Source organism: Sphingomonas sp. CCH21-G11 (assembly GCF_001555965.1).
GTDB lineage: Bacteria > Pseudomonadota > Alphaproteobacteria > Sphingomonadales > Sphingomonadaceae > Sphingomonas.
The window spans coordinates 1-51,257 of the sequence record NZ_LSHX01000046.1; the positions used below are offsets into that span (position 1 = coordinate 1).

The following is a 51,257-nucleotide window of genomic DNA, read 5'->3' on the forward strand; positions in this document are numbered from 1 at the left end:
GCCTGCGAAGATCCTCGGGCGTGGCAACCGTATCCAGCAACGGCGTGTCGGGCGTGGTCGGCATGACGACTTCTCCGCATTCGTCCTTGACCCGGCGGCGACGCGGCCTGCCGGAATGCCGAAAGCTACCGAAACCGAGCCCGGCAAGTCCATGTCAACCGCACGGGACTTGCGGTTTGTCATCGCTTTTTGACAATAATCGACCAAGCGCCCGCCCGGGGTCGAGCCGCTACCGCTCGCGACGTGCCGCGACCGAGCGCAACTCGCCCAGCTGCCAGACGAGGAGCGCGGGGACATCGACGATCAGGTCGCGGGCGCGCTTGGCCAGCGACAGCGCGAGTGCTGCCTCCGGCGGCAGGCCGAACAGCGGGCCGATCAGGACGTAAGCCCCCTCCTGCACCCCGACCCCGCCGGGGATGAGGAAGGCGGCGGTGCGCAGCGTGAAGATCAGGCTTTCGATGACGATCACCGCATGCAGCGAGATCTCGATCCCGATAAAGTCGAGGACGATCGCCGCGCCCGCCCCGCTCGCCACCCAGGCGAGAAGGTGGAGCAGGAAGCACGCGATCAGCCGCCCGCGCCGCGCATAGATCGCATCGAGCCGGGCGCGCACCTCGATCAGGGTCGCCGCCGATCCCGGCAGCATCGCGCCGCCGATCCGTGCGGCCAGCGCGAGCATCGGCCGCTGCGCGAACGCGAACGCCAGGATGATCGCGACGCTGGCCGCCAGCCCGACCAGCGCGAGCCGGCGCACGTCGCCGCCGCCGCCCGCCCCGTTGAGGACGAGCAGCAGCGCGGCGACGCCATAGAGCGTGTAGACCAGCTGCGCGGCCAGTTCGGCGGTCTGGTCCGCGACCTGGGACGCATAGGCGACCGGCTGGGGCACGCGCCCGGCCACCAGGACGCGCAGCCCGACGACGATCCCGCCGAATTGCGAAAAGGGCAGCAAGTTGGTCGCCGCCTCGCGCAGCGTCCGCGCCCAGACGAAGGTGGCGACGGGCAGGCCGGGGGTCAGCACCTGCCACGCCAGGCCGAGCACCGAGAGGATGAACAGCGTGTAGGCGGCGTAGACGAGGAAAGGGACGGCGCCGATCCGCGCCAGCACCGCCAGCACGTCACGCGCGCCGACCGCGCCGATCAGTGCCAGCGTGACCGCCAGGCCGAGCATGGTCACGCCAACGGCGGCGAGCAGCGCCCAATTGGCCCGGCTCATGTCGGAACGGCCCGGCCGCGACGGGTCAGGCCGCTTCCTTGCGGTCGCGCAGGAAGCGGAAGAATTCGACTCCTTCACGCAGTCGCCGCTTCATCATGTCGCCGTCGCGCACCATTTCGCCCACGATCGAGGCGATCTTGCTCGGGCGGAAATAGAAGCTCTTGTAGAAGACCTCGACCGCGTCGAAGATCTCGCCTGCCGACAGGTGATCGTAGCTCAGCTGCGCGATCTGGTTACCGTCGTCGTTGAGCAGATCGCCCGACGAATCGAACCAGCCATTCTCGGTCGCCTGGCGATGCAGGAAGGTGCCGGGATAGGGCGCGGCCAGCGACACCTGGATGGTGTGCGGATTGACCTCGCGCGCAAAGGCCATGGTCTCGCGGATCGTCTCATGCGTTTCGCCCGGCAGACCCAGGATGAAGGTGCCGTGGACGGCGATGCCGAGCTGGCGACAGTCTTTCGCGAACTGACGCGCGACTTCGACCCGCATCCCCTTTTTGATGTTGTGGAGGATCTGCTGGTTGCCGCTTTCAAAGCCGACGAGCAGCAACCGCAGACCGTTGTCGCGCATGATCTTCAACGTGCGGTACGGCACGTTCGCCTTGGCATTGCACGACCAGGTGACGCCGAGCTTGCCGAGTTCGACCGCAAGCGCCTCCACACGCTGGGTGTTGTCGGTCAGCGTGTCGTCGTCGAAGAACAATTCCTTCATCTGCGGGAAGGCGCCGAGGACGTACTTTACCTCGTCGATGACATGGCCGATCGAACGGACGCGGTAGTTGTGCCCGCCCACCGTCTGCGGCCACAGGCAGAAGGTGCAGCGCGATTTGCACCCCCGCCCGGTATAGAAGCTGACATATGGGTGCTTCAGATAGCCGCCATAATATTTCTCGATCACCAGGTCCCGCTTGTAGACCGGCGTCACGAAGGGCAGCTGATCCATATCGGTCAGCACGGCACGGTCGGGATTGTGGACGATCGCGCCGTTGCGGTCGCGATAGCTGATCCCGTCGACCCGGTCCCAGTCCATGCCGTCGGCGATGTCCTTGATCGTGAAGTCGAATTCGTTGCGACACACGAAGTCGATCGCATCGGAGGCCTTCAGGCTGCCCTCCGCTTCGACCGCGACCTTCGATCCGATCATGCCGATCTTGAGCGCGGGGTTGAGCGCCTTCAGCATTTCGGCCGCGCGCACGTCCTGGCGGAACGACGGCGTCGAGGTATGGAGCACGACGAGATCGCGGCGCATCGCCTCCGGCGCAATGTCCTCGAACGACAGGTCGTGCGCCGGCGCGTCGATCAGCTTCGACCCCTCGACCAGCGCGGCGGGCTGCGCCAGCCAGGTCGGGTACCAGAAGGATTTCACCTCCCGCTTCATCTGATAGCGGGCGCCCGCGCCGCCGTCATAACCGTCAAACGACGGAGCCTGAAGGAAAAGCGCGCGCATCGTCATCGGGACCTCGTCGGGATCAGCCTGCCGTCGCGGGTCACCCTAAAGCGTGACCCGCGCCAATCAACGCGGCGCGTGAAAAACGTAGCAAGAAACACGGCAAATGAGAGCAGGTCGCGTGCGGGAAGCCACCAGGCGGGTGCCGCCCGAAAGCAGGCGACACGATCGATCCGCCATTTGACCAGGTAACGGGCGGCCAGCGCGGCGACGACCAGCGCCGCCGCCGGCACGCTCCACCCCATCGCCGTGGCGGCGAGCAGCGCATTGGGCAGGACATGGGTGATCAGGCTGCCCGCAAAACCCGGCCGGTCGATCGTGAAGATCGTGCGCGACCAGCGCAGTTCGTGCCGGACCAATGCGGCCAGGCTGTCCTCGCTGCACCCATGGAGAACGAAGGGCCCGGTGAGCGCGACGCGGAGCCCCAGGGCCCGCACCGCCCGACCGAGTTCGAAATCGTCGGCCAGCACGTCCCTGAACCGGTCGAAGCCGCCGATCCGTTCGAGCGTGTCGGCCCGCAGCGCCATCATCGGGCCGAGCACGGGATGCGCGAGCCCGGCGCGCTGGCCCAGAATGACGCTGGGCATGAACCGATAGCTGATGTCCATCGCCGCCAGCCGCGACCACCCGCCATTGTCGCCGCGCCCGAGATGCAGGCAGCTGACGATCCCGACCGCGGGATCCGCGAGCGTCGCCGCCAGCGCATCGAGCGTCCCGGGCGGCGTCGCCACGTCGCTGTCGCTGACGACGACCAGCGGATAGCGCACCCGGCCAGCCATGTTGAGCAGGTTCGACAGCTTGTTGTTGGCGCCGTGGCGCGCCGGATCGACGACCAGCGCGACGTCGGCGTCGGGAAATTCGCGCCGGACATCGGCGAGGATGCCGAGCGCGGGATCATCCGCGTCGCGGGTGCCGAACACGAACTGGAGGCCGCCCGCACAGGTCTGGGCGAACAGCGTGCGCAGGTTCTCGGCGAGGGCGGGCTCGGCACCATGGAGCGGCTTCAGCACGCTGATCCCGACCGGACCGTCCCCCGCTCGGGGCGGGGGCGGGGCGCGCACCAGCATCGCCGCCGCGAGCGTGTAGGCCAGCCCGAGACCCGCGAGCATTAGCAGCAGGATTTCAATAAAAAGCCCCAATTTCCGCCCTTTTCATCGGCTGTGCGGACCCGCCACCGGTTGCCATTGCACCGTCGCGAAGTCTAGTCTTCGGCGGCGACGGCAGCAGGAAAGCACGCTTCCGGCAGGCGCAGGCGGCGCGCGTGCCGACAGCGCGGGCGGCGCGTCCGCATGTCGTTCACGACGAATGGAATCGGGGTCCGCGACGGGAAGAATCGGGGTCGATGACGGCGCGAAAAATCCTTGTCACGGGCGCATCCGGATTCGTCGGTTCGGCGGTGGCGCGTGCGTTGATCGCCCGGGGGGATCGCGTGCGGTTGGCCGTTCGCACGACGAGCCCGCGGACCAACATCGCCGAACTCGATGCCGAGATCGTGGCCTGCGACCTCAACGACGCCACGGCGGTCGATGCCGCGATGGCCGGGATGGAGGGCGTGTTCCACGTCGCCGCGGATTATCGCATCTGGGCCGCCGATCCGGGGGAGATCGTCCGCAACAACCTGACCACCACGCGCAACGTCATGGCGGCCGCGCGCGCGCATGCGGTGGACCGCATCGTCTATACCAGCAGCGTTGCCACGCTGAAGCCGTCCGCCGACGGCGCCCCGGTCGACGAGGAGGCCGCCGCGACCGCCGATCAGGCCGTCGGCAGCTACAAACGCTCAAAGGTCGAGGCCGAACGACTGGTCGAGGCGATGGTGGCGCGCGACGGGCTGCCGGCGGTCATCGTCAACCCGTCGACCCCGGTCGGACCGCGCGACGTCCGCCCGACGCCCACCGGCCGGATCATCGTCGCGGCTGCGTCGGGCCGGATGCCCGCCTATGTCGACAGCGGGCTGAACCTGGTCCATGTCGACGATGTCGCGGCAGGGCATCTGGCCGCATTCGATCATGGCCGGATCGGCGAGCGATACATTCTGGGCGGCCAGAATGTCAGCCTGAAGGCGCTGCTCGCCACCATCGCCGCCGCGGTCGGGCGCAAGCCGCCCAGCGTCGCGCTACCGCGCGCGCCGCTCTATCCCGTCGCAGTGGCCAGCGAGATCGCGGCCCGGATGACCGGACGCGAACCGATGCTGACCCGCGATTCGCTGCGGATGGCGGGCGACCGGATGTATTTCCGGTCGACCAAGGCGGAAACCGAACTGGGCTATCGCGCGCGGCCCTATGCGCGCGGCATCGAGGACGCGGTCGCCTGGTTTCGCGGCGCGGGGATGATCGCATGACAATCGCGCCGAACCTTCTGGGAGCCGTCGCGCTGGCGATCTGGCTGGCGATGCTGCTCGGACGCGACGGCTTCTGGCTGGCGCGGGCAACCGACCGCGTCGTGCCGCCCCTGCCCGACACACTGCCCAGCGTCACCGCGATCGTGCCGGCGCGCGACGAGGCGGAGTGCATCGGCGCGGCGGTCGCCAGCCTGGTGGCGCAACGCTATGCCGGGCGCTTCGACATTCTGGTCGTCGATGACGGGAGCAGCGACGGCACGGCACTGCTTGCACGGCGGGCGGCGGCGGGATCGCCGCGCCTGGCGGTGATGACCGCGGCACCGCTGGCCAATGGCTGGACCGGCAAGCTGGCGGCGATGGCGCAGGGCGTCGCGCATTCCGCGACGCATGAACCCAGCGACCTCATCTGGTTCACCGATGCCGATATCGTCCATGCGCCCGATACGCTGGCAAGTCTGGTCGCGCGCGCGCATCAGGACGGCCGGGTGCTCGTTTCGCTGATGGCGCGGCTGCGCTGCGAAAGCCTGGCAGAGCGAATGCTGGTCCCGGCCTTCGTCTTCTTCTTTCAGCTGCTCTATCCGTTCGCGGCGGTGTCCGATCCCCGACGGCGCGTGGCGGGCGCGGCGGGCGGGTGCATGCTGGTCGACCGTGGCGCGCTGGCGCGTGCGGGCGGGATCGCGGCGATCCGCAGCGCGCTGATCGACGATTGCGCGCTGGGTGCGCTGATGAAGCGCCAGGGACCGATCTGGCTCGGGCTGACCGATCGCGCGCGCAGCATCCGCCCCTATCCGAGGTTCGGCGACATCGGGGCGATGATCGCGCGATCGGCCTATGCCCAGCTCGGCTATCGCCCGTTGTGGCTGGCCGGCACCGTCGTCGGCATGGCGATCGTCTATGTCGCCCCGCCCGCGCTCGCGCTGTTCGCAACGGGATGGGCCCAGGCAGCCGGGCTGGCCGCCTGGGCGCTGATGGCGCTGGCGCTGCTGCCGATGCTGCGCTTCTATCGCTGCTCGCCGCTCTGGGGGCTTGCCTTGCCGGGGATCGCCGCCTTCTACGCCGGCGCGACGCTGTATTCGGCCTGGCAGTTCACGCGCGGTCGCGGCGGCGCGTGGAAGGGCCGCCATCAGGCGGTGATGCCATGATCGGCGCGCAGGGCCACGAACCGGCCATGCTGGCGTCGCGCGATCTGGCGTCGGGCAAGGGGCATCGCGACGAGAATTTCCCGGTGGCGTCGCTGATCCTGCGCCCCGCGGTGCGCGCACCGGTGATGGCGTTCTATCGCTTTGCGCGCGCCGCCGACGACGTGGCGGATCATCCGGACGCGACTGCGCAGGAAAAGCTCGCCCTGCTCGCGACGATGCACGCGACGCTGGACGGGCGCAGCGACGCCGATCCTGCCGCGCTCGCGCTGCGCCGGGGATTGGCCGGAACCGGCGTGCCGCTCGACCATGCGCACGACCTGCTGCGCGCATTCGAACGGGATTGCGTCACGCCGCGCACCCGCGACTGGGACGATCTGATCGATTACTGCCGGCTGTCGGCGATGCCGGTCGGGCGGTTCATGCTCGACGTGCATGGCGAGGCGCGGACGTTGTGGGCGCAGTCCGACGCGCTGTGTGCCGCGCTTCAGGTCATCAACCATCTGCAGGATTGCGGGCGCGACCGTGCCGCGCTCGACCGTGTCTACCTGCCCGACGACTTGATGGCGGCGCATGGCGCGCGGATCGAGGATCTCGACGCGCCGACGGCGTCACCGTCCCTGCGCGCGGTGATCGTCGCGCTGGCGCGGCGCTGCGATGTGCTGCTCGACCAGGCATCGGGATTTGCGGGCGCGATCCGCGACCGGCGGTTGGGTGCGGAGGTCGCCGCGATGCTCGCGCTCGCCCGCGATCTCGTCCGCCTGCTGTCCACCCGCGACCCGCTGGCGCAGCGCGTCCACCACCGCAAGCCGACCGCGGCGCGGATCGCGTTGTTCGCCGCCGGCCGCCATCTGGTGCTGGGCCGGTGAACGCGATCGCCCCGATCGACGCGGTGCCGGCGGCGCAGGCGGCGCGCAGTTCCTTTTATGCGGGGATGCGCGTGTTGCCGAAGGCGCGGCGCGAGGCGATGTACGCTATCTACGCCTTTTGCCGCGCGGTCGACGACATTGCCGACGATCAGGGTCACGACCGGGCTGTGCGCGCCGCCGAGCTGCAGGCGTGGCGACGCGACATCGACGCGCTTTATGCCGGGGGGCCGCCCGGACGCGCCGCACTGCTCACCGGGGCGGTGGTGCGTTTCCAGCTTGATCGCGCCGATTTCCACGCGATCATCGACGGGATGATGATGGACGTGGACGCCGACATCCGCTGGCCCGATGCGGCGACGCTCGACCTCTATTGCGACCGGGTCGCCTCTGCGGTCGGGCGGCTTTCGGTGCGGGCGTTCGGGATGGACGCGGAGCCCGGCCAGATGCTGGCCCACCATCTGGGCCGCGCGCTGCAACTGACCAACATCCTGCGCGACATCGACGAGGATGCCGCGATCGGCCGCGTCTACCTCCCGCGCGAAGCGCTGGCGGCGGCGGGGATTATCCCAACCACCCCTGCCCAGGTCGCCGCCGCGCCGGGGATCGACCCTGCCGCACGGTTGGTCGCGACCGAGGCGCGACGCCATTTCGCCGCCGCCCATGCCATCCTGACGACGAAGCCGCGCGGCCACCTGATCGCGCCCAGGCTGATGGACATCGCCTATGCCCGGCTGCTGCGGCGGATGGAGGAAACTGGCTGGGCTCCGCCGCGTCGCCGGCCGCGCACCAACAAGCTGTGGCTGATCGCAACGGTACTCAGGCTGCTCGTCTTCCGATGAGCGAAGGCGTCGTGCACATCATCGGCGCGGGCCTGGCGGGGCTGGGTGCGGCGGTGGCGATCAGCGCGCAGGGCCGACAGGTCGTCGTGCACGAAAGCGCAGCGCACGCCGGCGGGCGATGCCGGTCCTATCACGACCCGCTGCTCGACCGGGTGATCGACAATGGCAATCACCTCGTCCTGTCGGGCAACCGCGCAGTGATGCGCTACCTTTGCGCCACCGGCGCCGCCGACACGCTGACCGGGCCGGTGGCGGCGTCCTACGACTTCTACGACGTCGGGTCGGGGGAACGCTGGACGGTGACCGCCAATGAGGGCGCGCTGCCCTGGTGGATCCTTGACCCCGCACGGCGGGTGCCGGGCACGCGCGCACGCGACTATCTGGGCCTCGCCCGGCTGTTCGTCGGCAATGACGGCGACGTGATCGCGGCGCGGGTCCGTCCGCAAGGGCGGCTGTGGTCGCACCTGATCGATCCGGTGCTGGTGGCCGCGCTCAACACCTCGGTCGCGGAAGCTTCCGCACCCCTCGCGGCGGCCGTGCTCCGCGAATCGCTTGCGCGCGGCGGCCGCGCCAGCCAGCCGCGGATCGCCGCGACCACCCTTGCCGCAACCTTCGTCGATCCCGCGCTTGCGACGCTCAACCGGCGGGGGGTGCGCGTGCGCTTCAACGCACGGCTGCACGGCATCGCGATGACCGACGATCGGGCGAGCGCGCTCGACTTCGCCGACGGCCCGGTCGGGCTGGGCCCGGCGGATCAGGTGGTCGTGGCAGTGCCCGCAGGCGTGGCGACCGACCTGTTGCCCGGCCTGTCCGCCCCCGACCAGTTCCGCGCGATCGTCAACGGCCACTTCGCGATGGCACCGCCCCCGGGGGCACCGGCGATGCTGGGACTGATCGGCGGAACGGCGGAATGGCTGTTCGCCTTTGGCGATCGCCTGTCGGTCACGGTCAGCGATGCCAACCGCCTGCTCGATCAGGATCGCGCGACACTGGCGGCGCGCTTCTGGGCGGATATCTGCGCCGCGCTGGCGATCGACGCGCCGATGCCGCCATGGCAGATCGTCAAGGAAAAGCGCGCCACCTTTGCCGCGACCCCCGATCAGGATGCCCGGCGGCCGGGCACCGCGACGCGCTGGCGCAACCTCGCGCTGGCGGGCGACTGGACCCGTACCGGACTGCCCGCGACGATCGAGGGGGCCCTGCGGTCGGGCGAAGCCGCTGCCGCACACGTCATGGCGCGCAGCTGATGCACATGATGACGGGTAACCGGGCCGCCACCCCCACCGATGACGACGCCATCGACCGCAGCGTCGATCGCGCGGCCGACGCACTTGCGCGCGCGCAGCGCGACGACGGCCACTGGGTGTTCGAACTGGAGGCGGACGCGACCATCCCTGCCGAATTCGTTCTGCTCAAACATTATCTGGGCGAACCGCGCGATCCGGTGCTCGAGGGCAAGATCGGCCATTATCTCCGCCGCATCCAGTCGGCGGAACATCATGGCTGGCCGCTGTTCCACGGCGGCGCGTTCGACACCTCCGCCAGCGTGAAGGCCTATTACGCGCTCAAGATGATCGGCGACGATCCGCAGGCGCCGCACATGGCGCGCGCACGCGCGGCGATCCACGCGGCGGGCGGCGCGGCGGCGGTGAATGTCTTCACGCGCATCCAGCTGGCGCTGTTCGGCGCGGGCAGCTGGTCGGTGGTGCCGACGATGCCGGTCGAGCTGATCCTGCTGCCGCGCTGGTTCCCGGTGCATCTGTCGAAAATGAGCTATTGGGCGCGTACGGTCATCGTGCCGCTGCTCGTGCTCGCCGCAAAGCAGCCGGTGGCAAAGAACCCGTCGGGGGTGAAGGTCGATGAACTCTACACCCAAAGGGCAGCGCCGCTGAAAAGCCAGGCGGCGGGCGCGAAACGATCCTGGCAGATACTTTTCGGCGGCCTCGACATCGTGCTCAAGCGGGTCGAGCCGCTGTGGCCCCGGGGATTAAGGGCGAAGGCGATGCAGGCCTGCGTCGATTTCGTCGTCGAACGGCTCAATGGCGAGGATGGCCTGGGCGCGATCTATCCGGCGATGGCGAACAGCGTGATGATGTTCGATTGCCTGGGCTATCCCGAGGATCATCCGCACCGGGCGATCGCGCGCAGGTCCGTGGAAAGGCTGCTCGTGGTGAAGGCCGACGAGGCCTATTGCCAGCCCTGCGTCTCGCCGGTCTGGGACACCGCGCTCGCTGCGCACGCGATGCTGGAGGCCGGTGGCGAAGCGAATGAGGCGCGCGCGAGGGCCGCACTAGCGTGGCTGAAACCGCTTCAGGTCACCGACGTGCGCGGCGACTGGGCAGAGGTGAAACCCGGCATCCGCCCCGGCGGCTGGGCGTTTCAGTACAACAACGCGCATTACCCCGATCTCGACGACACCGCCGTCGTGGTGATGGCGATGGATCGCGCGCGCGATAAGCTGGCACCTGCCGGTGTCGGTGCCGGGGGTTACGATGAGGCGATCGATCACGGCAATGAATGGACGGTCGGGCTGCAATCGAAAAATGGCGGTTTCGGCGCGTTCGATGCCGACAACACCCATGACTATCTCAACAACATCCCCTTTGCCGATCACGGCGCGCTGCTCGATCCGCCGACCAGCGACGTGACCGCGCGCTGCGTGTCGATGATGGCGCAGCTCGGCGAAACCGACAGCCCGCGAATGAAGGCTGCGCTCGGTTTCCTCGACGCCGAACAGATGGCGGATGGATCATGGTTCGGGCGCTGGGGGGTCAATTACATCTACGGCACCTGGTCGGTGATGTGCGCACTAAACGCAGCCGGGCGCGGCGGTGATCATCCGGGCATGCGCCGCGCCGCCGACTGGCTGGTGGCGATCCAGAATGCCGACGGCGGCTGGGGCGAGGATTGCGACAGCTATGCGCTCGACTATGCCGGCTACACCCCGGCACCGTCGACCGCATCGCAGACCGCCTGGGCGCTGCTCGCGCTCATGGCCGCGGGGTTGGTCGAACATCCCGCGGTCGCGCGCGGGGTCGAATGGCTGGTCGCCAACCAGGAAGCGGACGGGCTGTGGGGGCAGGAACAGCATACCGGCGGCGGCTTTCCGCGCGTGTTTTACCTGCGCTATCACGGCTACCCGAAATACTTCCCGCTCTGGGCAGTCGCGCGGTATCGGAATCTGAAGCGGTCGAACCAGAAGATCGTCGCATGGGGAATGTGAGCGGGCCGATCTTCGCCATTTTCCCGGCTCTGACGGCCGGGGCATAAGGGGCAGGCCGTGATCCTGATTGCCTGCGGGTTGCAGCGGGAAGCCAAGATCCTTGGCCGGCCCGGGGTGATCGCCGTCCCCGGCGGCGGCGATGCGGCGCGGCTGGAGATGATGCTGGCGTCGCACGCGGCGCGTGCGACGATGATCGTTTCGAGCGGGATCGCGGGTGGGCTGGATCCCGCGCTGGTGGCTGGCGACGTGGTCGTCGACTGCACCATGCCCCACGCCCTTGACCCACGGGTCGCGGAGGGGCTTGTACGGATGCGCGCCGCCCTCCCCCACGCGCATTACGGCACGATCGTCGGTCAGGATCGCATCGCGGCGCGCGCGATCGAAAAGGCCGCGCTCCACGCCGCCACCGGCGCCATGGCGGTCGACATGGAATCGCACGTCGCCGCGCGGGTGGCGGCGCGGTACGGCCTGCCCTTCCTCGCCATCCGCGCCATATCCGACACGGCGCACGAAACCCTGCCCCCCGCCGCGCTGGTCGGGATGAACCCCGATGGATCGATGGCGCTGGGCAAGGTGCTGGCGTCGCTCGCACGGCGACCGGGGCAACTGCCGGCGCTGATCCGGACCGGGCGGAGCGCCGAGGCGGCGTTCACATCGCTGGCGCAGCTAAGTCAGGCCCTGCGCTTAACCCAACAGAACTGAGCGGTCATTGCGAGCGCAGCGAAGCAATCCAGCCGAGCCGCAAATGGTACCGCTGGATTGCTTCGCTGCGCTCGCAATGACGGTAATTTGGCTTCTGCCTCAAGCTGCGCGCTGCACCCGCTTGTAACCTTCGGGGTCCGCCGCCTTGATCCGCTCCAGCTCGCGCTCGACATGGCTGGAATGGACGTCCTGTGCCGGCCTTGCGTTGGACAGGTCGATATCGGGCGCCATCGGACCTTCGGTGCGCACGCCCTTGCGTCCGACCTTGAGCATCTTGAGCGGGTGGCGGATCGCATCGGTCGCCGCCGTGCCCTCGAACCCACAATGGACCATGCAGTTCGAGCATTTCGCGTATTTGCCGACGCCATACTGGTCCCAGTCGGTGCCCTCCATCAGCTCGGCAAAGCTGTCGACATAGCCCTCGCCGACCAGATAGCAGGGCTTTTGCCACCCGAACACGGTGCGCAACGGCATCGACCAGGGCGTGCATTCATAGGTCTGGTTGCCCGCGAGGAAATCGAGGAACAGGGGCGAGTTGGTGAACGCCCATTTGCGCCCGCCATCGCCCCGGCGGAACACGTCGCGGAAGAAATTCTTGGTGCGTTCGCGCGTCAGGAAATGCGCCTGATCGGCGGCACGCTCATAGGAATAGCCGGGCGAGATCGTGATCTCGACATCGCGCGCCGCCATTTCGTCGAAGAACGCCGCCAGCCGGTCGGGGTCTGCGCCGTCGAACACGGTGCAGTTGACCTGGACGCGGAAACCGCGCGCCTTTGCCATCTCGATCGCCTCGATCGCGACTTCATAGGTGCCGTCCTGATCGACCGCGTGGTCGTGCATGCCCTTGTCGCCATCGAGATGGATCGACCAGGTGAAAAAGGTCGACGGCCGGTAATCGTCGATCTTCTTCTTGAGCAGCAGCGCGTTGGTGCACAGGATCACGAACTTCTTCCGGCGCACATAACCTTCGACGATGCGCGGCATGTCGCGGTGGAGCAGCGGCTCGCCCCCCGCGATCGACACGGCGGGCGCGCCGCATTCGTCGATCGCCTGCATGCATTGGTCATAGCTCAGCCGCTGGTTGAGGATCGCGTCGGGATAATCGATCTTGCCACAGCCCGGGCAGGCGAGATTGCAGCGCAGCAGCGGCTCGAGCATCAGCACGAGCGGATATTTGCCCCCGGCCAGATGCCGCCGGAGCGTGTAGCCGCCGATGCGGGCGAGGAGCGGAAGCGGCAGACCCATTTTTTTCCAGCCCTATTCGGCGGCGATCGAGTTGGCCTGCACCACGTGGCGCAGCTCGGGCGGCAGACTGAATTCCACCGTCTCGACGATGCCGTCGAGCGTCGAGACCTCGATCGGCGCAATCCGCCGCAACGCCGTGATGACATCCTCGACCAGCGTATCGGGGGCAGACGCCCCTGCCGTCAAGCCGATGCGTTCGACCCCGTCGAACCAGGCGGGATCAAGCGCGCTGCCGTCGGCGACCAGATAGCTGGGCAAGCCGAGATCGACGCCGATCTCGCGCAGGCGATTGGAATTGGAGCTGTTCGGCGATCCGACGACCAGCAGTACGTCGGCGACGCGGCACAGGTCGCGCACCGCCGTCTGCCGGCTCTGCGTGGCATAGCAGATGTCGGAGACATTGGGGCCGACCACGTCGGAGAAGCGCCGCTCGAGCGCGGCGATGACATCGCGGGTGTCGTCGACGCTGAGCGTCGTTTGGGTGATGTACGCGATCGGTTCGTCGTCGGGCAGGTCGAGCTTCTCGATATCGGCACAGGTGCCGACCAGATGCACGGGCGCGTCGATCTGGCCGATCGTTCCCTCCACTTCGGCATGGCCCTCGTGCCCGATCAGCACGATGGTCCGTCCCGCCGCCGCATAGCGCCGCCCCTGCAGATGGACCTTGGTCACCAGCGGGCAGGTCGCGTCGAGGACCGGCAGCCGGCGTGACGCGGCCACCGCCTCCACCTCGCGCGCGACGCCATGGGCGCTGAAGATGGTGCGGCCGCCGTCCGGAATCTCGTCCAGTTCATCGACGAACACCGCGCCCTTGGCCTTCAGCGTGTCGACGACGTGCCGGTTGTGCACGATTTCATGGCGGACATAGACCGGCGCGCCGTAACGTTCGATCGCGCGCCCGACGATCTCGATCGCCCGCACCACCCCCGCGCAGAATCCACGCGGTTGCGCGAGGATGACCTGTATCGCCATTGCTCACCTCATTCCCCGCGCGGAGATGATCTCCGCGCCGTCGCATCCGAAACCCATTGCTCCGACGCGCCACTTTGCCCGTTTTTCAAAACAATGAACAAAATATTGCAATCGCAGACTAGAGCCGTCGTAAAAATTGTAGAACCAATCTATCCATGTCATCAATAGCGGTAGTCGAACGACGTGACAGGCTTACCGGACAGGCTATTCATTGGAGCAAGAAAATGAAACTTGCTGTTTTTTCGACAACGATCGTCGCTTTGACTTTGATATCTCCGACCATGGTCGCGGCCCAGACCGATGCGGCAGCGACGGTGCAGACGCTGAGCGACACCCTGATCGCGACGATGCGCGAGGGGCCGGCGCTCGGTTTTGCCGGCCGGTCGGCGCGGCTGAAGCCCGTGATCGAACGCAGTTTCGACCTCGCTCTTGCCACCCGCCTGTCGATCGGCCCGAGCTGGACCAAGATGTCCGCGGCGGACCAGGCCGCGCTGACCGACGCGATCCGGCGCATGACGATCGCCGAATATGCCCGCAACTTCGCGCGCTGGAACGGCGAGGCGATCCGCGTCGATCCGCGCGTCACCACGCGGGGTGCCGATGCGCTGGTTCGAACGACATTGACGCGGCGCGACGGCGATCCGGTCGTGCTCGCCTATCGCCTGCGCCAGACGGGCGGGACGTGGCGGATCATCGACGTCCTGTTCAACGGCTCGATCAGCCAGCTCGCGACGCGACGCGCGGATTACGCGCGCATCCTGGCAAGCGGCGGCGCGCCCGCGCTGGTCCGTCACCTCGATCGAGCCACTGCCAATGCCGCGCGCTGAACGACGCCGCATCGCGACCGGCCGCAGCCTGATCCGCGACGCCGCGATCTGGCTAGCGCTGACGACGCTGGCGTTGGGTACGCCGGGATGCGCCAATCGGCCCGCGATCGAGCCGGCGGGTACCGCCGCACCCGCGGCACTGTCGGGCGATGCGGCGGCGCCGCGACCGCCACGTACCCCGGGCGACCCGGTCGAGGCGACGAACCGCCGCTTCTTTCGTGCGCAAAGCGGCATCGATCGGGGTTTCTTCGGCCCGGTTGCGCGCTTCTACAAACGCGTCGTCCCGCGCGTGATCCGGTCGGGGCTGCGCAACATCATCCGCAACCTCACCGAGCCGGTGGTCTTCGTCAACGACGTGCTGCAGATCAAGCCGAAGCGCGCGGTGCGAACGCTCGGCCGTTTCGTCATCAATTCGACCGTCGGTGTGGCCGGCGCGATCGACGTCGCGAAGACCGCTGACCTGCCCTATCGCGCCAATGGCTTCGGCAACACGCTCGGGCGCTACGGCGTCGGCCCCGGCCCGTTCCTCTACCTGCCGCTGGTCGGCCCGACGACGCTGCGCGACCTGCTGGGCGGGCAGCTCGACGGACTGGTGCTGCCGGTCGGCGTCGGATTTCCGTTCGACCGGCTCGATTACCAGCTCAGTCGCGGGGTCGTGTCGACCCTGGACCGGCGGGCCGAGGCCGAGGACGACTTGAAGGCGCTGTTGTCGGGCGCCGCCGACCCCTATGCCACCCTTCGCTCGGTCTATCTCCAGAGCCGCGCCGCCGCGATCGCCGAGCTTCGCGGCAGCAGCGACGGAACGGAAGCCCTCGACGATCCGCTGCTCGATCCGGCGGAGTCCCCGCCCGACCCGACCGCCGGCGCCGCCCCCGACGTGCCGGAGCAGACCGATCCGGCCGCGTGCGCCGATGCAGGCAGCTGTTCGCCCGCGCCCGCAGAGGGGGCAACGCCCGACGCGGCGCCGGAGACGCTGCCCGACCCGGCGGCCGGTGCGATCGCGGAGCCGATGGGGATGGCGGCGTGATGCCGCCCGGATCGGCGCGGATTATGCTGGCGGGCCGAGCGGGGCGGCCTCACTCCCACTCGATCGTGCCGGGCGGCTTGCTCGTATAGTCGTAGGTGACGCGGTTGATGCCGCGAACTTCGTTGATGATGCGCGTCGCGACGCGGGGCAGGAAGTCGCCGGGAAAGCTGAAGGCCTCCGCCGTCATCCCGTCGGTGCTGGTCACGGCACGCAGCGCCAGCACATTGTCGTACGTGCGCCCGTCGCCCATCACGCCGACGCTGCGCACCGGCAGCAGCACCGCGAATGCCTGCCAGATCGCATCGTACAGCCCGGCATTGCGGATTTCCTCCAGATAGATCGCATCCGCCTTGCGCAGGATGTCGCAGCGCGCCTTGGTGACTTCGCCGGGGATCCGGATGGCCAGGCCGGGCCCCGGAAACGGGTGCCGCCCGACGAAGATGTCGGGCAGCCCCAGCTCACGACCCAGCGCGCGCACCTCGTCCTTGAACAGCTCGCGCAGCGGCTCGACCAGCTTCATGTTCATACGTTCGGGCAGGCCACCGACATTGTGGTGGCTCTTGATCGTCACCGACGGGCCGCCCGTGAAGGAAACGCTCTCGATCACATCGGGATAGAGCGTGCCCTGCGCCAGGAACTCCGCCCCGCCGATCTTGCGCGCCTCGTCCTCGAACACGTCGATAAACGTCTTGCCGATGAACTTGCGCTTGGCCTCCGGGTCGGTGACGCCGGCCAGGCCATTGAGGAACAACGTCTCCGCATTCACATGGACGAGCGGGATGTTGTAATGGCCGCGGAACAGGCTGACGACCTGATCCGCCTCGCCCGCGCGCATCAGGCCATGGTCCACGAACACGCAGGTCAGCTGCTCGCCGATCGCCTCATGGATCAGCACCGCGGCGACCGCGGAATCGACCCCGCCCGACAGGCCGCAGATCACCCGGCCCTTGCCGACCTGCGCGCGGATTTCGGCGATCTTGGCGGCGCGGAACTCGGCCATCGTCCAGTCGCCCTTGAGGCCGCAGACATGGCGGGCGAAATTGGCGATCAGCCGCGCGCCGTCGGGCGTATGAACCACCTCCGGGTGGAATTGCATCGCATAATAGCGCCGCGCATCGTCGGCGATCACGGCAAAGGGCGCGCCGGGGCTGGACGCGACGGCGCGGAACCCGGGGGCGAGCGCAGTCACCTTGTCGCCGTGGCTCATCCACACCTGGTGCGTTTCGCCTTCCGCCCACATGCCGTCGAACAACGCGCAGCGATCGTCGATGGTGATGAAGGCGCGACCGAACTCGCCCGAATCGCCCAGCCGCACCTCGCCGCCCAGCTGATGCATCATCGTCTGCTGGCCGTAGCAGATGCCCAGCACCGGCAGGCCGCTGTCAAAGATCGCCTGGGGTGCGCGCGGGCTGCCCTCGTCCAGCACCGATGCCGGGCTGCCCGACAGGATGATGCCGGCGGGCTTCATCCGCGCAAAGGCGGCTTCCGCGGCGTTGAACGGTGCGATCTCGCTATAGACGCCGGCCTCGCGGACGCGGCGGGCGATCAACTGCGTCACCTGGCTGCCGAAATCGACGATCAGGATCGATTGCTGGGGAGTTTCCATGCCGCGACCCGATAACCGGGTCGCGGGCGTGTGGAAAGGGCGCAGGCGGGATCAGCGAGACTGAGAGATGCCGTCCGCCCCGAAGTTGAAGTATCGCCGGGCACCGGGCTGCTGTGACCGCTCGGGATGGGCGGTCACCTCAATCGCTACGCCGTCCAAATCGTTTGACGGCTTGATGAAGCAATAGCCGAAGCGAATGTCGCGCGCGCGCTGAACTTCCATGAACTGATTCAGCCAGCGGAGCCGCTCTGCGGGCAGCGGGACGTCATTCCATCTGAGCGACGTGACGCGCGTCCCTTGCAAGTCACGGGTCGATTCATATTTGATCTCGGCGATCCCGGCTGCGCAGCGCGCTGTCTCCGAACGCATTAGCCAGGGTATTTCGGGCTCCCCGATAGGGATGCCATGATAATCGCCACGAATGATAACCGTCTGCACTGCTAGCAGGTAAAACAGGCTCAACATCAACGCGACTCCGTGCGGCGGGTCGTCTACCCGATCATCGCGTCGATCCTAGATCAGCGCGCCGCGATGTCGAAGCCCTCGATTACCACGCGCGGATATTCGCCGGTCACGATCGTGCAGCGGAAACGCTGTTCCTGCCGATCCGCGTCCCGATAGCCGTCGCGCAGTTCGATCGTGCCCTGGACGTACCAGCTGCCGTCGCGGCGGGCGTCGACATCGGTGATGTCCTGCACGCGTGCGAGCGGCGCGAGGCGTCGGCCCTCGTCCTCCGCCGCGACCGCGCAGCTGTCGACGGCGGCGTCCTCGGTGTAGGTCGCGGGCGGTGCGGTGTCCTCGCCGCCGGTTGCATCCCCGGCCAGGTCGGCGAAATCGTCGTCCGCCCGAGGATCGCGCGAACTGCGATCCCATTCGGCGGGCGGCGGCAACGGCGGATCGATCGTGTCCCGCGGGATATTGCGGCGCTCACGGTCCGCGCGGCTCGCTGCCGAAATGGCGGCGATCAGGCCACCCGCGATGACCGCGCCCAGCAGCACGTCGCCCCCGTCGATCCGGTCGCCGCGATGATGCCAGCGCCCCCGCCCCCAGTCGCGCGCGTCCGCCGGGACCGCCGTCGCCAGCATCGCCGTCGTCGCCAACGCCGCACCCATGATCCGCAAGCTGTTCATTCGCGCGCCTCCCACTCGTCAGCACACTCCCATGCCCGATCCGCGCTGTCGCGCAGATGAACCGCCTCACAGCGCGTTGGCCGCCCACACAAATTGCGCGCGGAGCCAGGCGGTTGCGGCATCCGACCGAGCCATCGGATTCCACAGCATTTCGATATGCCATGCCGGCACGCCGACCGGCAGGTCAAAGCACTGAAGCCCCCACGCCGTCGCCCGATCAGCCATGCGCGACGGCAGCGCCCCGATCAGGTCGGTGCCGGCGATCACCGGGGGTAGCGCCAGCATGTGGGGCACGACCAGGGCGATCGTGCGGTGCAGGCCGGCATCGGCCAGCGCGCGATCGATCGCGCCGCGGCGGTCGCCACGGACCGATGTCAGCACATGTCGCGCCCCCACGAAATCGTCGAGGCTGATCTTGCCGTCGCGAATGGCGGGATGCCCGGCCCGCGCGACGCCGACGAACCGTTCGGCGAGCAGCCGCTGCTGCACGGCATCTGGCGGTGGAGATGCAAAGGTGCCGATCGCAAGGTCGATATCGCCGCGCGCGACCATGGCTTCGATGTCGCGCTTGTCATAGCCGATGATCTCCACGCTCGATCCCGGGCTCAGCGCCGCGATCCGCGCCATGACGCGGGGAAGCAGCACCATCGTCGTATAATCGGTACTGGCGACGCGGAAACGGTGACCGGGATGCGCAGGATCGAACGCGACCGCGTCGTCGAGCGCCGCGCGGAGCTGATCAAGCACAGCGGCGATTGGCACCATCAACCGCTGCGCAAGCGGTGTCGGCTGCATCGCACCATGGCTGCGCACGAACAGCCGGTCGCCGAACAATTGCCGCAGCCGCGCAAGCGTGGCGCTCATCGCGGGCTGACGTATGCCGAGGCGTTCGGCAGCGACGCTGACGCTGCGCGTTTCGGCAAGCGCGTGAAACGCAACGAGCAGATTCAGGTCGACACGCGCGAGATCCATCGATCCGGTCGATACCAACTATTCGGGTGACAGGATAGGGCGGCAATATCGTCCATGCTATTGCGCCGCGGGCAAAAACCAGGAGGACCCGAACATGTCGAGCACCGTCGAACTCGTCACCCGCTTCATCACCCGTTTCCTCGGCGAAGCGGACCTGGCCGTCGCCGACGCGACCCTGCACGCGCGCGTACAGGGCATCACCGGGTTGAAGCCGACCGGGCCGATTGACGGGCGCGAGGAATACAAGGCGACGATCGCCGGCTTTGTCGACGCCTTTCCCGCCGAATCGCCGGTCGAAATCATCGATCAATTCGCCTCCGCCGACGGCACCCGCGTCGTCACACGCTTTCACTCGCGCCAGCGTCACGCCAAGCCGTTCTTCGGAGTCGACGCGACCAACCGGGTCATCCTGTTCGACGAAACCCACGTCACGCGCGTCGAGGACGGCCTGATCGTCGAGAACATCGTCTCGGCAACCAATCTGGAGTTCGAGATGCTGATGGCGCCGGTGCTGACGCCGTTGATCCTGAAATGACCGCAGCCGGCGGCACGTCAGCTGGATGCGACGTGCCGCCTGGGTCGGAGGATCATTTCGCCGGCTTGATCTTCAGGCCGGTCCACTTGGCCGCAAACGCCCACAGGTCGGCATATTCCTCGATGATCTTGTCGGTGGGCTTGCCCGATCCGTGGCCGGCGCGGGTTTCGATGCGCACCAGATGCGGGCGATCGCCGATGTCGGTCGCCTGCAGCGCCGCGGTATATTTGAACGTGTGGCCCGGCACGACGCGGTCGTCGGTGTCGGCGGTGGTCGCAAGGATCGCGGGATAGCGCTGGCCCGCACGGATATTGTGATAGGGCGAATAGGCGTAGAGGTTCTTGAAATCGGCTTCCTTCGACGGATAGCCGTAATCGTCCACCCAGTAGCGCCCGGCGGTAAACCGGTCGAAACGGATCATGTCCATGACGCCCACCGCCGGCAGCGCCGCCGCGAACAGGTCGGGGCGCTGATTGGTCACCGCGCCGACGAGCAGCCCGCCGTTCGATCCGCCCTGGATCGCGAGCTGGTCCTTGCCGGTAATGCCCTTGGCGATCAGATATTCGCCCGCGGCGATGAAGTCGTCGAACACATTCTGCTTGTTGAGCAGGCGCCCGCCGTCATGCCACGCCTTGCCATATTCGCCGCCGCCCCGGATGTTGGCGACCGCGAGCACCCCGCCCTGTTCGATCCACGCCAGCCGCGTGACCGAAAATCCCGGGAGCTGGGGAATGTTGAACCCGCCATAGGCATAGAGCAGGGTCGGCGCGGGGCCGGTCACATCCTTGCGCTTGACGATGAACATCGGCACCCGGGTGCCGTCCTTCGACGTATAGAATTGCTGGTCGACGACATAGTCCGCCGGGTCGAACGCGACCTTTGGCGCGGCCCAGGGCGTCGCCTGGCCGGTCTTTACGTCATAGCGATAGATGGTGGTCGGCGTCGCGAAGCTGGTGAAGGCGAAGAAGGTCTCGCTTTCATTCTGGTCGCCGCCGAAACCCGCGGCGGTGCCGATGCCGGGCAGCGCGACCTGGCCCAGCAGCTTGCCGTCGGGGGCATAGCGGCGCACCTCGGTCTTGGCGTCGACCAGATAGCTCGCGACGATCTGGCCGCCGATCAGCGTCGCGCCCTGCAGCACCGCCTGATCCTCGGGCACCACGTCGCGGGTGGCGAGGTCGGCGGATGTGACGTCCATCTCGACGATCTTCGATCGCGGCGCGCCCTTGTTGGTGTTCCACCAGAAACGGCTGCCGACATTGCCGACCACCGCCCATTCATTCTCCAGCCCCTTGACGATCGTCCGCGGCTTCGCGCCCGGCTTGGCCAGGTCGATCAGCGTCATTTCATAGCGATTGTCGGTGCCCTCGGTCGTGGTGATGACCAGCCATGCACCGTCATCGGTGACCTGCGCGAAATGGCCGCGCTTCGGCGTCTCCGGCGTCGCATAAACCAGCGTGTCGGCCGATTGCGGCGTGCCGAGCTTGTGGAAATAGACCGCCTGGTTCTCGTTCAGCGCCTGGAACTCCTGGCCCTTGGCGGGCTCCGGGAAGCGCGAATAGTAAAAACCGCTGCCGTCCTTGGCCCAGGCAAAGTTGGAGAACTTCACCCACTCGACCTTGTCGTCCAGGGTCTTGCCGGTCGCGACGTCCAGCACCTTGACGATGCGCCAGTCGGTACCGCCTTCCTGGATGGTATAGAGCAGCTTGGTGCCGTCCTCGCTCGGTGCCCATTCGCCCAGCGCGGTCGCGCCATCGGCCGACCAGCCATTGGGATCGATCAGCACCCGCCCCTCGCCATCCACACGGTCGCGGACGTACAGCACCGACTGGTTCTGCAGCCCCGAATTGCGGCTGTAGAAATAGCGCCCGCCCTGCTGCTGCGGAACGCCGAAGCGTTCATAATCATACAGCGCCTTCAGCCGCGCGGCGAACACGTCGCGGCCGGGCAGCGTCGCCAGATATGCGTCGGTCAGCTTGTTCTGTTCGGCAACCCAGTCGGCCACCGCCTTGTCGTTGCGGACGTCGTTTTCCAGCCAGCGATAGGGGTCGGCCACCTTCACGCCGAACTGCTCGTCGACCACGTCGACGCGGCGCGTGTCGGGATAGTCGATCGTGGCGGTCATGGCGGGGCGAGGCTCCGGGTCGGAAAGGGCAAAGGCGGGGGAAGCGAACAGCAGCGGCAGGGCGATCAGGGCGCGACGCATGGATGGACTCCAGCAGGAAATGAGAAAGGCCGCACCCTATGGGGGCGCGGCCTGTTGCTCAAGGGGCTGTCAACCATCACCGCCGTCACCGGCGGCGGGCACGATCACGCCGCGGCGTCGAAATCCTCGTCGCTCATCACCGGGCCCGAATCCTGGCCCTTGGCGCTGACGTCGCGATCGACGAACTCGATGATCGCCATCGGCGAGGCGTCCGACGCACGGATGCCCGCCTTGATGATGCGGGTATAGCCGCCGGCACGGTCGGCATAGCGCGGCGCGAGCACGTCGAACAGCTTGACCAGCTGCGCATCGTCCAGCAGGCGCGCATGCGCCAGGCGGCGATTGGACAGGCCGCCCTTCTTCGCCAGCGTCACCAGCTTTTCCACGTACGGACGCAGCTCCTTCGCCTTGGCGACGGTGGTGGTGATCTGCTCGTGCTTGATGAGCGCGGCCGCCATGTTGCGGAACAGGGCAATGCGGTGGGCCGAGGTCCGCTGCAGCTTACGACCGCCAACGCGATGACGCATGATCTTCTTCCTTCTCGTTCGTTAAGGGGCCGAATGAGGTACCCCAGACCAGGCGCCTGTTCAGGCCGGCGCCCTTTGCCTTCTAGATCCTCCCCGAGCTTGCTCGGGGAGGGGGACCATCCGAAGGATGGTGGAGGGGTCCGACGCGGGCAAAGCCCGCGTCGTCGGACGGGCCATTCGGCCCGCCGGCCGGGTCGATCGCGGGCGCGGAATAGCTTGCGCTATTCCGCTGCGATCAGCCCATGATTTCCTGTTCCAGCTTCTTTGCCATTTCCTCGATATTCTCGGGCGGCCAGCCCGGGATTTCCATACCGAGGCGCAGGCCCATGCTGGACAGCACTTCCTTGATCTCGTTGAGCGACTTGCGGCCGAAGTTCGGCGTGCGCAGCATCTCGGCTTCGGTCTTCTGGACCAGGTCGCCGATATAGATGATGTTGTCGTTCTTGAGGCAGTTGGCCGAACGGACCGACAGCTCGAGCTCGTCGACCTTCTTGAGCAGGTAACGGTTGATCGTCGCGGTGTCGCTGGTGCCTTCCGCCGCGGCGGGGGCCGCCGCCATGCCGATCGGCGCCGAACGCGTGATCGCCGAGTCGTCGAAATGGACGAACAGCGCCAGCTGGTCCTGAAGGATGCGCGCGGCATAGGCGAGCGCGTCCTCCGGCGACACCGTGCCGTCGGTCTCGATCGACAGCGTCAGCTTGTCGTAATCGAGCTCCTGCCCGACGCGGGTGTTCTCGACCTTGTAGCTGACCTGGCGGACGGGCGAGTAGAGCGCGTCGACCGGGATCAGGCCGATCGGCGCGTCGGCCGGCCGGTTGGCGCTGGCGGGCAGATAGCCCTTCCCCGTGTCGGCGGTCAGCTCCATGTTGAGCGTCGCGCCTTCGTCGAGGTGGCAGATCAGCAGATTGGGGTTCATCACCTCGATGTCGCCCGACACCGCGATGTCGCCCGCGCGGACGTCCATCGGGCCGGTCGCCGACAGCTGGAGCCGCTTCGGCCCCTCGCCCTGCATGCGCAGCGCGATCTGCTTCACGTTCAGGACGATGTCGGTCACGTCCTCACGCACGCCGGCGAGCGACGAGAATTCGTGCAGGACGTTCTCGATCTTGATCGACGTCACCGCCGCGCCCTGCAGCGACGACAGCAGCACGCGACGCAGCGCGTTGCCGAGCGTCAGGCCGAAACCGCGCTCGAGCGGCTCGGCGACGAAGGTCGCCTTGCGCTTGGGATCGCCGCCGGGCTTCTTTTCGAGGCCATTGGGCTTCTTGAGTTCCTGCCAGTTCTTAGCGTTGACAGACACGGGCTTCCCCTAAGGTTGGGCGGGAAAGGAACAACTCCCGCCGATAAATCGGACCCGGCCGGCGCCGCCATCGCGACGCCCGGCCCGGCCAAGGCGGCAGATCAGACGCGACGGCGCTTGGACGGACGCACGCCATTATGCGGGATCGGCGTCACGTCGCGGATCGACGTGATCTGGAACCCGACCGCCTGCAGCGCGCGCAGCGCCGACTCGCGGCCCGATCCGGGACCCTTCACTTCGACTTCCAGCGTGCGAACGCCATGCTCGGCGGCCTTGCGGCCCGCATCCTCGGCGGCGACCTGCGCGGCATAGGGCGTCGACTTGCGGCTGCCCTTGAACCCCATCATGCCCGCCGACGACCAGCTGATCGCGTTGCCCTGGGCATCGGTGATCGTGATCATGGTGTTGTTGAAGCTGGCGTTGACGTGGGCGACGCCCGCCGTGATGTTCTTGCGTTCGCGCCGGCGAAGGCGCTGCGGTGCTTGAGCCATTTGGTATTCCTGACCTTCTATCCAGTGATCCGGGCCGGGAGGCGGTTAGCCTCGATCCTTGCGCGGACGAGCAATGCGATCGGAAGCAAGGCGCGACGGGCGCGCGCTTACTTCTTCTTGCCGGCGATCGGCTTGGCCTTGCCCTTGCGGGTGCGCGCATTGGTGTGCGTGCGCTGGCCACGAACGGGCAGCCCCTTGCGATGACGCAGGCCGCGATAGCAGGCCAGGTCCATCAGACGCTTGATGTTCATCGCGGTCTGGCGGCGCAGGTCGCCCTCGACGGTGTGGCTGGCGTCGATCGTCTCGCGGATCTGCAGGACTTCCTGGTCCGACAGGTCCTGAACCCGGCGCTCGGGCGTGATGCCCAGCTGAGTCACGATTTCCTTCGCCTTGGTCGGGCCGATGCCGTGGATATATTGCAGCGCGATGATCACGCGCTTGTTGGTCGGGATGTTCACACCCGCGATACGTGCCATGTAGTCTGTTCTCCCAGCTCCACGGGGCACCGCATGGCAGCAGGCCCCATCTCGTCGCGTTGCACCGGAAACGCATGAACGCGGCGAGCGCGAATAATCGCGCCGCCGAAGCGAGCATGGTGCCGGAAGCGCGCGGCATACGGGTGCGAACCCGGCCTGTCAAGCGGGCGGTGCGCGCCCGGCACGATTTCTTCGCGGCCGCCCTGTCCGCCGGTCAACCCCCGTTGACGCGGCGAGCCAGCCCGTCGAACTGCCCGCCCAGCACCTGGTCGACCGGCCCGGCGATCCCCGCCAGGCCATCCGCCATATAGCCCCCGACGACATAGCGCACCGTCAGCTCGGTGCCGTTCCCGCCCGGCGTCAACGTCACGGTCATCGTGCCCGTCACCGCCCCCTCCTGAAGCGGACCCAGGCTCCCCCGCATCCGCAGCACGCGCCCGGGCTCGAAATAGACGACGCGCATATGTTCGACCGCGCCGCCACCCGCCAGCTTCTCGCACCAGCATCCGCCGGCGCGCAGATCGAGCGACAGGTTGGCGGCGTCGCCCGAATAGGTATGGCTGGCGTTCCACCAGCGTTGCGGCGCGACGAGCACCGACCACACACGGTCCGGGGTCGCGGCGATCGTGACGCGATGTTCGCTGACGAACCCCGAAGCGTCGCGCCGCACCAGCTCGCCCGTCGCCGGCGGTGCTCCCAACATCACGGCTCCCGCCGCCGCCAGCTGAACGATCCGCATGGTCTTCCCCCTTTCGCGGGGGACGCTGGCGCAGGCCCGCGCGGCTGACAAGGCCCCCGCGCGGCCTGAACCGCGCCGGCGGGCGCCTCAGCGGTCCAGGATCGCCTCGATCGCATCGGTCACGTCGCCGATCTCCGCCATGCCGTCGACGCGCGAGACCAGGCCGCGCGCCTCGTAGATCGGCAGGATCGGCGCGGTCTTGGCGCGATATTCGGCCATGCGGGTGCGGACCGTTTCGGCATTGTCGTCGGCGCGCCGCTTGAACTCGGTCCCGCCGCACACATCGCACACCCCGGGGGTCGCGGGCAGCTTGTGCCGGTCATGATAGCCCGTGCCGCAGGTCGCACAGGTGAAGCGGCCGGTGATGCGATCGACCAGCGCATCCTCGTCGACCTCCAGCTCGATCACATGATCGAGCGTGCGGTCGCGCGCGGCGAGCAGGCCGTCGAGCGCCTCGGCCTGCGCCGCGGTGCGCGGGTAGCCGTCGAAGATGACGCCCTGGTCCGGGTTCAATTCGTCCAGCCGCTCACCGATGATGCCCGACACGATGTCGTCGGAGACGAGCGCCCCGGCCTCCATCACCGCCTTCGCCTTAAGCCCGACCGGCGTACCCGCCTTGACCGCGGCGCGCAGCATGTCGCCTGTCGAAAGCTGGACCATCCCGCGGTCATCGACCAGGCGACCCGCCTGGGTGCCCTTGCCTGCGCCCGGAGGCCCCAACAAAATGATGTTCAAGGCTTATCCGTCCCCCGTTTCGATCCGCTGCGTTCAGCGTGCACGACCACTCTTCAGCTTCGACTTCTTGATCAGGTCGCCATACTGGTGCGCCAGCAGGTGCGACTGGATCTGCGTCACCGTGTCCATGGTTACGTTGACGACGATCAGAAGGCTAGTGCCTCCGAGGTAGAAGGGGATGCCCAGCGCCGACACGAGATATTCGGGCAGCAGGCAGATGATGGTTAGGTACGCCGCGCCGAGCACGGTGATGCGCGTCAGCACGTAATCGAAATAGGCCTCGGTGTTCTTGCCGGGGCGGATGCCGGGAATGAAGCCGCCATAGCGCTTCAGATTGTCGGCCGTCTCCTCCGGGTTGAACACGACCGCGGTGTAGAAGAACGAGAAGAAGATAATGCCTGCGCCATAAAGCGCCATGTACACCGGCGACCCATGGGTCAGATACTGGTTGAGCGTGATCAGGAAATCACCCCAGGCGCTGTCGCCGCTGGTCTGGCCCTGCCCCGCGAACTGGCTGATCGTCAGCGGCATCAGCAGCAGCGACGACGCAAAGATCGGCGGGATGACGCCGGCGGTGTTGATCTTGAGCGGCAAATGGCTGCGCTCCGCCTGCATCCCGCGCTGGGTCTGGCGCTTGGGATACTGGATCAGGATGCGGCGCTGCGCGCGCTCCATGAAGCAGATGAACAGAACGAGGCCGATCACAGCCAGGCCGATCGCCGCAATCGTCGCGGGATTGACCGACCCCGACCGGCCGCCCTCGAACAGCTGGACCAGCGTCGTCGGCAGATGCGCGACGATGCCCGCCATGATGATCAGCGAGATGCCGTTGCCGATGCCGCGGCTGGTGATCTGTTCGCCCAGCCACATCAGGAACATCGTGCCGCCGATCAGCGAAATGACGGCCGCGATGCGGAACATGATGCCGGGTTCGATGACCGCGGCGACACCCTGGCTCGCGCCGAAGGCTTCCAGGCCGACCGCGATGAAATAGCCCTGGACCGCGGTGAGGCCGACGGTGCCATAGCGGGTATATTGGTTGAGCTTCTTGCGCCCGCTCTCACCTTCCTTCTTGATCGCGGCCAGCGTCGGCGACAGCGAGGTCGCGAGCTGCACCACGATCGAGGCGGTGATATAGGGCATGACGCCGAGCGCGATGACGCTCATCCGCTCCAGCGCGCCGCCCGAGAAATTGTTGAAGAAGTCGAGCACGCCGCCCTGCGTCTGCTGAGCCAGCAGGTTCAACGCGGTCGGGTCGATGCCGGGCAGCGGCACATAGCTCAGCATCCGGAACACGATCAGCGCACCGATGGTGAACCACAGGCGCTTCTTGAGCTCGGTCGCCTTGGAAAAGTTCGCGAGGCTGATGCTGGAGGCAAATTGGTCGGCTGCTGACGCCATGTCGGTGATCGTCCCGGAAACAGAAAGCGGCGGTGCGCGTTGTGCGCTCCCGCCGCTCATATAGGGGTGTCGGGCGGGTTGTCTAAGGGGGAAAGCGATCCCTTCCCCAAGAAGCGCTCGTCAAGGGCCCGGTCGAACCGTCACCCCGGATCTCCCGACAAGCTCGGGAGCGCCTTGATCCGGGTCTCGCTGCCTGATCCGTCGCCGGAACCAGCGGGACCCCGGCGCGAGGCCGGGGTGACGATCAAACCGTCAGGCCGTTCAGCCCTTCTTCTTCGCGTCCTTTGCGGCGATGCGTTCGGCGCGGGCCTTGCCCTTCTTCGCCGCGGCCTTTTCCGCGGCGGGGACGACGGCAATCACCTCGACCGAACCGCCGGCCTTCTCGACCGCCTCGACCGCGGCCTTCGACGCGCCGGCGACCAGGAACTTGAGCTTCGCGGTCAGCGTGCCCTTGGCGAGCAGGCGGACACCGTCCTTGCCGCCGCGCGCCAGATTGGCGGCCTTCAGCGCGGCGTGATCGATCGTGCCGTCGGTGCCAAGCTTGCCGGCATCGACCGCCTTCTGGATCGCGCCCAGGTTCACCTCGGCATAATCCTTGGCGAAGACATTGTTGAAGCCGCGCTTCGGGATCCGCATGTGGAGCGGCATCTGACCGCCCTCGAACCCGTTGATCGAGACGCCTTCGCGGCTCTTCTGGCCCTTCTGGCCACGCCCGGCGGTCTTGCCCTTGCCGGAACCGATGCCACGGCCGACCCGCATCTTGCGGTGACGGGCGCCTTCATTGTCGCGGATGTCGTTCAGTTTCATGTCGTGCACTCGCTTTCGCTTTTGTCGCGCTAAAATCAAATCTCCCTCTCCCGCATGCGGGAGAGGGTCGGGGTGAGGGCCTGAAGGAACAAGCGTCGCGCACGCTGCGCACTTCGCTCCCTCTCCCAACCCTCTCCCGCAAGCGGGAGAGGGCTTTGGGGGACTTATCCCTCGACCGTCACCATGTGCTGCACCTTGCGGATCATGCCGCGCACTTCCGGGCTGTCTTCCAGCTCGACGGTGCGGTGCATCTTGTTCAGGCCCAGGCCTATCAGCGTCGCGCGCTGGTCCTTGGTGCGGCGGATCGGCGACCCGGTCTGGGTGATCTTCACCTTTGCCATGTTGCTCACTCCGTCACCGCCGCGGCTTCGGCCTCGGCCACGCCCTTGTCGGCGCCGCCGCGACCGAGCAGGTCGGCGATCTTTTTGCCACGACGCTGCGCGACGCTCTTGGGCGAGGTCTGCTCGCCCAGCGCCTCGAAGGTCGCCCGGATCATGTTGTACGGGTTCGACGTGCCGACCGACTTGGTGACCACATCGGCCACGCCCAGCGATTCGAACACGGCGCGCATCGGACCGCCGGCAATGATGCCGGTACCCTGGGGCGCGGAGCGGACATAGACGCGGCCCGCACCGAAATGCCCGGCACCGTCATGGTGCAGCGTCCGGCCCTCGCGCAGCGGCACGCGGACCATCTTCTTCTTGGCCGCTGCGGTCGCCTTGGAGATGGCTTCCGGCACTTCGCGCGCCTTGCCATGGCCGAAGCCGACCCGGCCCTTGCCGTCACCGACGACGACGAGCGCCGCAAAGCCGAAGCGCTTGCCGCCCTTCACCGTCTTGCTGACGCGGTTGATGTGGACGAGCTTTTCGATCAGCTCCTCGCCACCTTCCTCGCCACCGCGCGCGCCGCGCTCGTCACGACGGCCACGGCCACCGCGATCATTGCCCCGGCCACCGCCGCGGTCGTTGCCGCCCCGGCCGCGACCCCGGCCGCGGCCCTGGTTCTGGCCGGCGTCCTGCGCTTCGACGACGGGCGCGTCGGTCGTGTTGATTTCGTCCGCCATGCTTAGAACTCCAATCCGCCTTCGCGCGCGGCATCCGCCAGCGCCTTGACGCGACCATGATACAGGAAGCCGCCGCGGTCGAAGACGACCTGGGTCACGCCGGCCTGCTTCGCCGCTTCCGCGACGCGCTTGCCGACTTCCTTGGCAGCTTCGATGTTGGCGCTGGCCTGGCCGCGCAGATCCTTGTCGAGCGTCGACGCCGCCGCGACCGTGCGGCCGGCGGCATCATCGATCACCTGGGCATAGATGTGCTTGCCCGAACGATGCACCGAAAGGCGGGGACGGCCGGCGCCACGCGCACGCAGCGCGGTGCGGTTGCGGCGCCGCCGCTTTTCGAAGAGCGACATACCCTTGGTCGACATCACTTCTTCTTCCCTTCCTTGCGGAAGATATACTCGCCCGCATAACGAATGCCCTTGCCCTTATAGGGTTCGGGACGGCGCCATTCGCGGATTTCCGCCGCGAGCTGGCCGACCTTCTGCTTGTCGATGCCGCTGATCTCGATCGTCGTCTGATCCGGGGTCTTGACCTCCAGATCGGCCGGAACCTCGATGTCGACGTCGTGGCTGTAGCCGAGCTGAAGCTTGAGCTTCTTGCCCTGCATCGCCGCGCGATAGCCGACGCCGGTCATTTCCAGGCGCTTGGTGAAGCCCTCGGTCACGCCGGTGACCAGGTTCTGCACCAGCGTGCGCTGCATACCCCAGAAGGCGCGGGCGCGCTTGGTGTCGTTGGCCGGCTGCACCGAAATGCCGCCGTCGACGACTTCATAGCTGATGTCGTCGGCCAGCTTGAGCGTCAGCGCGCCCTTCGGGCCCTTCACGTTCAGCTCGTCGCCCGCGATGTTGGCGGTCACGCCCGCCGGTACCGAAACCGGCTTCTTTCCGATGCGGCTCATCAGAACACCTCCGCCAGCACTTCGCCGCCGACATTCTGCTCGCGCGCTTCCGCGTCGGACAGAACGCCCTTGGGCGTCGAAACGATGGTGATGCCCAGGCCATTGCGCACGCGGGGCAGGTCCTGCGAACCCGAATAGACGCGGCGACCGGGCTTGGACACGCGCGCGACATGCTTGATCGCGGGCTGGCCCTCGAAATATTTCAGCTCGATGCGAATGCCCGCGGCGGGGCCCATCTGCTCTTCGCTGTAGCCGCGGATATAGCCTTCGCGCTGCAGCACATCGAGCACGCGGGCGCGCAGCTTCGACGCGGGCGTCAGCACGCTGTCCTTGCGGGCGCGCTGGCCGTTGCGGATGCGGGTGAGCATATCACCCAGGGGATCGGTCAATGCCATGTGCGTGATCCTTACCAGCTCGACTTGGTGACGCCGGGGATCAGGCCCTTGTTGGCCAGATCGCGCAGCATGACGCGGGCGAGACGGAACTTGCGGTAATAGGCGCGCGGACGGCCGGTCACTTCGCAACGGTTGCGGACCCGGGTCGGGTTCCCGTTGCGCGGGATTTCAGCCATCTTGAGGCGCGCGATCAGACGCTCGGTCTCATCGAGCGACTCGTCGTTCGCGATTGCCTTCAGCTTCGCATATTTGCCGGCATACTTCTTGACCAGCAGCTTGCGACGCTCGTTCTTGTTGATCGAACTCAGTTTCGCCATCGGACTTAAGCTCTCTTCTTCCAATCCGTCGCCCCGGCGGAGGCCGGGGCCGCTCACTTCAGTGCGCGCTCCCGCTGGACGGGGCGGCCCCGGCCTCCGCCGGGGCGACGCGCAGATGGATTACGCCGCCTGCTTTTCCTCGCCGGTCATCCCGATGAACGGGAAACCGAACAGGCGCAGCAGCTCGCGCGCCTCGTCATCGGTCTTGGCGGTGGTCGTGACGATGATGTCCAGACCACGCACCTTGTCGATGCGGTCGTAATTGATTTCCGGGAACACCAGCTGTTCCTTCAGGCCCATGGCATAGTTGCCACGGCCGTCGAACGACTTGGGGTTCAGACCACGAAAGTCGCGGATGCGCGGCATTGCGATCGTCACCAGGCGGTCGAGAAACTCGTACATCCGCTCGCGACGCAGCGTCACCTTGCAACCGATCGGCATGCCCTCGCGCAGCTTGAACTGTGCGATCGACTTCTTCGCCTTGGTCACGACCGGCTTCTGGCCGGCGATCAGCTCCATTTCGGACGCGGCCTGTTCGACCTTCTTCTTGTCCTGGGTCGCTTCACCGACCCCCATGTTGAGGACGATCTTCTCGATCCTCGGCACTTCCATCGCGTTCTTGTAGCCGAACTTCTCCGTCATCGCCTTGGCGATGCGGTCGTCGTACAGCTTCTTCATGCGGGGCGTGTAGCGATCAGCCATTGATGACCTCCCCGGTCTTCACGGCAACGCGGACCTTCTTGCCGTCGCGAGTTTCAAAACGGACGCGGGTCGCCTTGCCGTCCTTGGTCACATGCGCGACCTTGGAAACGTGGAGCGGGGCTTCCGAACGCTCCAGGCCGCCCTGCGGGTTGGCCTGGGTGGGCTTCTTGTGGCGCACCGCGATGTTGACGCCCGACACGACGACCTTCTCGTCACGCGGCATCGACTTCACGACTTCGCCGGTCTTGCCCTTGTCCTTGCCGGACAGGACGACGACCTGGTCGCCCTTCTTGATCTTGGCGGCAGCCATCACAGCACCTCCGGCGCAAGGCTGATGATCTTCATATAGCCACGGCCGCGCAGCTCGCGGACCACCGGGCCAAAGATACGGGTGCCGATCGGCTCCTCGTTCTTGTTGACCAGCACCGCGGCATTGCCGTCGAAGCGGATGACCGAGCCATCGGCGCGGCGAATGTCCTTGGCGGTGCGCACGATCACCGCACGGTGCACGTCGCCCTTCTTCACACGACCACGCGGAGCAGCTTCCTTGATGCTGACGACGATGATGTCGCCCACACCGGCCGTGCGACGCTTCGAGCCGCCCAGCACCTTGATGCACTGCACCCGCTTCGCGCCGCTGTTGTCAGCGACGTCGAGATTGGACTGCATCTGGATCATCGATCCGGTTCCTTCTCACTATGCCCGTGGATACCGACCCACGGGCGCCTTGCTTCTAAAGCCCTCTCCCCTTGGGGATAGGGTTGGGAGAGAGCGTGTCCTATCGAGCGCGTCGCCCGGAAACAGCCCCTCTCCCCAACCCTCTCCCCAAGGGGAGAGGGAGATTGCTTACGCTTCGGCCGCGGCCGCTGCGGTTTCGGCCGGCGTCGCGCGGGTGTTGACCCGACCGATCACCTTCCAGGTCTTGAGCTTCGAGATCGGCGCGGTCTCTTCGATGCGCACGGTCTCGCCCTCGCGATATTCGTTGCCCTCGTCATGGGCATGATACTTCTTCGACCGACGGATGATCTTGCCATAGAGCGGGTGCTTCACCTTGCGCTCCACCAGCACCACGATCGTCTTGTCGCCCTTGTCGGAAACCACGTTCCCGGTCAGCACGCGCTTCGGCATGGTTTCGTCCTCTTACTTGGCAGCCGAGCGCGAGCGCTCGTTCTGCAGCGTCTTGATGCGGGCGATGTCGCGACGGACCTCGCGGACCCGGCTCGCCTTTTCCAGCTGGCTGGTCGCCGCCTGGAAACGCAGGTTGAACTGCTCGCGCTTCAGCTGGCCGAGTTCGTCGGTCAGCTGATCGTCGGTCTTCGCCCGGAAATCGGATACCTTGGTCATTGCTTAACCCTCCAGGTGCGACGTGTCGCCGAGGCGCGCGACGACCTTGGTCTTGATCGGCAGCTTCATCGCCGCGCGCTCGAACGCTTCGGCGGCGAGCGGGCCGGCCACGCCGTCCAGTTCGAACAGGATGCGGCCCGGCTTCACCCGCGCCACCCAGAATTCGGGCGAACCCTTGCCCGAGCCCATGCGGACTTCGGCGGGCTTCGACGAGACCGGCACGTCGGGGAAGATGCGGATCCACAAACGCCCCTGGCGCTTGATGTGACGCGTGATCGCGCGGCGCGCCGCTTCGATCTGGCGGGCGGTGATCCGCTCCGGCTCCATCGCCTTCAGGCCATAGGAGCCGAAGTTCAGGCTGGTGCCGCCCTTGGCATCGCCATGGATACGGCCCTTGAACGCCTTGCGGAACTTGGTGCGCTTCGGTTGCAGCATGTTACTTGTCCCTGGTCCCTATCAGCGCGCCGGACGGACGCCGGAGGTCTGTGCTTCCATCATCAGCCGGTCCTGCGCCATCGGATCGTGGCCCAGGATCTCGCCCTTGAAGATCCACACCTTGACGCCGCACACGCCATAGGCGGTGTGGGCCTGCGCCTCGGCATAATCGACGTTCGCGCGCAGCGTGTGCAGCGGCACGCGGCCCTCGCGATACCATTCGGTCCGCGCGATTTCCGCGCCGCCCAGACGGCCGCCACAGGTGATCCGGATGCCTTCCGCACCCAGACGCAGTGCCGACTGCACCGCGCGCTTCATCGCGCGGCGGAACGCGATGCGGCGCTCCAGCTGGTCGGCGACGCCCTGGGCGACGAGCTTTGCGTCGATCTCGGGCTTGCGGATCTCGACGATATTCAGGCTGACGTCGGACGAGGTCATCGAGGCGAGCTTCTTGCGCAGCTTCTCGATGTCGGCGCCCTTCTTGCCGATGATGACGCCGGGACGCGCCGCAAAGATCGACACGCGGCACAGCTTGGCCGGACGCTCGATCACCACCTTCGAAATCGCGGCCTGGGGCAGCGTCTCGAGGATGTACTTGCGGATCTTCAGGTCCTCCATGAGGAGACGGCCATAGTCATGGCCCTCCGCGAACCAGCGGCTGTCCCAGGTACGGTTGATCTGGAGACGCAGACCGATCGGATTGCTCTTCTGACCCATGACTTACGCCTCTTCCTGCTCGCGCACGACGATCCGCAGCCGCGAGAACGGCTTCAGGATGCGCGTCGACTTGCCGCGACCGCGCGTCGCGAACCGCTTCATCGTGATCGACTTGCCCACCGACGCTTCCGACACGACCAGCGCGTCGACGTCGAGGTTGTGGTTGTTCTCGGCGTTGGCGATGGCGGACGCCAGCACCTTGCGCGCGTCGACTGCCATCGCCTTCTTGCTGAAGGTGAGGATGTTCATCGCGTCGCCCGCCTTCTTGCCGCGGATCAGGCCCGCGACGAGGTTCAGCTTCTGGGCCGAACCGCGGATCGTCGTGCCGACCGCCAGCGCTTCCTTCTCACCGACGCGGCGCGGAGCTGCCTGCTTGCTCATCAGCGCTTACCCTTCTTGTCCGCGGCGTGGCCGGGGAAGAAGCGCGTCGGCGCAAATTCACCCAGCTTCATGCCGACCATGTCCTCATTGACCGAAACCGGCACGAACTTGCGGCCGTTATAGACGTTGAACGTCAGGCCGACGAACTGCGGCAGGATCGTCGAACGCCGCGACCAGGTCTTGATCGGACCGGCGCGCGTGCCCTGTTCCTGGGCGGTCTCCGCCTTCTTGAGCAGGTGGAGGTCGACGAACGGACCCTTCCAAACCGAACGAGCCATCTCGATTAGCCCTTCTTCTTCGCGTGACGCGAACGGATGATCATCTTGTCCGTCGCCTTGTTGTGACGGGTGCGCGCACCCTTGGTCGGCTTGCCCCACGGGGTGACCGGGTGGCGGCCGCCCGAGGTCCGGCCTTCACCACCGCCATGCGGGTGGTCGACCGGGTTCTTGGCGACGCCGCGGGTCAGCGGGCGCTTGCCCAGCCAGCGATTGCGGCCGGCCTTGCCCAGGTTCTGGTTCTGATTGTCGGGGTTCGACACCGCACCGACCGTGCCCATGCAATCGGCCCGGATGTACCGCTGCTCGCCCGAATTGAGGCGGACGATGACCATACCCTTGTCACGGCCGACGACTTGCACATAGGTGCCCGCCGAACGCGCGATCTGGCCGCCCTTGCCCGGCTTCATCTCCACATTGTGGACGATGGTGCCGACCGGCATCTGGCCCAGTTCCATGGCGTTGCCGGGCTTCACGTCGGTCTTCTTGCCGGCGATCACCTTGTCGCCGACGCCCAGGCGCTGCGGCGCGATGATGTAGGCCAGGCGTTCCTTGCCCGCGTCATCCTTGCCGTAATTGACCAGCGCGATGAACGCGGTGCGGTTGGGATCATATTCGATCCGCTCGACCGTGCCCTCGACGTCCCACAGGCGGCGCTTGAAATCGACGATGCGATAACGCTGCTTGTGACCGCCCGCGATGCCGCGCGAGGTGACATGGCCCTTGTTGTTGCGGCCGCCGGTCTTGGTCTTGCCTTCGGTCAGCGCCTTGACGGGGCGACCCTTGTACAGGCCCGAACGGTCGACCAGGATCAGCCCGCGAACGCCGGGCGAGGTCGGATTATATTGCTTGAGCGCCATGGTCAGTTGACCCCCTGCGTCACGTCGATCGAGTCGCCGTCCTTCAGCGTCACGATCGCCTTCTTCATGTCGGTGCGGCGATAGGGGGTGCCCTTCCACCGCTTGGTCTTGCCCTTCTGGACGATCGTGTTGACGCCGGTGACGCTGACGTTGAACAGCGCTTCGACGGCGGCCTTGATCTCGGGCTTGGTCGCGTCGTTGGCGACCTTGAACACCACCGCGTTCGCCTCGCTCACCAGCGTGGCTTTTTCGGTGATGTGCGGCGCCAGGATGACGTCGTAGTGGCGGATGTCGACCGCCGCCTTGGACTGCTTAGCCATGGAAGCGGGCCTCCAGCTTCTCGACCGCGGCGCGGGTCAGCACCAGCGTGTCATGCTTCAGGATGTCATAGACGTTCGCGCCGACCGCCGGCAGGACGTTGACCTGCGTCAGGTTGCGCGAGGCGAGCGCGAAGCTGTTCTCGACCGCATCGCCGTCGATCACCAGCGCCGTCTTGCCAAAGCCCAGCTTGGCGAGCTGGCCCTTCAGCACCTTGGTCTTGGCATCGGCGATGGTCAGCGTGTCGACGACGATCAGCGAACCCGCCTTGGCGTGGCTCGACAGCGCCATCTTCAGGCCCAGCGCGCGGATCTTCTTGTTCAGCGACGGATTGAAGTCGCGAACGCGCGCACCATGCGCCTTACCACCGCCGATGAACACCGGGGCGCGGCGATCGCCGTGACGGGCGGTGCCGCCGCCCTTCTGGCGACCGAACTTCTTGCCCGTGCGGGCGACGTCGGCGCGCTCACGCGTGCCACGAGCAGTGCCGCGGCGCTTTTCGAGCTGCCAGGTGACGACGCGGTGAAGCACGTCGGCGCGCGGCTCGACGCCGAACACCTCGTCCTTCAGGTCGATGTCGCCATTTTCCTTGGCGTCGAGGGTCTGTACCTTGACCTTCACTTGTCAGCCCTCCTGGCCGTCGGTCGCCTCGACCGTCGCCACGTCTTCAGCAGGCGTGTCGGCGGGGGCGTCATTGTTGTTGTGCGCGGTCTTGATCGACGCGGGGTACGGGGCGTCGGCATGACGCGGCACCTTCACCGCGTCCTTGACGATCAGCCAGGTGCCCTTGTGGCCCGGCACCGATCCCTTGACGAAGATCAGGCCGCGCTCGGCGTCGGTCGAAACGACTTCCAGATTCTGCTGGGTGCGGTTGCGGTCGCCCATGTGGCCGGCCATCTTCTTGTTCTTGAAGACGCGGCCCGGATCCTGGCGATTACCGGTCGAACCGTGCGAACGGTGGCTGACCGACACGCCGTGGGTGGCGCGCAAGCCCCCGAAGCCCCAACGCTTCATGGCGCCAGCAAAGCCCTTGCCCTGCGTCTTGCCCGACACGTCGACCAGCTGGCCGGCGACGAAGTGGTCGGCGGCGATTTCCGCGCCGACATCGAGCAGCGCGTCTTCAGCAACGCGGAACTCGCACAGCTGCGCCTTGGGCTCGACTTCGGCCTTGCCGAAATGGCCGCGCTGCGGCTTGGCGACATTCTTGGCCTTGGCGACGCCGGCGCCGACCTGAACCGCGACATAGCCGTCGCGATCGGCGGTCCGCTGCGCCACCACCTGCACACCCTCCAGCGCCAGGACGGTGACGGGCACGTGGCGGCCGTCGTCCTGGAACAGGCGGGTCATCCCCATTTTCTTCGCGATCACGCCAGTGCGCATGACCCATGCTCCTTATACAGAGGCCCGCAACGGCACGATTGCCGACGCGGGCGTGACGAGCCGCCGACGGACGCAAGGTCCAGCGGCAGCTCCCGCTTCAGCCCATGAATTGCAACGAGCCCCGTCCGGGCTGAACTCCCCCGCGGATGCAGGGGAAAAGACGGGGGACGCGAGACCCGGACAACACTCCGTGACGGAGCCGGCCCGGCGGTATCCCTATGTCGAAAGAGCCCTTGCGGCTCTAAGCCTTGATTCGTCACCCGGACCAGGGCCCGGATCTCTTGAGGCTAGGCAGAACCTAGAGGCCAGAGGCTCCGGCGAACCGGAGCGACGATACCGGCGCGAATCCCGCACCGGTGAATCGATGAGCGGCGCGCTTACGCCAATTTGATCTCGACATCAACACCCGCGGCGAGATCGAGCTTCATCAGCGCGTCGACCGTCTGCGGCGTCGGCTGAACGATGTCGAGCATGCGCTTGTAGGTGCGCACTTCGAACTGCTCGCGCGACTTCTTGTCGATGTGCGGGCCGCGATTGACGGTGAACTTCTCGATGCGCGTCGGCAACGGAATGGGACCCCGGATGAGCGCGCCGGTACGACGCGCGGTGTCGGCGATGTCGCCGGTCGCCTGGTCGAGCACGCGATGATCGAACGCCTTCAGGCGGATGCGGATATTATTGTCCATAACGACTGACTCTGGGTCCCTACCGATGCGAAAGAGCGCGGCCCCGTTGCCGGGGCTCTTGCTGTTACTGCGTCAAACGAAGGCGCGCCGATACACGGGTGAGGCTTCGGGATCAAGCCCCCGACAGCGGAAAAAGGTCACGGGTTGCGCCGAACGAGCGGGACCCCGGGACAACCCCGCAGCGATAAAAAAGGCAAAAGGGCCAATCAAAGACCGCCGTCGCCCCGGCCTTGAGCCGGGGCCCCGCTGCCTTTTCAACCTATCGAGTCACACGAGCACGTCGAACAGATCGCGCCATTCGGGATTCCCCCGCTCGACCAGATCGAACTTCCACTGCCGCCGCCATCGCTTCAGACGCTTCTCGTGTGCGATGGCATCAAGAACCGATGGCGTGTGGTCCGCCCACACCAGGCGGTGGAGGCCGTATCGAGTGCAAAAGTCGGAACCCGTACCGTTGCGATGCTGGTGGACTCGGGCCGCAAGATCGGCGGTCACCCCGACATACATCGTGCCACGATAGCGATCCGCCATAATGTACACCCAGCCGCCGTCCGACATGCCGGCAACTCAAAGGCAGCGGGGCCCCGGGTCAAGCCCGGGGCGACGACAAAAGTGTTGCGAACATTTCTCCAGCCTCGTCCCCCGGGCTTGACCCGGGGTCCCGCTTCCCGCGCAACGCCCGCCACCCCGCACACTCCACCAACAAAAAACCCGGCCTCTCCTGCGAGAGACCGGGTTCCTTGTTCGTGTCGAGCCCCGAAGGGCGTCGATTACTTGTCGATCTGGCTCACCACGCCGGCGCCGACGGTGCGGCCGCCTTCGCGGATCGTGAAGCGCTGGCCGACGTCCATCGCGATCGGGGCGATCAGCTTGACGCCAAGGGCCACTTCGTCACCCGGCATGACCATTTCGGTGCCGGCCGGCAGCTCGATCGTGCCGGTGACGTCGGTGGTGCGGAAGTAGAACTGCGGACGATAGTTCGCGAAGAACGGCGTGTGACGGCCGCCCTCGTCCTTCGACAGCACGTAGACCGACGACTGGAAGTCGGTGTGCGGCTTGATCGAACCCGGCTTGGCCAGAACCTGGCCACGCTCGACTTCGTCACGGCCGACGCCGCGGATCAGCGCGCCGATATTGTCGCCCGCCTGGCCCTGGTCGAGCAGCTTGCGGAACATTTCGACGCCGGTCACGACGGTCTTGCGGGTTTCCTGCTGGATGCCGACGATCTCGACTTCCTCGCCGACCTTGATGATGCCGGTTTCGACACGGCCGGTGACGACGGTGCCGCGACCCGAGATCGAGAACACGTCTTCGATCGGCATCATGAACGGCTTGTCGAGCGGACGCTCGGGCTGCGGGATCGACTCGTCGACCGCCTTCATCAGCGCCAGGATCGCGTCCTTGCCCAGCGTCTCGTTCGAGCCGTCGAGCGCGCAGGTCGCCGAACCACGGATGATCGGGATATTGTCGCCGTCGAATTCACGCTTGGACAGTTCCTCGCGGATTTCCAGCTCGACCAGCTCGAGGATTTCCTCGTCGTCGACCAGGTCGACCTTGTTGAGGAACACGACCATCGTCGGCACGCCGACCTGACGGGCGAGCAGGATGTGCTCCTTGGTCTGGGGCATCGGGCCGTCGGTCGCGGCGACGACCAGGATCGCGCCGTCCATCTGCGCCGCGCCGGTGATCATGTTCTTCACATAGTCGGCGTGGCCGGGGCAGTCGACGTGCGCATAGTGGCGGTTCTCGGTCTCATACTCGACGTGCGCGGTCGAGATGGTGATGCCGCGCTCGCGCTCTTCCGGCGCCTTGTCGATGTTGGCGAAATCGACGGCCGCGTTGCCGGCGACGTTTTCAGCCAGAACCTTGGTGATCGCGGCGGTCAGCGACGTCTTGCCGTGGTCGACGTGACCGATGGTGCCGATATTGAGGTGCGGTTTGTTCCGCTCGAACTTTGCCTTCGCCATTGTGTCCTACCTTCTGATTCAGATTTCCCGGCCGCCGGGGCTACTCGCCGAAAGGCGCGCCCATAGCGACTGTTTTTCGATTACGCCAGCCCCGAGCGGGGTGACGTTCAGGCGAGCTTCGCCTTCACTTCGTCGGCCACGTTCTGCGGCACTTCGTCATAATGCGAGAACTGCATCGAGTATTGCGCACGGCCCTGGGTGAACGAGCGCAGCTGGTTCACATAGCCGAACATGTTGGCCAGCGGCACCATCGCCTCGACCACCTGGGCGTTGCCCCGGCTGTCGGTGCCCTGGATCTGGCCGCGGCGGCTGTTCATGTCGCCGATCACGTCGCCCATGAACTCTTCGGGCGTCACCACCTCGACCTTCATGATCGGCTCGAGCAGCTTGATGCCCGCCTTCTGCGCCGCTTCGCGCATCGCGCCGCGGGCACAGATCTCGAACGCCAGCGCCGACGAGTCGACGTCGTGATACTTGCCGTCGATCAGGTGGACGGCAAAGTCGATGATCGGGAAGCCGATCAGCGAACCCGTCTCGGCGGTCTCGCGCATCCCCTTCTCGACCGAGGGGATGTATTCGCGCGGGATGTTGCCGCCCTTGATCTCGTCGTGGAAGACGAAGCCCGAACCACGCTCGCCGGGGACGACCTTGACTTTCACTTCGCCGAACTGGCCCGAGCCGCCCGACTGCTTCTTGTGGGTGTAGGTCAGCTCGACCGGCTTCGCCAGATACTCGCGATACGCCACCTGCGGCGCGCCGACATTGGCCTCGACCTTGAACTCGCGACGCATGCGATCGACCAGGATTTCCAGGTGAAGCTCACCCATGCCCTTGATGATCGTCTGGCCCGATTCGTGATCGGTCGACACGCGGAACGACGGATCCTCGGCGGCCAGGCGGTTGAGCGCGATGCCCATCTTTTCCTGGTCGGCCTTGGTCTTGGGTTCGACCGACAGCTCGATGACGGGATCCGGGAACTCCATGCGCTCCAGGATGATCGGAGCGGCCGGCGCGCACAGCGTGTCCCCGGTCGTCGTTTCCTTCAGGCCCGCGATCGCGACGATGTCGCCGGCATAAGCCACGTCGATGTCCTCGCGATTGTTCGCATGCATCAGCAGCATGCGGCCGATCTTTTCCTTCTTGTCCTTCACCGTGTTCTGGACGGTGCCCTTTTCGAGCTTGCCCGAATAGATGCGCGCGAAGGTGAGCGAGCCGACGAACGGGTCGTTCATGATCTTGAAGGCGAGCGCCGAAAACGGCTCGTCGTCAGACGCCTTGCGGCTGTCCTTGGTCTCGCCGTCCATCTTGACGCCCTCGACCGGCGGAATGTCGAGCGGGCTCGGCAGATAGTCGACGACCGCGTCGAGCAGCGGCTGGACGCCCTTGTTCTTGAACGCCGAGCCGCAGACGATCGGCACGAACGCCATTTCGAGCGTGCCCTTGCGGATCAGCTTCTTCAGGTCGGCGACCGACGGCTCGTTGCCCTCCAGATACGCTTCCATCAGCGCATCGTCCTGCTCGACCGCCATTTCGATCAGCTCGCTGCGATACTTGGCGGCCTTTTCAGCCATATCGGCCGGAATGTCCTGATATTCGAACTTCGCGCCCAGCGACTCCTCGAGCCAGATGATCGCGCGGTTGTTGACCAGGTCGACCAGGCCCTTGAACCCGCCCTCGATGCCGATCGGCAGGTACAGCACCGCCGGACGCGCGCCCAGGCGCTCGATGATCGAGTTGACGCAATAATAGAAATCCGCGCCCGTGCGATCGAGCTTGTTGACGAAGCACATGCGCGGCACGCCGTACTTGTCGGCCTGGCGCCACACGGTTTCGGACTGCGGCTCCACACCGGCAACGCCGTCGAAGCACGCGACCGCGCCGTCGAGCACGCGCAGCGAACGCTCGACCTCGATCGTGAAGTCGACGTGGCCGGGGGTATCGATGATGTTGATCCGGTGCTCTTCGCCCTGACCGTCCTCGGCGCGCCAGAAGCACGTGGTCGCCGCCGAGGTGATGGTGATCCCGCGCTCCTGCTCCTGCTCCATCCAGTCCATCGTCGCGGTGCCTTCGTGCACTTCGCCGATCTTGTAGGACTTTCCGGTGTAATAGAGGATACGCTCGGTCGTCGTCGTCTTGCCGGCATCGATGTGGGCCATGATGCCGATGTTGCGATAGCGGTCGAGCGGATGGCTGCGGGCCATGGTCGAGGTTCCTTAAGGATGTGGGGAGCCGGACCGTCCGGCTCCCCAATATGTAGGTAACGGATGCGTCGTTGCCAGACCGCCGGCGAACCGGCGGCCGCGGGGATTACCAGCGATAGTGACTGAAGGCGCGATTGGCCTCGGCCATGCGGTGCGTGTCTTCACGCTTCTTGACCGCATTGCCGCGATTGTTGGCGGCATCCATCAGCTCGCCCGACAGGCGCGCGGCCATGGTGTGCTCGCTGCGGTTGCGCGCCGACGCGATCAGCCAGCGGATCGCCAGCGCCTGGGCACGCTCGGGACGCACCTCGACCGGGACCTGATAGGTCGCGCCGCCGACGCGGCGGCTGCGGACTTCGATGCCCGGCTTGATGTTGTTGAGCGCATCGTGAAACACGCCCAGCGGCTCGCGCTTGGCACGGGTCTCCACCGTTTCCAGCGCGCCATAGACGATCGCTTCCGCAACCGACTTCTTGCCGTCCAGCATCACGCTGTTCATGAACTTGGACAGGACGATATCCCCGAACTTGGGATCGGGCAGGATTTCCCGCTTCTCGGGACGACGACGACGAGCCATCTCAGATTTCCTTCTAGAACTTCGGTCGATCCGGAACCCGTCCGGGACCTACTCTGGCTGAATTTACTTCGGACGCTTGGCGCCGTACTTCGAACGCGACTGCTTGCGGTCCTTGACGCCCTGGGTGTCGAGCACGCCGCGCAGCACGTGGTAACGCACGCCCGGCAAGTCGCGCACGCGGCCGCCGCGGATCAGCACCACCGAGTGCTCCTGCAGGTTGTGGCCTTCGCCCGGGATGTACGAAATGACCTCGCGCTGGTTGGTCAGGCGGACCTTGGCCACCTTGCGCAGCGCCGAGTTCGGCTTCTTCGGCGTCGTCGTATAGACGCGCGTGCAAACCCCGCGCTTTTGCGGGTTCTGGTCCATCGCAGGGACCTTTGACTTGGCCTTCTGCGGGTCACGGCCCTTGCGGACCAACTGGTTGATCGTCGGCATGAAGCCCTTCACCTTTTCTCGTCGGTTACTTTGCTGGAGTCGTGCAGCGGAAAATACGAAAAGACCCTGGCGGCCTTCACCGGCCTCCGGGCCCTGGCGTCTCCAACAACGTTCAGCTCAATGACCCGCGACAACCAAAATTGACCGGAAAGCCGGGTGTCGGCCTGCCGTGGGCTGGCGCGCCTATATCGCCGCCCCGCCCGGCGGTCAATGGGGATGAACACGCCGCCTGCGCTCCGGGGGCTTTGACCGCAACGGCATCCACGGGCACCATCGCGGCCGATCAGCCGGCCGATTCGGTCGCGTCGGGGTGGGGAGGCCCTTTCGCCATGTTCAACAGCAGCAGCAACCGCTCACGCAGCCCGTCCGCACCCGGCGGATCGACGTCGCGCAAGGGCGGACTGTCGATCATCGGCGCCGACATGGTGGTCACCGGCAACCTCACCGCCACCGCCGACCTGCACATCGACGGGCGGATCGAGGGCGATGTCGCCTGCGCGATGCTGATCCAGGGTGCCGACAGCCACATCGTCGGCGCGGTCGCCGCCGACAGCGCGCGGATCGCGGGCGCGATCGAAGGCGCGGTGCGCGTGCGCGAGCTGATCGTCGAACGCAGCGCGCGGATCGTCGGCGACGTCGAATATGAAAGCATCACCATCGAACAGGGCGGGCATGTCGACGGCCGGATGCGCCATCTGGGCGGAGTCGCGGTCCCGGCGACCGCCGCCGCGCTCGCTGGCCCCAGCGGCGACGAACCCGGCCTGCGCATCGTCGGCGAGGCGGGCTGACCCCGCCCCGGCCTCAGCGCACCGCCGGGTTCACTTCACCTTCGCGCCGCCCTTGATGACGTCGGTCACCCGCGTCATCACGCCGATGTCGCTCAGCGGATCGCCCTCGACCGCGATGATGTCGCCATATCGGCCGACCGCGATCGCGCCGACATCCTTGGTCCGGTCCAGCGCCTCGGCGGCGTTGCGCGTCGCCGCCTGCAGCGCCTGCATCGGCGTCATGCCATATTCGACCATCGTCTTGAGCTGGCCCGCCGCCGTCCCGTGGGGCATCACCCCCGCGTCGGTGCCCATCACCATGCGGACGCCGGCACGGTGCGCCTTGCGGAAATTGTCGCGCTGCGCCTGCGCGATCTCGCGGTCCTTGCGCAGATTGTCCTCGAGCACGCCGTTCTTCTTGCCCTCGGCCTGGGTGTAGTCGGTGTTGAAGATGTCCATCGAGAACCACACCGGCTGCTTGCGCTCGACCGCCAGGCGGATCCCCTCGTCATCGACCAGGCTGGCATGCTCGATCGTGTCGATGCCGGCGCGGATCGACGCCTTGATCCCGGCGGCGCCGTGCGCGTGGGCGGCGACCCGCAGCCCCCATTGATGCGCCTCGTCGGCGATTGCGCGCAGCTCGTCTTCGGACAATTGCTGCTGGCCCGGCTCGGTGTTGCGCGAAAAAACCCCGCCCGTCGCGCAGACCTTGATCACTTCCGCGCCATATTTGCGCTGCTCACGCACCCGGGTACGCAGTTCCTGGACGCCGTCGCCGACCGCGGGCGACTTCGCCTTGAACGACGGCGGCAGATAGGTGCTGTCGCAATGCCCGCCCGTCGCGCCCAGCGCATAGGCGGCCGGCACGATGCGCGGACCGGGGATCAGCCCTTCGTCGATCGCCTGCTTGTACGCCACGTCGGCATAGTTTTCCGACCCGACGTTGCGCACGGTGGTGAAGCCCGCATCCAGCATCGCCTTCACATTGGCGGTGCCCTGCACGGCCCAGAAGGAATCGGTGAACTGCAGGTTGGTATAGCCGCCATAGCGCGGATTGCTGTCGAGATGGACGTGCATGTCGATCAGGCCGGGCAGGATCGTCTTGCCGGGAAGGTCGATGCGCTTCGCCTCCGCCGGGATCGCAGGCCGCCCGCCGTTGCGCCCGACCACGCTGGTGATGCGGCCGTCGGTGATGACGATCACGGGCTCCTCGACCACCCGGCCCGCCAGCACGTCGATCATGCGGTCCGCGGTGACCACGACCGTCTCTGCCCGCGCCGTGCCCGTCCACGCCAGCGCGGCCACCGCCGCGACGCCAAATCCAACTGTCCGCATTTTCGTTTTTGCCCCGATGATTAGGACGGCATTGCTCCCGCCTAACGGCTGCCGGGTCAAGCCCTGTTCACGCCGGAATTGCGGCCAGATCGATCGCCAGCCCGATCCACATCGCCGCCAGCACGATGCACGAGGCCAGGTAGACGAGGAAGCGCGGCTGCACCGCCGGGGTCGCGATATGGATCGCGCTGTGCACCGCGCGCAGCCCGACAAAGGTCCAGGCGAGCGCGACCTGTGCTGCCCCGGCCCGGCCGGTGACGACCAGCAGCGGCACGAGCGCCAGGAACAGCACCGGCATCTCGAACAGGTTGGTCAGGTTGTTGGCCGGCCGTTCGACCGGGCGGAAATAGGCGGCGGTGCCGTCGCGCGTCGCCAGCTCGCCGTCGCGCGGCGGCGTCCGCGCGATATGGCGGGCACGCAGCACGAACAGCAGGAACCACACGACGAACACCAGCGCCGCAAAGGCGAACACCGGCCACAGGATCGCAGGATTCATTGCTGACGCTTTCCCCACTGTCGTCCCCTTGCTCCGCCCCGCACGGTTGCCAGCTTCGCCCGATCGTGGATGCGGTCAAGCCGCACGTGAGCCAGAGCCGCAGCTTTCGGAAAAAATCCGGCAGCGGCTCCCCTATCCGCGCGCCGGGCAGCTCGGCGTTGGGATCGGCACGAAATCCTCGCGCGGGCGGCCGTCGATCGCGTAGAGCCGCTCCGCCGGCAGTTTGAACACCAGCCCCGACGCGGGCAGCGCAAAGTCGTAGACCGCCCCCAGCAACCCGGCCATGCGGTCGCCGCAAACCGGGACCCCGATCGCGGCAAAGGCGATGGCGATCCCCTCCCCCATGCTGCCCGTCCAGCGACCGACCCGGATCGCGACGGGCTTGGGCCGCGACTTGCCGGCGCGGGGCAGCACCTGCTCGATCCATTGCCGGGGGATGCCCGTCTCGCGCTCCTCCGCGGGATAGCGATGGACCTGATAACCGGTCGGCGCCGTCACGAACCAGCCGATCATCGCCCGCGCGACGCTCGTATTGCCGCCGCCCGGCGTATCGGTCAGATCGATCGTCAGTCGGGCCGAGGCCGGGATCGCAGCGACCGCGCGGTCGAACGCGGCGATCGTCGCCTGATCACCCAGCGCATTGTTGATCCGGATGGTCACGCCCCCGTCCGCGTCAGTAATCACGCGCAGCGGCGGCCGTGGCGGCGCGTCGGCATAGAGCGTGGCGAGCGTCAGCTCCCGGGTCCCGCCGCGACCTGCGAAGGTCAGCCGACGGGGCCGGTCGCGCCGGCCCGCCGCCAGCACGCGCGCGGCATAGCTGCGCGCCTCCGCACCACCGCGCGCGACCCCGACCGATTGCCAGAACGCCGCGATCGCCCGGTCGATCGGCACATCGTCGACCGCGACCAGACGGTCGCCGGCCACCACCCCCGCGCGCGCCGCCGGGGTGTCGGGACGCACCGCATCGACGCGATATGCGCCGTCGCGCTCGACGATCCACAGGTCGGCATAGCTCGGCACGAGCGCCCAGCTGTCGTCGAACGCGCTGCCGGTGATCGCATGGTGATCCGCCAGGCTCGCGATGCGGTTCTCGGCGTAGCGCAGCAGCGAGTCGCTGTCGTGCACCGCCGCCCGCTGCGCCGCCAGCTGCGGTGAATCGGGCACCCGGCCATCGGGTCCCAGCCGTTCGGGATAGGCGTAATTCTCGACGATGATCCGGTCGAGCGCCGCCGCGTCGCCGGCATAGTCCGGCGTGGCCGCGCCGACCAGGACCGGCGCCGCGACCAGCGCCAGCATCCCCCGAACCCGGACGAATCGCCCCCTAGATGTGAAGCGCCCGCCCATAGGCCCCCAGCACGCTTTCATGCATCATCTCGCTCAGCGTCGGGTGCGGGAACACCGTGTTCATCAACTCGGCCTCGGTCGTTTCCAGCGTCTTGCCGACGGTATAGCCCTGGATCAGCTCGGTGACTTCGGCGCCGACCATGTGTGCGCCCAGAAGCTCGCCGGTCCTGGCGTCGAACACCGTCTTGATGAAGCCTTCGGCCTCGCCCAGCGCGATGGCCTTGCCGTTGCCGATGAAGGGGAAATTGCCGACCTTGACCTCGTAACCCGCCTCCTTCGCCTTCGCCTCGGTCAGGCCGACGCTGGCGACCTGCGGGTGGCAATAGGTGCAGCCGGGGATGTTGCGCGGATCCATCGCGTGCGGATGGCCGCCGGCGATCGCCTCGACCGCGATCACGCCCTCGTGGCTCGCCTTGTGCGCCAGCCACGGCGGCGCGGTGATGTCGCCGATCGCCCAGATGCCGGGGACGTTGGTGGCGCAATCCGGCCCGGTCTTCAGGAAGCCGCGATCGTCCATCGCGACGCCGAGCTCCTTCAGCCCTATATTCTCGGTGTTGGGCACGATGCCGACCGCGACGATGACGTGGCTGAACTCCTCGGTCGTTTCCTTGCCCGCCTTGTCCTTCAGCTTGGCCTTCACGCCGTTCGCGCCGACTTCCAGCCCGTTGACGCCCGCGCCGGTCATGATCGTCATGCCCTGCTTGGTCAGCGCCTTTTCGAGGAAGGTCGACACGTCATGGTCCTCGACGGGCACGATGCGGTCCATCATTTCGACCACGGTCACCTTGGCGCCCATGTCGTTGTAGAAGCTGGCGAACTCGATCCCGATCGCGCCGGAGCCGATGACGAGCAGCCTGGTCGGCATCTCGGTCGGCACCATGGCGTGGCGATAGGTCCACACCCGCTTGCCGTCCGACTTGGCAAAGGGCAGCTCGCGCGCCCGCGCGCCGGTGGCGACGATGATGTTCTTCGCGGTCAGCTCGGTCGCCTTCCCGTCCTTGTCGGTGACGGTCAGCTTGCCCTTTCCGGTCAGCTTGCCCTCGCCCATGTGCACGGCGATCTTGTTCTTCTTCATCAGGTGGGTGACCCCCTGATTGAGCTGCTTGGCGACGCCGCGCGACCGCTTGACCACCGCGTCCAGGTCGGCGCTGATCTTTTCCGCTGCCAGCCCGTAGTCCTTGGCGTGCTGCATGTAGTGGAAGATCTCGGCCGAACGCAGCAGCGCCTTGGTGGGGATGCAGCCCCAGTTGAGGCAGATGCCGCCCAGCGTCTCGCGCTCGACGATCGCGGTCTTGAGCCCCAGCTGGCTCGCCCGGATCGCCGCGACATAGCCCCCCGGCCCGGAGCCAAGGACGATCAGGTCATAGGTGTCAGTCATCTTTGGAGGATACCTTTTCCAAACCAAATTTCTGTTCTGCGGTGACATCCATATAAGCAGCCATCCGAGAGACGTCCTCCAGCACGGGCATCACCTCTGGGATAGAGACTGGTGTCCCCTGCTTGCGACCCCCACTATTAAAATCGACGCGATAACGATAATCTGCACGGCCACGATTATGGACAAGGGCATTGCGTATTTCAACGTAACTTTTCAATCTTACGAGTTCATCATCTGACTCAAAAATATAGAACTTAAACAATTTCTGAAGCTTATCAGACAGACTTTCTATACTTTCGTACGAGAAACCTCGAAGAAGCTGGTCAAGCGCCATTATTCTTTGTTCCGAAATGTTTTCTTGGAAAATTGCCCTTCGATCAATTTGACCCGAAGGTATCATCTCCGGTCTTGAAGAGAATATTTCTGCTAACAAATCCACAATGTAGGTCTGGAAATTATCAATGACGCGCTGAAATGTCATTTCGTCCATCATCCTCATGACTATGTTCACGTGCTGATAATGGGACTGATAACTGTCGAACGACTCCACGAAGGGCTTCAGACTGGCCCACAGTCGTGCGTAAACCTGCTCTATCCGATGAGCCTCGTCCACATAGCGGTAAAGCGCAAAAGTGGGCCTTTCCGGAAACATGCTCGCATCAATCATATCGTTTTTATCACTCGCGGCCGCTTGTGCGCGTCGATCGCGACGAACACGAACCGCGCCTGCGTCACCCGGCATTGTTCCTCCTGGTGGCGGTCGCGCCGCCAGGCTTCGACCTCGATCGTCATCGACGTGCGGCCGACGCGGACCAGTTCGGCATAGACCGACACTTCGTCGCCGACCGCGACGGGCGCGTGGAACTGCATTCCGTCCATCGCGATCGTCACCGCCCGCCCCTTGGCATAGCGCGCCGCGACCAGGCCGGCGGCCATGTCCATCTGGCTCATCAGCCAGCCGCCGAAGATGTCGCCATAGGCATTGGCATCCGCGGGCATCGTCGTCACCCGGATCGCGGGCTGGCCCGATGGCGGCGTCGCGGCGTCGGGATCAGCCACGCGCGGCGTGGTCCTTGGCCCGATCCTTCGCCAGCGCTTCGCGCACCGGGCGCACCCCCATCAGCAGGACGACGACGAACGCGACCGAACCGACCAGCCAGATGTCGTTGCGCCCGAGCGGATAGGACCAGGCCGACGCCCAGGTAATCGCCACCGTCGCCACCAGCCCGGCGGCGATGTGGAGCAACTCGACCAGCGTGTGACGGCCCATCGCCCGCCCTCCCCCGTGATCAGGCGATGAAGCTCAGCGGCTGTTCCACCAGCGCCTTGAACGCCTGCATCAACTGCGCGCCGTCCGCACCATCGATCGCGCGATGGTCGAAGCTGCCGGTCGCCGACATGACGGTTGCGACCTGCAACGCATCGTCGATCACCACCGGCCGCTTCTCGCCCGCGCCGACCGCCAGGATCATGCCCTGCGGCGGATTGATGACCGCGTCGAACTGGGTGATGCCGAACATGCCCATGTTCGAGATGCTGGCGGTACCGCCCTGATATTCCTCGGGCTTGAGCTTGTTGTCCTTGGCGCGTGCGGCCAGTTCCTTCATCTCGATCGAGATCGCGGACAGGCTCTTGCTCGCGGCATCGCGGATGATCGGGGTGATCAGGCCCGACGGCGTCGATACCGCCACCGACACGTCGGCGCGGCTGTACTTGACCAGCGTGTCGCCGGCGAAGGTGACGTTGCACTTGGGCGTCTGGATCAGCGCGACGCCCAGTGCCTTGATCAGCATGTCGTTGACGCTCAGCTTGACCCCGCGCGCCTCGAGCGACTTGTTCAGCTCGCCGCGCAGCTTGAGCAGCGCATCCAGCCGGACATCGACGGTCAGGTAGATGTGCGGGATCGTCTGTTTCGCCTCGGTCAGGCGGCGCGCGATCGTCTTGCGGATGTTGGAAAGCTTCTCGACTTCGTGCGGGATCGTTTCGTCATACCACACCGCCTTGGGCTCGGTCGGCGCGGCGGGTGCCGGGGCAGGCGTGGCGGCCGGCGCGGGCGCGGGGGCAGCAGATGTGGCCGGTGCGGGCGCAGCGCCCGGTTTCGCGCCCTCCAGGTCCGCCTTGATGATGCGGCCGGCCGGTCCGCTGCCCGCCAGAGCGGACAGGTCGATCCCCTTTTCGGCGGCGATGCGGCGCGCGAGCGGGCTCGCCTTGACACGATCACCC

Annotated in this window: 63 protein-coding genes; 12 read left to right on the forward strand and 51 right to left on the reverse strand. The window is 66.6% G+C overall.

From position 1 onward, the window contains the following. Window positions 1-193, forward strand: a 193-nt coding sequence (locus AX676_RS18330) for a hypothetical protein (protein ID WP_231726119.1), incomplete at its 5' end; no start/stop codon positions are given. 36 nt (window positions 194-229) lie between these two features. On the opposite strand, the gene AX676_RS12260 is transcribed toward AX676_RS18330, so the two are convergent. The 3 genes from AX676_RS12260 to hpnI are packed head-to-tail and all read right to left on the reverse strand — an operon-like array spanning window position 230 to window position 3,799. Next, window positions 230-1,213, reverse strand: coding sequence for a lysylphosphatidylglycerol synthase domain-containing protein (locus tag AX676_RS12260; RefSeq protein WP_066476878.1), 984 nt, complete (start codon window positions 1,211-1,213; stop codon window positions 230-232). A gap of 25 nt (window positions 1,214-1,238) precedes the next feature. Beyond that, a complete protein-coding gene (gene hpnJ / locus AX676_RS12265) occupies window positions 1,239-2,666 on the reverse strand; it encodes a hopanoid biosynthesis associated radical SAM protein HpnJ (RefSeq protein WP_197417149.1) in 1,428 nt (475 codons plus the stop codon). Further along, window positions 2,663-3,799 (reverse strand): bacteriohopanetetrol glucosamine biosynthesis glycosyltransferase HpnI, encoded by a 1,137-nt coding sequence (hpnI, locus tag AX676_RS12270; protein WP_231726118.1) that lies wholly within the window; start codon window positions 3,797-3,799, stop codon window positions 2,663-2,665. The genes hpnJ and hpnI overlap by 4 nt, the downstream gene beginning before the upstream one ends. A gap of 203 nt (window positions 3,800-4,002) precedes the next feature. On the opposite strand from hpnI, the gene hpnA reads away from it, so the two are divergent. The 7 genes from hpnA to AX676_RS12305 are packed head-to-tail and all read left to right on the forward strand — an operon-like array spanning window position 4,003 to window position 11,773. Further along, a complete protein-coding gene (gene hpnA, locus AX676_RS12275) occupies window positions 4,003-5,001 on the forward strand; it encodes a hopanoid-associated sugar epimerase (RefSeq protein WP_066476873.1) in 999 nt (332 codons plus the stop codon). Next, a complete protein-coding gene (locus AX676_RS12280; protein WP_066476871.1) occupies window positions 4,998-6,143 on the forward strand; it encodes a glycosyltransferase in 1,146 nt (381 codons plus the stop codon). Before hpnA ends, AX676_RS12280 begins: the two co-directional genes overlap by 4 nt. Then, complete coding sequence (gene hpnC / locus AX676_RS12285) at window positions 6,140-7,009, forward strand: squalene synthase HpnC (RefSeq protein WP_231726117.1); 870 nt, start codon at window positions 6,140-6,142, stop codon at window positions 7,007-7,009. The genes AX676_RS12280 and hpnC overlap by 4 nt, the downstream gene beginning before the upstream one ends. Then, entirely contained in the window at window positions 7,006-7,848 is an 843-nt protein-coding gene (gene hpnD, locus AX676_RS12290; RefSeq protein WP_269450171.1) for a presqualene diphosphate synthase HpnD, read from the forward strand. Before hpnC ends, hpnD begins: the two co-directional genes overlap by 4 nt. Then, on the forward strand, window positions 7,845-9,095 hold the full coding sequence (hpnE, locus tag AX676_RS12295; protein ID WP_066476869.1) for a hydroxysqualene dehydroxylase HpnE: 1,251 nt from the start codon (window positions 7,845-7,847) through the stop codon (window positions 9,093-9,095). Before hpnD ends, hpnE begins: the two co-directional genes overlap by 4 nt. Further along, window positions 9,095-11,071 (forward strand): squalene--hopene cyclase, encoded by a 1,977-nt coding sequence (gene shc, locus AX676_RS12300; RefSeq protein WP_066476868.1) that lies wholly within the window; start codon window positions 9,095-9,097, stop codon window positions 11,069-11,071. The genes hpnE and shc overlap by 1 nt, the downstream gene beginning before the upstream one ends. 57 nt (window positions 11,072-11,128) lie before the next feature. Next, window positions 11,129-11,773: a phosphorylase family protein gene (locus AX676_RS12305; protein ID WP_066476865.1), complete on the forward strand. Its 645-nt coding sequence runs from the start codon at window positions 11,129-11,131 to the stop codon at window positions 11,771-11,773. A 99-nt stretch (window positions 11,774-11,872) separates the two neighbouring features. On the opposite strand, the gene hpnH is transcribed toward AX676_RS12305, so the two are convergent. Both hpnH and ispH read right to left on the reverse strand, forming a co-directional pair. Then, window positions 11,873-13,018, reverse strand: coding sequence for an adenosyl-hopene transferase HpnH (hpnH, locus tag AX676_RS12310; protein ID WP_066476862.1), 1,146 nt, complete (start codon window positions 13,016-13,018; stop codon window positions 11,873-11,875). A gap of 12 nt (window positions 13,019-13,030) precedes the next feature. Further along, window positions 13,031-13,990 carry a 4-hydroxy-3-methylbut-2-enyl diphosphate reductase gene (gene ispH, locus AX676_RS12315; protein WP_066476859.1) on the reverse strand — a complete coding sequence of 320 codons (960 nt, stop codon included), beginning with the start codon at window positions 13,988-13,990 and terminating at the stop codon, window positions 13,031-13,033. Window positions 13,991-14,271: 281 nt separating this feature from the next. Between ispH and AX676_RS12320 the strand changes: the two genes are divergently transcribed. Together AX676_RS12320 and AX676_RS12325 are read left to right on the forward strand one after the other, a co-directional pair. Further along, window positions 14,272-14,817 carry an ABC transporter substrate-binding protein gene (locus AX676_RS12320; RefSeq protein ID WP_231726116.1) on the forward strand — a complete coding sequence of 182 codons (546 nt, stop codon included), beginning with the start codon at window positions 14,272-14,274 and terminating at the stop codon, window positions 14,815-14,817. Further along, window positions 14,804-15,844 carry an MlaA family lipoprotein gene (locus AX676_RS12325; protein WP_066476857.1) on the forward strand — a complete coding sequence of 347 codons (1,041 nt, stop codon included), beginning with the start codon at window positions 14,804-14,806 and terminating at the stop codon, window positions 15,842-15,844. Before AX676_RS12320 ends, AX676_RS12325 begins: the two co-directional genes overlap by 14 nt. A 49-nt stretch (window positions 15,845-15,893) precedes the next feature. Here AX676_RS12325 and guaA read toward each other — a convergent pair whose 3' ends face one another. The 4 genes from guaA to AX676_RS12345 all read right to left on the reverse strand — a co-directional run bounded on the left by guaA (window position 15,894) and on the right by AX676_RS12345 (window position 19,552). Further along, window positions 15,894-17,450, reverse strand: a complete 1,557-nt coding sequence (gene guaA, locus AX676_RS12330) for a glutamine-hydrolyzing GMP synthase (protein ID WP_066476856.1) — start codon at window positions 17,448-17,450, stop codon at window positions 15,894-15,896. Window positions 17,451-17,501: 51 nt separating this feature from the next. Beyond that, window positions 17,502-17,915 (reverse strand): hypothetical protein, encoded by a 414-nt coding sequence (locus AX676_RS12335; protein ID WP_066476855.1) that lies wholly within the window; start codon window positions 17,913-17,915, stop codon window positions 17,502-17,504. Window positions 17,916-17,968: 53 nt separating this feature from the next. Continuing rightward, window positions 17,969-18,580, reverse strand: a complete 612-nt coding sequence (locus AX676_RS12340) for a hypothetical protein (RefSeq protein WP_066476853.1) — start codon at window positions 18,578-18,580, stop codon at window positions 17,969-17,971. 66 nt (window positions 18,581-18,646) lie between these two features. Further along, entirely contained in the window at window positions 18,647-19,552 is a 906-nt protein-coding gene (locus AX676_RS12345) for a LysR family transcriptional regulator (RefSeq protein ID WP_066476851.1), read from the reverse strand. Window positions 19,553-19,646: 94 nt separating this feature from the next. On the opposite strand from AX676_RS12345, the gene AX676_RS12350 reads away from it, so the two are divergent. Continuing rightward, complete coding sequence (locus AX676_RS12350) at window positions 19,647-20,087, forward strand: ester cyclase (RefSeq protein WP_066476848.1); 441 nt, start codon at window positions 19,647-19,649, stop codon at window positions 20,085-20,087. Between the two features lie 52 nt (window positions 20,088-20,139). Here the strand turns inward: AX676_RS12350 and AX676_RS12355 are convergent, their stop codons facing one another. The 34 genes from AX676_RS12355 to rpsL form a co-directional block, all read right to left on the reverse strand. Further along, window positions 20,140-22,290, reverse strand: coding sequence for a prolyl oligopeptidase family serine peptidase (locus tag AX676_RS12355; protein WP_082731230.1), 2,151 nt, complete (start codon window positions 22,288-22,290; stop codon window positions 20,140-20,142). Between the two features lie 104 nt (window positions 22,291-22,394). Continuing rightward, a complete protein-coding gene (gene rplQ / locus AX676_RS12360; RefSeq protein ID WP_066476844.1) occupies window positions 22,395-22,817 on the reverse strand; it encodes a 50S ribosomal protein L17 in 423 nt (140 codons plus the stop codon). Between the two features lie 235 nt (window positions 22,818-23,052). Then, the gene (locus AX676_RS12365; RefSeq protein WP_066476842.1) at window positions 23,053-24,117 is read right to left on the reverse strand and encodes a DNA-directed RNA polymerase subunit alpha; all 1,065 of its coding nucleotides are present in this window, start codon (window positions 24,115-24,117) and stop codon (window positions 23,053-23,055) included. Window positions 24,118-24,218: 101 nt separating this feature from the next. Continuing rightward, the gene (gene rpsK / locus AX676_RS12370) at window positions 24,219-24,608 is read right to left on the reverse strand and encodes a 30S ribosomal protein S11 (RefSeq protein WP_066476841.1); all 390 of its coding nucleotides are present in this window, start codon (window positions 24,606-24,608) and stop codon (window positions 24,219-24,221) included. A 107-nt stretch (window positions 24,609-24,715) separates the two neighbouring features. Beyond that, window positions 24,716-25,084: a 30S ribosomal protein S13 gene (rpsM, locus tag AX676_RS12375; RefSeq protein WP_066476840.1), complete on the reverse strand. Its 369-nt coding sequence runs from the start codon at window positions 25,082-25,084 to the stop codon at window positions 24,716-24,718. Between the two features lie 214 nt (window positions 25,085-25,298). Continuing rightward, window positions 25,299-25,823, reverse strand: coding sequence for an SRPBCC family protein (locus AX676_RS12380; RefSeq protein ID WP_066644345.1), 525 nt, complete (start codon window positions 25,821-25,823; stop codon window positions 25,299-25,301). Between the two features lie 87 nt (window positions 25,824-25,910). After that, window positions 25,911-26,558 carry an adenylate kinase gene (locus tag AX676_RS12385; RefSeq protein ID WP_066476838.1) on the reverse strand — a complete coding sequence of 216 codons (648 nt, stop codon included), beginning with the start codon at window positions 26,556-26,558 and terminating at the stop codon, window positions 25,911-25,913. Between the two features lie 33 nt (window positions 26,559-26,591). Continuing rightward, the gene (gene secY / locus AX676_RS12390; RefSeq protein WP_066476835.1) at window positions 26,592-27,959 is read right to left on the reverse strand and encodes a preprotein translocase subunit SecY; all 1,368 of its coding nucleotides are present in this window, start codon (window positions 27,957-27,959) and stop codon (window positions 26,592-26,594) included. 261 nt (window positions 27,960-28,220) lie between these two features. Beyond that, a complete protein-coding gene (gene rplO / locus AX676_RS12395; RefSeq protein WP_066476833.1) occupies window positions 28,221-28,766 on the reverse strand; it encodes a 50S ribosomal protein L15 in 546 nt (181 codons plus the stop codon). Between the two features lie 164 nt (window positions 28,767-28,930). After that, a complete protein-coding gene (gene rpmD / locus AX676_RS12400) occupies window positions 28,931-29,107 on the reverse strand; it encodes a 50S ribosomal protein L30 (protein ID WP_066476908.1) in 177 nt (58 codons plus the stop codon). 5 nt (window positions 29,108-29,112) lie between these two features. Continuing rightward, window positions 29,113-29,829 (reverse strand): 30S ribosomal protein S5, encoded by a 717-nt coding sequence (gene rpsE / locus AX676_RS12405; protein WP_066476831.1) that lies wholly within the window; start codon window positions 29,827-29,829, stop codon window positions 29,113-29,115. A gap of 2 nt (window positions 29,830-29,831) precedes the next feature. Then, entirely contained in the window at window positions 29,832-30,191 is a 360-nt protein-coding gene (rplR, locus tag AX676_RS12410) for a 50S ribosomal protein L18 (RefSeq protein ID WP_066476828.1), read from the reverse strand. After that, window positions 30,191-30,724, reverse strand: a complete 534-nt coding sequence (gene rplF, locus AX676_RS12415) for a 50S ribosomal protein L6 (RefSeq protein WP_066476827.1) — start codon at window positions 30,722-30,724, stop codon at window positions 30,191-30,193. The genes rplR and rplF overlap by 1 nt, the downstream gene beginning before the upstream one ends. Next, on the reverse strand, window positions 30,724-31,119 hold the full coding sequence (gene rpsH / locus AX676_RS12420; protein WP_066476825.1) for a 30S ribosomal protein S8: 396 nt from the start codon (window positions 31,117-31,119) through the stop codon (window positions 30,724-30,726). Before rpsH ends, rplF begins: the two co-directional genes overlap by 1 nt. A gap of 11 nt (window positions 31,120-31,130) precedes the next feature. Continuing rightward, window positions 31,131-31,436 carry a 30S ribosomal protein S14 gene (gene rpsN, locus AX676_RS12425; RefSeq protein ID WP_066476823.1) on the reverse strand — a complete coding sequence of 102 codons (306 nt, stop codon included), beginning with the start codon at window positions 31,434-31,436 and terminating at the stop codon, window positions 31,131-31,133. 120 nt (window positions 31,437-31,556) lie between these two features. Beyond that, window positions 31,557-32,138 carry a 50S ribosomal protein L5 gene (rplE, locus tag AX676_RS12430; protein WP_066476821.1) on the reverse strand — a complete coding sequence of 194 codons (582 nt, stop codon included), beginning with the start codon at window positions 32,136-32,138 and terminating at the stop codon, window positions 31,557-31,559. Further along, window positions 32,131-32,448: a 50S ribosomal protein L24 gene (rplX, locus tag AX676_RS12435; protein WP_066476817.1), complete on the reverse strand. Its 318-nt coding sequence runs from the start codon at window positions 32,446-32,448 to the stop codon at window positions 32,131-32,133. The genes rplE and rplX overlap by 8 nt, the downstream gene beginning before the upstream one ends. Further along, entirely contained in the window at window positions 32,448-32,816 is a 369-nt protein-coding gene (gene rplN / locus AX676_RS12440) for a 50S ribosomal protein L14 (protein WP_066476814.1), read from the reverse strand. The genes rplX and rplN overlap by 1 nt, the downstream gene beginning before the upstream one ends. A 168-nt stretch (window positions 32,817-32,984) precedes the next feature. Further along, window positions 32,985-33,266 carry a 30S ribosomal protein S17 gene (gene rpsQ, locus AX676_RS12445; RefSeq protein WP_066476812.1) on the reverse strand — a complete coding sequence of 94 codons (282 nt, stop codon included), beginning with the start codon at window positions 33,264-33,266 and terminating at the stop codon, window positions 32,985-32,987. 12 nt (window positions 33,267-33,278) lie between these two features. Continuing rightward, a complete protein-coding gene (gene rpmC, locus AX676_RS12450; RefSeq protein WP_066476810.1) occupies window positions 33,279-33,482 on the reverse strand; it encodes a 50S ribosomal protein L29 in 204 nt (67 codons plus the stop codon). 3 nt (window positions 33,483-33,485) lie between these two features. After that, complete coding sequence (gene rplP / locus AX676_RS12455) at window positions 33,486-33,917, reverse strand: 50S ribosomal protein L16 (protein ID WP_066476809.1); 432 nt, start codon at window positions 33,915-33,917, stop codon at window positions 33,486-33,488. Window positions 33,918-33,938: 21 nt separating this feature from the next. After that, window positions 33,939-34,634, reverse strand: a complete 696-nt coding sequence (gene rpsC, locus AX676_RS12460; protein WP_066476804.1) for a 30S ribosomal protein S3 — start codon at window positions 34,632-34,634, stop codon at window positions 33,939-33,941. 3 nt (window positions 34,635-34,637) lie between these two features. Further along, the gene (gene rplV, locus AX676_RS12465; protein WP_066476802.1) at window positions 34,638-35,015 is read right to left on the reverse strand and encodes a 50S ribosomal protein L22; all 378 of its coding nucleotides are present in this window, start codon (window positions 35,013-35,015) and stop codon (window positions 34,638-34,640) included. Further along, window positions 35,015-35,293, reverse strand: a complete 279-nt coding sequence (rpsS, locus tag AX676_RS12470) for a 30S ribosomal protein S19 (protein WP_066476799.1) — start codon at window positions 35,291-35,293, stop codon at window positions 35,015-35,017. Before rpsS ends, rplV begins: the two co-directional genes overlap by 1 nt. Window positions 35,294-35,298: 5 nt before the next feature. After that, window positions 35,299-36,150, reverse strand: a complete 852-nt coding sequence (rplB, locus tag AX676_RS12475; RefSeq protein WP_066476798.1) for a 50S ribosomal protein L2 — start codon at window positions 36,148-36,150, stop codon at window positions 35,299-35,301. Window positions 36,151-36,152: 2 nt separating this feature from the next. Further along, window positions 36,153-36,470: a 50S ribosomal protein L23 gene (locus tag AX676_RS12480; protein ID WP_066476795.1), complete on the reverse strand. Its 318-nt coding sequence runs from the start codon at window positions 36,468-36,470 to the stop codon at window positions 36,153-36,155. Further along, a complete protein-coding gene (gene rplD / locus AX676_RS12485) occupies window positions 36,463-37,089 on the reverse strand; it encodes a 50S ribosomal protein L4 (RefSeq protein ID WP_066476794.1) in 627 nt (208 codons plus the stop codon). Before rplD ends, AX676_RS12480 begins: the two co-directional genes overlap by 8 nt. Window positions 37,090-37,092: 3 nt before the next feature. After that, window positions 37,093-37,848 carry a 50S ribosomal protein L3 gene (gene rplC / locus AX676_RS12490; RefSeq protein WP_066476793.1) on the reverse strand — a complete coding sequence of 252 codons (756 nt, stop codon included), beginning with the start codon at window positions 37,846-37,848 and terminating at the stop codon, window positions 37,093-37,095. A gap of 377 nt (window positions 37,849-38,225) precedes the next feature. After that, window positions 38,226-38,534 (reverse strand): 30S ribosomal protein S10, encoded by a 309-nt coding sequence (rpsJ, locus tag AX676_RS12495; protein WP_066476792.1) that lies wholly within the window; start codon window positions 38,532-38,534, stop codon window positions 38,226-38,228. A 267-nt stretch (window positions 38,535-38,801) separates the two neighbouring features. Continuing rightward, on the reverse strand, window positions 38,802-39,092 hold the full coding sequence (locus AX676_RS12500) for a GIY-YIG nuclease family protein (protein ID WP_066476789.1): 291 nt from the start codon (window positions 39,090-39,092) through the stop codon (window positions 38,802-38,804). A gap of 212 nt (window positions 39,093-39,304) precedes the next feature. Beyond that, the gene (gene tuf, locus AX676_RS12505; RefSeq protein ID WP_066476787.1) at window positions 39,305-40,501 is read right to left on the reverse strand and encodes an elongation factor Tu; all 1,197 of its coding nucleotides are present in this window, start codon (window positions 40,499-40,501) and stop codon (window positions 39,305-39,307) included. Window positions 40,502-40,608: 107 nt separating this feature from the next. Continuing rightward, window positions 40,609-42,702, reverse strand: coding sequence for an elongation factor G (gene fusA / locus AX676_RS12510; protein WP_066476785.1), 2,094 nt, complete (start codon window positions 42,700-42,702; stop codon window positions 40,609-40,611). Window positions 42,703-42,808: 106 nt separating this feature from the next. Then, window positions 42,809-43,279 carry a 30S ribosomal protein S7 gene (rpsG, locus tag AX676_RS12515; protein WP_066476780.1) on the reverse strand — a complete coding sequence of 157 codons (471 nt, stop codon included), beginning with the start codon at window positions 43,277-43,279 and terminating at the stop codon, window positions 42,809-42,811. Window positions 43,280-43,342: 63 nt separating this feature from the next. Continuing rightward, on the reverse strand, window positions 43,343-43,714 hold the full coding sequence (gene rpsL, locus AX676_RS12520; protein WP_066476904.1) for a 30S ribosomal protein S12: 372 nt from the start codon (window positions 43,712-43,714) through the stop codon (window positions 43,343-43,345). 329 nt (window positions 43,715-44,043) lie between these two features. Between rpsL and AX676_RS12525 the strand changes: the two genes are divergently transcribed. Beyond that, the gene (locus AX676_RS12525; protein ID WP_082731233.1) at window positions 44,044-44,502 is read left to right on the forward strand and encodes a bactofilin family protein; all 459 of its coding nucleotides are present in this window, start codon (window positions 44,044-44,046) and stop codon (window positions 44,500-44,502) included. A gap of 30 nt (window positions 44,503-44,532) precedes the next feature. Here AX676_RS12525 and AX676_RS12530 read toward each other — a convergent pair whose 3' ends face one another. The 8 genes from AX676_RS12530 to AX676_RS12565 all read right to left on the reverse strand — a co-directional run. Further along, window positions 44,533-45,816 carry a Xaa-Pro dipeptidase gene (locus AX676_RS12530; RefSeq protein ID WP_066476777.1) on the reverse strand — a complete coding sequence of 428 codons (1,284 nt, stop codon included), beginning with the start codon at window positions 45,814-45,816 and terminating at the stop codon, window positions 44,533-44,535. Window positions 45,817-45,883: 67 nt separating this feature from the next. Continuing rightward, window positions 45,884-46,312 carry an MAPEG family protein gene (locus AX676_RS12535; RefSeq protein ID WP_066476775.1) on the reverse strand — a complete coding sequence of 143 codons (429 nt, stop codon included), beginning with the start codon at window positions 46,310-46,312 and terminating at the stop codon, window positions 45,884-45,886. A gap of 132 nt (window positions 46,313-46,444) precedes the next feature. Then, window positions 46,445-47,608 carry a S41 family peptidase gene (locus AX676_RS12540; RefSeq protein ID WP_066476772.1) on the reverse strand — a complete coding sequence of 388 codons (1,164 nt, stop codon included), beginning with the start codon at window positions 47,606-47,608 and terminating at the stop codon, window positions 46,445-46,447. A gap of 25 nt (window positions 47,609-47,633) precedes the next feature. Then, the gene (gene lpdA / locus AX676_RS12545) at window positions 47,634-49,034 is read right to left on the reverse strand and encodes a dihydrolipoyl dehydrogenase (RefSeq protein WP_066476765.1); all 1,401 of its coding nucleotides are present in this window, start codon (window positions 49,032-49,034) and stop codon (window positions 47,634-47,636) included. Continuing rightward, complete coding sequence (locus AX676_RS12550; RefSeq protein WP_156437627.1) at window positions 49,027-49,776, reverse strand: hypothetical protein; 750 nt, start codon at window positions 49,774-49,776, stop codon at window positions 49,027-49,029. Before AX676_RS12550 ends, lpdA begins: the two co-directional genes overlap by 8 nt. After that, window positions 49,698-50,033, reverse strand: a complete 336-nt coding sequence (locus AX676_RS12555) for an acyl-CoA thioesterase (RefSeq protein ID WP_066476898.1) — start codon at window positions 50,031-50,033, stop codon at window positions 49,698-49,700. Before AX676_RS12555 ends, AX676_RS12550 begins: the two co-directional genes overlap by 79 nt. 52 nt (window positions 50,034-50,085) lie before the next feature. Then, entirely contained in the window at window positions 50,086-50,304 is a 219-nt protein-coding gene (locus AX676_RS12560; RefSeq protein WP_066476759.1) for a hypothetical protein, read from the reverse strand. A gap of 19 nt (window positions 50,305-50,323) precedes the next feature. Further along, the coding region (locus AX676_RS12565) for a 2-oxo acid dehydrogenase subunit E2 (RefSeq protein WP_066544398.1) at window positions 50,324-51,257 on the reverse strand (934 nt) is incomplete at its 5' end.

Bases quoted from the DNA above. Each gene is read 5' to 3' on its own strand.
- AX676_RS12480 (WP_066476795.1), bottom strand. From the start codon at position 36,470: ATGGCTAAGCAGTCCAAGGCGGCGGTCGACATCCGCCACTACGACGTC.
- AX676_RS12555 (WP_066476898.1), bottom strand. From the start codon at position 50,033: ATGCCCGCGGATGCCAATGCCTATGGCGACATCTTCGGCGGCTGGCTG.
- rplB (WP_066476798.1), bottom strand. From the start codon at position 36,150: ATGGCGCTCAAGCAATATAATCCGACCTCGCCCGGCGTTCGCGGGCTG.
- rplC (WP_066476793.1), bottom strand. From the start codon at position 37,848: ATGCGCACTGGCGTGATCGCGAAGAAAATGGGGATGACCCGCCTGTTC.
- rpsM (WP_066476840.1), bottom strand. From the start codon at position 25,084: ATGGCACGTATCGCGGGTGTGAACATCCCGACCAACAAGCGCGTGATC.
- rplP (WP_066476809.1), bottom strand. From the start codon at position 33,917: ATGCTGCAACCGAAGCGCACCAAGTTCCGCAAGGCGTTCAAGGGCCGT.
- rpsQ (WP_066476812.1), bottom strand. From the start codon at position 33,266: ATGCCGAAGCGCGTGCTGACCGGGAACGTGGTTTCCGACAAGGGCGAC.
- rplQ (WP_066476844.1), bottom strand. From the start codon at position 22,817: ATGCGTCATCGCGTTGGCGGTCGTAAGCTGCAGCGGACCTCGGCCCAC.
- rplE (WP_066476821.1), bottom strand. From the start codon at position 32,138: ATGGCTGATCGCTACACGCCCCGCATGAAGAAGCTGTACGACGACCGC.
- AX676_RS12550 (WP_156437627.1), bottom strand. From the start codon at position 49,776: ATGCCGGGTGACGCAGGCGCGGTTCGTGTTCGTCGCGATCGACGCGCA.
- rplO (WP_066476833.1), bottom strand. From the start codon at position 28,766: ATGAAACTGAACGACATCCGCGACAATGAAGGCGCCCGTCACCGCAAG.
- hpnC (WP_231726117.1), top strand. From the start codon at position 6,140: ATGATCGGCGCGCAGGGCCACGAACCGGCCATGCTGGCGTCGCGCGAT.
- AX676_RS12355 (WP_082731230.1), bottom strand. From the start codon at position 22,290: ATGCGTCGCGCCCTGATCGCCCTGCCGCTGCTGTTCGCTTCCCCCGCC.
- AX676_RS12320 (WP_231726116.1), top strand. From the start codon at position 14,272: ATGGTCGCGGCCCAGACCGATGCGGCAGCGACGGTGCAGACGCTGAGC.
- hpnA (WP_066476873.1), top strand. From the start codon at position 4,003: ATGACGGCGCGAAAAATCCTTGTCACGGGCGCATCCGGATTCGTCGGT.
- hpnH (WP_066476862.1), bottom strand. From the start codon at position 13,018: ATGGGTCTGCCGCTTCCGCTCCTCGCCCGCATCGGCGGCTACACGCTC.
- hpnJ (WP_197417149.1), bottom strand. From the start codon at position 2,666: ATGACGATGCGCGCGCTTTTCCTTCAGGCTCCGTCGTTTGACGGTTAT.
- fusA (WP_066476785.1), bottom strand. From the start codon at position 42,702: ATGGCCCGCAGCCATCCGCTCGACCGCTATCGCAACATCGGCATCATG.
- lpdA (WP_066476765.1), bottom strand. From the start codon at position 49,034: ATGACTGACACCTATGACCTGATCGTCCTTGGCTCCGGGCCGGGGGGC.
- rplN (WP_066476814.1), bottom strand. From the start codon at position 32,816: ATGATCCAGATGCAGTCCAATCTCGACGTCGCTGACAACAGCGGCGCG.
- rplF (WP_066476827.1), bottom strand. From the start codon at position 30,724: ATGAGCCGCATCGGAAAGAAGCCGGTTTCGGTACCGGCGGGCGTGACC.
- AX676_RS12325 (WP_066476857.1), top strand. From the start codon at position 14,804: ATGCCGCGCGCTGAACGACGCCGCATCGCGACCGGCCGCAGCCTGATC.
- tuf (WP_066476787.1), bottom strand. From the start codon at position 40,501: ATGGCGAAGGCAAAGTTCGAGCGGAACAAACCGCACCTCAATATCGGC.
- rpsN (WP_066476823.1), bottom strand. From the start codon at position 31,436: ATGGCGAAACTGAGTTCGATCAACAAGAACGAGCGTCGCAAGCTGCTG.
- AX676_RS12560 (WP_066476759.1), bottom strand. From the start codon at position 50,304: ATGGGCCGTCACACGCTGGTCGAGTTGCTCCACATCGCCGCCGGGCTG.
- rpsG (WP_066476780.1), bottom strand. From the start codon at position 43,279: ATGGCTCGTCGTCGTCGTCCCGAGAAGCGGGAAATCCTGCCCGATCCC.
- rplX (WP_066476817.1), bottom strand. From the start codon at position 32,448: ATGGCTGCCGCCAAGATCAAGAAGGGCGACCAGGTCGTCGTCCTGTCC.
- AX676_RS12345 (WP_066476851.1), bottom strand. From the start codon at position 19,552: ATGGATCTCGCGCGTGTCGACCTGAATCTGCTCGTTGCGTTTCACGCG.
- AX676_RS12350 (WP_066476848.1), top strand. From the start codon at position 19,647: ATGTCGAGCACCGTCGAACTCGTCACCCGCTTCATCACCCGTTTCCTC.
- rplR (WP_066476828.1), bottom strand. From the start codon at position 30,191: ATGTCGACCAAGGGTATGTCGCTCTTCGAAAAGCGGCGGCGCCGCAAC.
- AX676_RS12530 (WP_066476777.1), bottom strand. From the start codon at position 45,816: ATGCGGACAGTTGGATTTGGCGTCGCGGCGGTGGCCGCGCTGGCGTGG.
- AX676_RS12535 (WP_066476775.1), bottom strand. From the start codon at position 46,312: ATGAATCCTGCGATCCTGTGGCCGGTGTTCGCCTTTGCGGCGCTGGTG.
- rpsK (WP_066476841.1), bottom strand. From the start codon at position 24,608: ATGGCTCAAGCACCGCAGCGCCTTCGCCGGCGCGAACGCAAGAACATC.
- AX676_RS12340 (WP_066476853.1), bottom strand. From the start codon at position 18,580: ATGAACAGCTTGCGGATCATGGGTGCGGCGTTGGCGACGACGGCGATG.
- AX676_RS12525 (WP_082731233.1), top strand. From the start codon at position 44,044: ATGTTCAACAGCAGCAGCAACCGCTCACGCAGCCCGTCCGCACCCGGC.
- AX676_RS12540 (WP_066476772.1), bottom strand. From the start codon at position 47,608: ATGCTGGCGCTGGTCGCGGCGCCGGTCCTGGTCGGCGCGGCCACGCCG.
- guaA (WP_066476856.1), bottom strand. From the start codon at position 17,450: ATGGAAACTCCCCAGCAATCGATCCTGATCGTCGATTTCGGCAGCCAG.
- secY (WP_066476835.1), bottom strand. From the start codon at position 27,959: ATGGCGTCAGCAGCCGACCAATTTGCCTCCAGCATCAGCCTCGCGAAC.
- ispH (WP_066476859.1), bottom strand. From the start codon at position 13,990: ATGGCGATACAGGTCATCCTCGCGCAACCGCGTGGATTCTGCGCGGGG.
- AX676_RS12280 (WP_066476871.1), top strand. From the start codon at position 4,998: ATGACAATCGCGCCGAACCTTCTGGGAGCCGTCGCGCTGGCGATCTGG.
- rpmD (WP_066476908.1), bottom strand. From the start codon at position 29,107: ATGGCAAAGGTGAAGATCACCCAGACCGGGTCGCCGATCCGCCGCACC.
- rpsC (WP_066476804.1), bottom strand. From the start codon at position 34,634: ATGGGTCAGAAGAGCAATCCGATCGGTCTGCGTCTCCAGATCAACCGT.
- rpsL (WP_066476904.1), bottom strand. From the start codon at position 43,714: ATGCCGACGATCAACCAGTTGGTCCGCAAGGGCCGTGACCCGCAGAAG.
- AX676_RS12335 (WP_066476855.1), bottom strand. From the start codon at position 17,915: ATGTTGAGCCTGTTTTACCTGCTAGCAGTGCAGACGGTTATCATTCGT.
- AX676_RS12500 (WP_066476789.1), bottom strand. From the start codon at position 39,092: ATGTCGGACGGCGGCTGGGTGTACATTATGGCGGATCGCTATCGTGGC.
- AX676_RS12260 (WP_066476878.1), bottom strand. From the start codon at position 1,213: ATGAGCCGGGCCAATTGGGCGCTGCTCGCCGCCGTTGGCGTGACCATG.
- rpsJ (WP_066476792.1), bottom strand. From the start codon at position 38,534: ATGGACAATAATATCCGCATCCGCCTGAAGGCGTTCGATCATCGCGTG.
- AX676_RS12380 (WP_066644345.1), bottom strand. From the start codon at position 25,823: ATGCGGATCGTTCAGCTGGCGGCGGCGGGAGCCGTGATGTTGGGAGCA.
- rpsS (WP_066476799.1), bottom strand. From the start codon at position 35,293: ATGGCTCGTTCGGTTTGGAAGGGTCCGTTCGTCGACCTCCACCTGCTC.
- hpnE (WP_066476869.1), top strand. From the start codon at position 7,845: ATGAGCGAAGGCGTCGTGCACATCATCGGCGCGGGCCTGGCGGGGCTG.
- shc (WP_066476868.1), top strand. From the start codon at position 9,095: ATGCACATGATGACGGGTAACCGGGCCGCCACCCCCACCGATGACGAC.
- rpsH (WP_066476825.1), bottom strand. From the start codon at position 31,119: ATGGCATTGACCGATCCCCTGGGTGATATGCTCACCCGCATCCGCAAC.
- rpmC (WP_066476810.1), bottom strand. From the start codon at position 33,482: ATGACCAAGGTATCCGATTTCCGGGCGAAGACCGACGATCAGCTGACC.
- rpsE (WP_066476831.1), bottom strand. From the start codon at position 29,829: ATGGCGGACGAAATCAACACGACCGACGCGCCCGTCGTCGAAGCGCAG.
- rplV (WP_066476802.1), bottom strand. From the start codon at position 35,015: ATGAGCAAGCAGGCAGCTCCGCGCCGCGTCGGTGAGAAGGAAGCGCTG.